Origin of the sequence: Pseudomonas sp. NPDC087697, assembly GCF_044743155.1 — a bacterium.
Taxonomy (GTDB): Bacteria; Pseudomonadota; Gammaproteobacteria; order Pseudomonadales; family Pseudomonadaceae; genus Aquipseudomonas.
Window position 1 is genome coordinate 126,074 of the sequence record NZ_JBIUVW010000008.1, and the last position, 52,285, is coordinate 178,358.

At 57.9% G+C, this 52,285-nt stretch carries 55 protein-coding genes and 3 pseudogenes; 49 read left to right on the forward strand and 9 right to left on the reverse strand.

What is annotated here, in order from left to right; genetic code table 11:
* A partial coding sequence (locus ACIPIN_RS08780) for a Gfo/Idh/MocA family protein (protein WP_401117550.1) occupies positions 1-304 on the reverse strand: 304 nt, incomplete at its 3' end.
* 73 nt (positions 305-377) lie between these two features.
* Positions 378-1,601: an MFS transporter gene (locus ACIPIN_RS08785; RefSeq protein ID WP_401117551.1), complete on the reverse strand. Its 1,224-nt coding sequence runs from the start codon at positions 1,599-1,601 to the stop codon at positions 378-380.
* Positions 1,602-2,055: 454 nt separating this feature from the next.
* On the opposite strand from ACIPIN_RS08785, the gene ACIPIN_RS08790 reads away from it, so the two are divergent.
* Positions 2,056-2,205, forward strand: coding sequence for a hypothetical protein (locus ACIPIN_RS08790; protein WP_401117553.1), 150 nt, complete (start codon positions 2,056-2,058; stop codon positions 2,203-2,205).
* Here the strand turns inward: ACIPIN_RS08790 and ACIPIN_RS08795 are convergent.
* Positions 2,202-3,086: a LysR family transcriptional regulator gene (locus ACIPIN_RS08795; protein WP_401117554.1), complete on the reverse strand. Its 885-nt coding sequence runs from the start codon at positions 3,084-3,086 to the stop codon at positions 2,202-2,204. The two genes, ACIPIN_RS08790 and ACIPIN_RS08795, sit on opposite strands and share 4 nt — an antisense overlap.
* Positions 3,087-3,814: 728 nt before the next feature.
* Here ACIPIN_RS08795 and ACIPIN_RS08800 point away from each other — a divergent pair.
* Positions 3,815-4,069 (forward strand): annotated as a pseudogene (locus ACIPIN_RS08800) (IS110 family transposase); the annotation flags it as partial.
* A 101-nt stretch (positions 4,070-4,170) separates the two neighbouring features.
* Here ACIPIN_RS08800 and ACIPIN_RS08805 read toward each other — a convergent pair.
* Positions 4,171-4,515, reverse strand: a complete 345-nt coding sequence (locus ACIPIN_RS08805; RefSeq protein WP_401117556.1) for an EthD domain-containing protein — start codon at positions 4,513-4,515, stop codon at positions 4,171-4,173.
* A gap of 97 nt (positions 4,516-4,612) precedes the next feature.
* Between ACIPIN_RS08805 and ACIPIN_RS08810 the strand changes: the two genes are divergently transcribed.
* Complete coding sequence (locus tag ACIPIN_RS08810; RefSeq protein WP_401117558.1) at positions 4,613-4,852, forward strand: BsuBI/PstI family type II restriction endonuclease; 240 nt, start codon at positions 4,613-4,615, stop codon at positions 4,850-4,852.
* 437 nt (positions 4,853-5,289) lie between these two features.
* On the opposite strand, the gene ACIPIN_RS08815 is transcribed toward ACIPIN_RS08810, so the two are convergent.
* The gene (locus ACIPIN_RS08815; RefSeq protein ID WP_401117559.1) at positions 5,290-6,216 is read right to left on the reverse strand and encodes an AraC family transcriptional regulator; all 927 of its coding nucleotides are present in this window, start codon (positions 6,214-6,216) and stop codon (positions 5,290-5,292) included.
* 117 nt (positions 6,217-6,333) lie between these two features.
* Between ACIPIN_RS08815 and ACIPIN_RS08820 the strand changes: the two genes are divergently transcribed.
* From ACIPIN_RS08820 to ACIPIN_RS08950, 27 genes and pseudogenes are all read left to right on the forward strand, one after another.
* Positions 6,334-6,699: a nuclear transport factor 2 family protein gene (locus ACIPIN_RS08820; RefSeq protein WP_401117561.1), complete on the forward strand. Its 366-nt coding sequence runs from the start codon at positions 6,334-6,336 to the stop codon at positions 6,697-6,699.
* A 198-nt stretch (positions 6,700-6,897) separates the two neighbouring features.
* Entirely contained in the window at positions 6,898-7,797 is a 900-nt protein-coding gene (locus ACIPIN_RS08825) for an alpha/beta hydrolase (RefSeq protein WP_401117563.1), read from the forward strand.
* Between the two features lie 19 nt (positions 7,798-7,816).
* The gene (locus ACIPIN_RS08830; RefSeq protein ID WP_401117564.1) at positions 7,817-8,641 is read left to right on the forward strand and encodes an enoyl-CoA hydratase/isomerase family protein; all 825 of its coding nucleotides are present in this window, start codon (positions 7,817-7,819) and stop codon (positions 8,639-8,641) included.
* Positions 8,642-8,658: 17 nt separating this feature from the next.
* Positions 8,659-9,474 (forward strand): enoyl-CoA hydratase/isomerase family protein, encoded by an 816-nt coding sequence (locus ACIPIN_RS08835; RefSeq protein ID WP_401117566.1) that lies wholly within the window; start codon positions 8,659-8,661, stop codon positions 9,472-9,474.
* 406 nt (positions 9,475-9,880) lie between these two features.
* Positions 9,881-10,636, forward strand: coding sequence for a hypothetical protein (locus ACIPIN_RS08840; protein WP_401117568.1), 756 nt, complete (start codon positions 9,881-9,883; stop codon positions 10,634-10,636).
* A gap of 108 nt (positions 10,637-10,744) precedes the next feature.
* Positions 10,745-10,978 carry an AlpA family phage regulatory protein gene (locus ACIPIN_RS08845; RefSeq protein ID WP_401117569.1) on the forward strand — a complete coding sequence of 78 codons (234 nt, stop codon included), beginning with the start codon at positions 10,745-10,747 and terminating at the stop codon, positions 10,976-10,978.
* A 5-nt stretch (positions 10,979-10,983) separates the two neighbouring features.
* Positions 10,984-11,847: a ParA family protein gene (locus ACIPIN_RS08850; protein WP_401117664.1), complete on the forward strand. Its 864-nt coding sequence runs from the start codon at positions 10,984-10,986 to the stop codon at positions 11,845-11,847.
* Positions 11,844-11,990: a hypothetical protein gene (locus ACIPIN_RS08855; protein WP_401117571.1), complete on the forward strand. Its 147-nt coding sequence runs from the start codon at positions 11,844-11,846 to the stop codon at positions 11,988-11,990. The genes ACIPIN_RS08850 and ACIPIN_RS08855 overlap by 4 nt, the downstream gene beginning before the upstream one ends.
* The gene (locus tag ACIPIN_RS08860) at positions 11,990-12,211 is read left to right on the forward strand and encodes a hypothetical protein (protein WP_401117573.1); all 222 of its coding nucleotides are present in this window, start codon (positions 11,990-11,992) and stop codon (positions 12,209-12,211) included. The genes ACIPIN_RS08855 and ACIPIN_RS08860 overlap by 1 nt, the downstream gene beginning before the upstream one ends.
* 10 nt (positions 12,212-12,221) lie before the next feature.
* A complete protein-coding gene (locus tag ACIPIN_RS08865) occupies positions 12,222-13,805 on the forward strand; it encodes a ParB family protein (RefSeq protein ID WP_401117574.1) in 1,584 nt (527 codons plus the stop codon).
* A complete protein-coding gene (locus tag ACIPIN_RS08870) occupies positions 13,802-14,350 on the forward strand; it encodes a DUF2857 domain-containing protein (RefSeq protein WP_401117576.1) in 549 nt (182 codons plus the stop codon). Before ACIPIN_RS08865 ends, ACIPIN_RS08870 begins: the two co-directional genes overlap by 4 nt.
* Positions 14,347-15,537, forward strand: coding sequence for an STY4528 family pathogenicity island replication protein (locus ACIPIN_RS08875; RefSeq protein ID WP_401117578.1), 1,191 nt, complete (start codon positions 14,347-14,349; stop codon positions 15,535-15,537). Before ACIPIN_RS08870 ends, ACIPIN_RS08875 begins: the two co-directional genes overlap by 4 nt.
* 242 nt (positions 15,538-15,779) lie before the next feature.
* Complete coding sequence (locus tag ACIPIN_RS08880; protein ID WP_401117579.1) at positions 15,780-16,535, forward strand: PFL_4669 family integrating conjugative element protein; 756 nt, start codon at positions 15,780-15,782, stop codon at positions 16,533-16,535.
* On the forward strand, positions 16,532-17,050 hold the full coding sequence (locus ACIPIN_RS08885; protein WP_401117581.1) for a DUF3158 family protein: 519 nt from the start codon (positions 16,532-16,534) through the stop codon (positions 17,048-17,050). The genes ACIPIN_RS08880 and ACIPIN_RS08885 overlap by 4 nt, the downstream gene beginning before the upstream one ends.
* On the forward strand, positions 17,047-17,517 hold the full coding sequence (locus ACIPIN_RS08890) for a single-stranded DNA-binding protein (RefSeq protein ID WP_401117583.1): 471 nt from the start codon (positions 17,047-17,049) through the stop codon (positions 17,515-17,517). The genes ACIPIN_RS08885 and ACIPIN_RS08890 overlap by 4 nt, the downstream gene beginning before the upstream one ends.
* Before the next feature lie 224 nt (positions 17,518-17,741).
* Positions 17,742-19,709 (forward strand): DNA topoisomerase III, encoded by a 1,968-nt coding sequence (locus ACIPIN_RS08895; RefSeq protein WP_401117584.1) that lies wholly within the window; start codon positions 17,742-17,744, stop codon positions 19,707-19,709.
* A 1,088-nt stretch (positions 19,710-20,797) separates the two neighbouring features.
* Positions 20,798-21,379, forward strand: coding sequence for an STY4534 family ICE replication protein (locus ACIPIN_RS08900; protein WP_401117586.1), 582 nt, complete (start codon positions 20,798-20,800; stop codon positions 21,377-21,379).
* A gap of 71 nt (positions 21,380-21,450) precedes the next feature.
* On the forward strand, positions 21,451-21,708 hold the full coding sequence (locus ACIPIN_RS08905; protein ID WP_169873290.1) for a hypothetical protein: 258 nt from the start codon (positions 21,451-21,453) through the stop codon (positions 21,706-21,708).
* A 100-nt stretch (positions 21,709-21,808) separates the two neighbouring features.
* Positions 21,809-22,303, forward strand: coding sequence for a DNA repair protein RadC (gene radC, locus ACIPIN_RS08910; RefSeq protein WP_153438634.1), 495 nt, complete (start codon positions 21,809-21,811; stop codon positions 22,301-22,303).
* A gap of 52 nt (positions 22,304-22,355) precedes the next feature.
* Positions 22,356-23,102: pseudogene (locus tag ACIPIN_RS08915) on the forward strand (ABC transporter substrate-binding protein).
* A gap of 106 nt (positions 23,103-23,208) precedes the next feature.
* Positions 23,209-23,751 (forward strand): PilL N-terminal domain-containing protein, encoded by a 543-nt coding sequence (locus tag ACIPIN_RS08920; RefSeq protein ID WP_401117588.1) that lies wholly within the window; start codon positions 23,209-23,211, stop codon positions 23,749-23,751.
* Positions 23,748-24,419: a chemotaxis protein gene (locus ACIPIN_RS08925; RefSeq protein WP_401117590.1), complete on the forward strand. Its 672-nt coding sequence runs from the start codon at positions 23,748-23,750 to the stop codon at positions 24,417-24,419. The genes ACIPIN_RS08920 and ACIPIN_RS08925 overlap by 4 nt, the downstream gene beginning before the upstream one ends.
* Before the next feature lie 9 nt (positions 24,420-24,428).
* A complete protein-coding gene (locus ACIPIN_RS08930; protein WP_401117592.1) occupies positions 24,429-25,148 on the forward strand; it encodes a TIGR03759 family integrating conjugative element protein in 720 nt (239 codons plus the stop codon).
* Entirely contained in the window at positions 25,130-25,678 is a 549-nt protein-coding gene (locus tag ACIPIN_RS08935; RefSeq protein ID WP_401117594.1) for a lytic transglycosylase, read from the forward strand. Before ACIPIN_RS08930 ends, ACIPIN_RS08935 begins: the two co-directional genes overlap by 19 nt.
* A complete protein-coding gene (locus ACIPIN_RS08940) occupies positions 25,675-26,190 on the forward strand; it encodes an integrating conjugative element protein (RefSeq protein WP_401117596.1) in 516 nt (171 codons plus the stop codon). Before ACIPIN_RS08935 ends, ACIPIN_RS08940 begins: the two co-directional genes overlap by 4 nt.
* Positions 26,191-26,198: 8 nt before the next feature.
* Entirely contained in the window at positions 26,199-28,304 is a 2,106-nt protein-coding gene (gene traD / locus ACIPIN_RS08945; RefSeq protein ID WP_401117598.1) for a type IV conjugative transfer system coupling protein TraD, read from the forward strand.
* A gap of 90 nt (positions 28,305-28,394) precedes the next feature.
* A complete protein-coding gene (locus ACIPIN_RS08950) occupies positions 28,395-29,126 on the forward strand; it encodes a TIGR03747 family integrating conjugative element membrane protein (RefSeq protein ID WP_401117600.1) in 732 nt (243 codons plus the stop codon).
* A gap of 29 nt (positions 29,127-29,155) precedes the next feature.
* Here ACIPIN_RS08950 and ACIPIN_RS08955 read toward each other — a convergent pair whose 3' ends face one another.
* On the reverse strand, positions 29,156-30,238 hold the full coding sequence (locus tag ACIPIN_RS08955) for a hypothetical protein (protein ID WP_401117602.1): 1,083 nt from the start codon (positions 30,236-30,238) through the stop codon (positions 29,156-29,158).
* Positions 30,239-30,355: 117 nt separating this feature from the next.
* Here ACIPIN_RS08955 and ACIPIN_RS08960 point away from each other — a divergent pair, with 117 nt between their 5' ends.
* From ACIPIN_RS08960 to ACIPIN_RS09000, 9 genes are read left to right on the forward strand one after another with little or no spacing between them, the layout of a single operon-like run.
* Positions 30,356-30,685, forward strand: a complete 330-nt coding sequence (locus tag ACIPIN_RS08960; RefSeq protein WP_401117604.1) for an RAQPRD family integrative conjugative element protein — start codon at positions 30,356-30,358, stop codon at positions 30,683-30,685.
* A complete protein-coding gene (locus ACIPIN_RS08965; RefSeq protein WP_401117605.1) occupies positions 30,682-30,921 on the forward strand; it encodes a TIGR03758 family integrating conjugative element protein in 240 nt (79 codons plus the stop codon). The genes ACIPIN_RS08960 and ACIPIN_RS08965 overlap by 4 nt, the downstream gene beginning before the upstream one ends.
* A 17-nt stretch (positions 30,922-30,938) precedes the next feature.
* On the forward strand, positions 30,939-31,310 hold the full coding sequence (locus tag ACIPIN_RS08970; protein WP_401117606.1) for a TIGR03745 family integrating conjugative element membrane protein: 372 nt from the start codon (positions 30,939-30,941) through the stop codon (positions 31,308-31,310).
* Between the two features lie 7 nt (positions 31,311-31,317).
* Positions 31,318-31,731, forward strand: coding sequence for a TIGR03750 family conjugal transfer protein (locus ACIPIN_RS08975; RefSeq protein WP_401117608.1), 414 nt, complete (start codon positions 31,318-31,320; stop codon positions 31,729-31,731).
* Positions 31,728-32,369, forward strand: coding sequence for a PFL_4703 family integrating conjugative element protein (locus ACIPIN_RS08980; protein WP_401117610.1), 642 nt, complete (start codon positions 31,728-31,730; stop codon positions 32,367-32,369). Before ACIPIN_RS08975 ends, ACIPIN_RS08980 begins: the two co-directional genes overlap by 4 nt.
* Entirely contained in the window at positions 32,366-33,178 is an 813-nt protein-coding gene (locus ACIPIN_RS08985; protein WP_401117612.1) for a TIGR03749 family integrating conjugative element protein, read from the forward strand. Before ACIPIN_RS08980 ends, ACIPIN_RS08985 begins: the two co-directional genes overlap by 4 nt.
* Entirely contained in the window at positions 33,168-34,685 is a 1,518-nt protein-coding gene (locus ACIPIN_RS08990) for a TIGR03752 family integrating conjugative element protein (protein WP_401117614.1), read from the forward strand. The genes ACIPIN_RS08985 and ACIPIN_RS08990 overlap by 11 nt, the downstream gene beginning before the upstream one ends.
* Positions 34,648-35,064 carry a TIGR03751 family conjugal transfer lipoprotein gene (locus ACIPIN_RS08995; protein WP_401117616.1) on the forward strand — a complete coding sequence of 139 codons (417 nt, stop codon included), beginning with the start codon at positions 34,648-34,650 and terminating at the stop codon, positions 35,062-35,064. The genes ACIPIN_RS08990 and ACIPIN_RS08995 overlap by 38 nt, the downstream gene beginning before the upstream one ends.
* Positions 35,064-37,817, forward strand: coding sequence for a conjugative transfer ATPase (locus ACIPIN_RS09000; RefSeq protein WP_401117618.1), 2,754 nt, complete (start codon positions 35,064-35,066; stop codon positions 37,815-37,817). The genes ACIPIN_RS08995 and ACIPIN_RS09000 overlap by 1 nt, the downstream gene beginning before the upstream one ends.
* Before the next feature lie 43 nt (positions 37,818-37,860).
* Here the strand turns inward: ACIPIN_RS09000 and ACIPIN_RS09005 are convergent, their stop codons facing one another.
* Positions 37,861-38,118 (reverse strand): LasR-specific antiactivator QslA, encoded by a 258-nt coding sequence (locus ACIPIN_RS09005; protein WP_401117620.1) that lies wholly within the window; start codon positions 38,116-38,118, stop codon positions 37,861-37,863.
* A gap of 169 nt (positions 38,119-38,287) precedes the next feature.
* Here ACIPIN_RS09005 and ACIPIN_RS09010 point away from each other — a divergent pair, with 169 nt between their 5' ends.
* The 5 genes from ACIPIN_RS09010 to ACIPIN_RS09030 all read left to right on the forward strand — a co-directional run bounded on the left by ACIPIN_RS09010 (position 38,288) and on the right by ACIPIN_RS09030 (position 42,847).
* Entirely contained in the window at positions 38,288-38,542 is a 255-nt protein-coding gene (locus ACIPIN_RS09010) for a helix-turn-helix domain-containing protein (protein ID WP_401117622.1), read from the forward strand.
* A gap of 105 nt (positions 38,543-38,647) precedes the next feature.
* A complete protein-coding gene (locus tag ACIPIN_RS09015) occupies positions 38,648-39,604 on the forward strand; it encodes a TIGR03756 family integrating conjugative element protein (protein ID WP_401117624.1) in 957 nt (318 codons plus the stop codon).
* Complete coding sequence (locus tag ACIPIN_RS09020; RefSeq protein WP_401117626.1) at positions 39,601-40,983, forward strand: integrating conjugative element protein; 1,383 nt, start codon at positions 39,601-39,603, stop codon at positions 40,981-40,983. Before ACIPIN_RS09015 ends, ACIPIN_RS09020 begins: the two co-directional genes overlap by 4 nt.
* 3 nt (positions 40,984-40,986) lie before the next feature.
* Positions 40,987-41,295 (forward strand): hypothetical protein, encoded by a 309-nt coding sequence (locus tag ACIPIN_RS09025; RefSeq protein ID WP_401117628.1) that lies wholly within the window; start codon positions 40,987-40,989, stop codon positions 41,293-41,295.
* Positions 41,296-41,305: 10 nt separating this feature from the next.
* Positions 41,306-42,847 (forward strand): conjugal transfer protein TraG N-terminal domain-containing protein, encoded by a 1,542-nt coding sequence (locus ACIPIN_RS09030; protein WP_401117630.1) that lies wholly within the window; start codon positions 41,306-41,308, stop codon positions 42,845-42,847.
* On the opposite strand, the gene ACIPIN_RS09035 is transcribed toward ACIPIN_RS09030, so the two are convergent.
* The gene (locus ACIPIN_RS09035; protein WP_401117632.1) at positions 42,836-43,234 is read right to left on the reverse strand and encodes a DUF3742 domain-containing protein; all 399 of its coding nucleotides are present in this window, start codon (positions 43,232-43,234) and stop codon (positions 42,836-42,838) included. The genes ACIPIN_RS09030 and ACIPIN_RS09035 overlap by 12 nt on opposite strands.
* 313 nt (positions 43,235-43,547) lie before the next feature.
* On the opposite strand from ACIPIN_RS09035, the gene ACIPIN_RS09040 reads away from it, so the two are divergent.
* The 4 genes from ACIPIN_RS09040 (at position 43,548) to ACIPIN_RS09055 (ending at position 51,542) form a co-directional block, all read left to right on the forward strand.
* Positions 43,548-48,851, forward strand: a complete 5,304-nt coding sequence (locus tag ACIPIN_RS09040; protein WP_401117634.1) for an AAA family ATPase — start codon at positions 43,548-43,550, stop codon at positions 48,849-48,851.
* A gap of 42 nt (positions 48,852-48,893) precedes the next feature.
* On the forward strand, positions 48,894-49,595 hold the full coding sequence (locus ACIPIN_RS09045; protein ID WP_401117636.1) for a restriction endonuclease: 702 nt from the start codon (positions 48,894-48,896) through the stop codon (positions 49,593-49,595).
* A gap of 521 nt (positions 49,596-50,116) precedes the next feature.
* Positions 50,117-50,446 carry a hypothetical protein gene (locus tag ACIPIN_RS09050; protein ID WP_401117638.1) on the forward strand — a complete coding sequence of 110 codons (330 nt, stop codon included), beginning with the start codon at positions 50,117-50,119 and terminating at the stop codon, positions 50,444-50,446.
* 136 nt (positions 50,447-50,582) lie between these two features.
* Positions 50,583-51,542: an ArdC family protein gene (locus ACIPIN_RS09055; RefSeq protein WP_401117640.1), complete on the forward strand. Its 960-nt coding sequence runs from the start codon at positions 50,583-50,585 to the stop codon at positions 51,540-51,542.
* A 135-nt stretch (positions 51,543-51,677) separates the two neighbouring features.
* Here the strand turns inward: ACIPIN_RS09055 and ACIPIN_RS09060 are convergent, their stop codons facing one another.
* Positions 51,678-51,872: a hypothetical protein gene (locus tag ACIPIN_RS09060; protein ID WP_401117642.1), complete on the reverse strand. Its 195-nt coding sequence runs from the start codon at positions 51,870-51,872 to the stop codon at positions 51,678-51,680.
* 223 nt (positions 51,873-52,095) lie between these two features.
* Here ACIPIN_RS09060 and ACIPIN_RS09065 point away from each other — a divergent pair.
* Positions 52,096-52,285 (forward strand): annotated as a pseudogene (locus ACIPIN_RS09065) (relaxase); the annotation flags it as partial.

Sequence of the window (52,285 nt, forward strand, 5' to 3'; positions counted from 1 at the left end):
TGCCGGCGGCAATGGCGGCGCGGATGCCCTCTTCATGATGCGGCGCCGGCGTCAGAACGAGGACGAAGTCGACTTCCGGATGCTGCACCAGCTCTTGCAGCGAATTGAGCGCGTACTTGATGCCGTGGCGCGCCGCGACCGCATCGGCCTTTTCCTGGCTGCGGCTGTACACGGCGACGATCTCGAATTCCGGCAGCAGCTTGAGCGACGGGATGTGGCCATATTCAGCCCAGGTGCCAACGCCGACCAAGCCGACGCGGATTTTACCGGTACGTGGGTTCAGGCCTTTTTTTACGGTGGTCATAAGAGTTCCTTGAAAGTTAAGTCAATAAGAATTGCGGTGGATGAATTACGGTGAATGAATTGCGGTGCTGCCGTCAGGCAGGCAGAGCGCGCTTTTCGGCGACAGCCGCACGGCGTCCGATGACCCACGTCAGGGCCAGGGCGGCGATGGCCGCGGCGGCGCTGACGAAGCCCAGGTTGGGGGAACCGCCATAGGTCAGCGCCAGCGAACCCAGTCCTGCGCCCAGCGAGAAACCGAGGTACATGAACGAGGCATTCAGCGACAGCACGATGGGCGCCGATTTCACGCCGGCGGTGCCGACCAGCGTGGTCTGCTGCGCCGGATAGAAGGCCCAATGCGCAATCCCCCACGCGATCACGGCCGCCAGCACTGGAGCGATGGCCCAGCCTTTGGACAGCCAGTGCGCGCTGAACGACAGCAGTAGGAAGGCGGTGGTTGATGTCGCCAGGGCGGGAATGATCACAGCGCGCGGGCCGTGCTTATCCACCGCCTTGCCGCTGATCGCCAGCCCGATGGCGGCCGATACGCCCCACAGGAACAGCACGAAACCGATCTCGGCGCCGTGGATATTAGTGGCGTTGCCGATGAATAGCGCAAGATAGGTATAGGTCGCGTAGCTGGCCATGGCCCACAGCGTGGTCACCAGCAGCGTCAGCAGGATGGCTGGCTGTGCCGCCGTCTTGACGCGCTCTTTCAGCGTGGCGGTGGTCAGGCCGGCACCTATGCCTTGCGGCAGTCCAAACAGCAGACCGGCCAGCGCCAGCGCCGACAGCCCGGCCACGCTGACAAAGGTGGCGCGCCATCCCAGGCTGTCGCCGATTAGCGCCCCCATCGGCACGCCCAGCGCGATCGCCATCGACAAGCCGCCATTGACGATCGCGATCGCGGTGCCACGCCGTTCCGGTACCACCACTGCGCTGGCCAAGGCATTCGCGCCCGGCACATAGAGTCCGGCAGCAAAGGCCAACAGCACGCGGGCCACCATCAGCGTCCAATATCCTTGCGCGGCCCAGGCCGCCACGTTGGCCAGTGCGAAGGCCGACATCGACAGGATCAGCAGCGTGCGGCGATTGATGCGTCCGGTCAGCGCGGTCAGCACCGGCGAACTCAGCGCATAGGCAAAGGCAAACGCCGTCACCAGCTGGCCGGCCGTGGACACGCTCACGCCCAGGTCGACCGCCATGCCGGGCAACAGGCCGGCGATCATGAAACTTTCAGTACCAACCGCAAACGTGCCCAGGGCCAGCCAGTACAAGGGCCAGTTCCCCTTGATGAGATGGGAGGATTGCTGTGCCATTTTGTCACTCCACATAAGTTTTGATCGATGAAGCAACTGTAGGGGCGCTCACTCCTTGGATAAATAGGCAGCAGTTCCGAACATATAGGAGCAAAAAGTCCGATATGGAGGCAGTCAGCAGGGGGGCGGATGCGATCGTTCCGGTGTGTTCGAACCGCTGGAAGGTTTTCCTGGGTAATTGCAGGCCTACACTGGACTCAGCGTGTCCCCCCAATGGCGAAAGATACGAGATGAGGCCACGGAACTTCTGGTCAAACCTGTTGTTCGCAATGCATGTGGGCGCAGCCATGGCGGCGTGCCCCCGGCTGCGACGCGGGTAGGCATCAGCGATCGGGGATTTACCTCGTTTCGCACGGCGACCGGCTATGCCGGCATGAGCGTGGGTGTGTTCAAGTAGCTCGCCAGGCGCAGCGGCTGCCGCATCAAGTTTGTCTGGCTGCCGAACGTGCGCCTGATGGTGGAACTGGCGGCCGGCAATATCGACGCCGTCGCCTCCATTCCCTACCGCGCAGAGCGCAGGCACATCGCCAAATACGTGCCTTACGGCTACACCCGCTTCGAGCTGGTGGTTTCGCGGCGCATCCCCGGCCGCTTAGATGCCTAGATGCGCATATGTTGGACCACGTAGTCGATAAACACCCGCAGCTTGGGCGAGGCATAGCGGCTGGCCGGCCACAGCATGGAAAACGTCACGGTCTGGCTCATGTAGTCGTCCAGCAGCGTGACCACGCGGCCGCTTTCCAGTTCATCGCGCACGATGAAGGTTGGCAGGAAAGCGATGCCCTGCCCTTGCAGCAGGGCTTGCGTGATAGCTTCGATGGTGGTGCAGGTCAAGCGTTCGCGCAGCAGCGGCTCCGGCTCGTCCGCCTCCAGCTTGAAGGGCCAGCGTTCGATCTTGCCGGTGGCGGGAAATTTGTGCAGCAGGCAGCCATGCGAGGCCAGCTCGCGCGGGTGTGCGGGTGTGCCATGCTGCGCCAAATACTCCGGCGTGCTGACCACCACCTGCTTGCAGGTGCCGATACGGCGCGAGGCCAGCCGCGAATCATGTTGGGTGCCGGTGCGAATGACGGCGTCGAACCCTTCTTCGATGACGTCGACCATGCGGTCGGACAGGTCGACATCAAGCGCGATATCCGGGTAGAGCCGCATGAAACCATCCAGCGCCGGCATGACCAGACCGATCAATTGCGGCGTGCTGACGCGCAGCCGTCCGCGCGGCGCGCCGGACGCTTCCGACAGTTCCGCTTCCGCCGCCTCCACCTCGCTCAAGATGCGGCGGCAGCGTTCGAGGAACAGCGCGCCTTCGGTGGTCAGCGTGATGCTGCGCGTGCTGCGATGAAACAGCCGGACCGCAAGCCGCTCCTCCATCCGGGCGATGCTCTTGCCCACGGCGGAAGACGAGACGCCGAACAGGTTACCGGCCTTGGTGAAGCTGCGGGTCTCGGCCACTGCGACGAACATCGAAATCCCGCTCAAACTATCCATGTCCGCTCCATTATTTAAGACTAAACCGTCCGCTATGATAGCAATTTTGAGAGTCAGCTGGCGGGGTCGGCAAAAATGCCAGCGAGGAAAGCGGTGAACAAGCGCACTTTTTGCGACGGCAGCCGGCCGGCGGGAAGTATGGCCGGCAACAGCGCGTGATGCGCGCTGCCGCCTAGCTTCGGCTCAATTGGGCACTCGATAGACCTCGTGCTCAATCAGAACCTTCCAAATATATGAATTTTCATCCGGCTGGGAATGCGAGGTTGAACTCTCCCATATCATGCTTGGCGGAAGCCCATACGCTAGCGTTGAAATACGCAAGCGTAACGCCTTAGCACCTCCGCCAGAATATGCAGCGGTCAGCGACCCTTTACTAAGATTTGTCTCAGGAAAGACCCTGCTCACAAATTCTGCCAATCCAGAAAGCTTACAGGCGAAAACGTCAGACTTTAAGGCGGCAGCAACCTGGCGTTTTTTGCACGGATAGCTGCTTGCGCAGCTTCCCAAGTGTGGCGTTCCCGCTCAATGGCAGCCAAGCGCTGCCTAGCTGGTGGCTTCTGTTCGGCGATTTTCTTTCGTTGGGCTTCGATATATGGAGCACGCCATTCATCTGGTGCGGCTCCAACATAAATAGGCCGATCTATGTAATTGAATGGACTCGCCCAAGCCGAGGCGTCTATGCGCCACGGCGGCATTCTATGAAAGCCAACGACAGCGAGGGCGAGGCCATGAGCAAGCATACGGCGATAAACAAATCCTTGTCGCCAGCCGATCTTCCGGCGTGTACGACAGTAGCGGTGGATCTTGCGAAGAGTGTGTTTCAGGTCGCGGGGGAAGATGCCCTCGGCCAGGTTATCCACGAGCAGCGGATCAAGTCACGTGAAGCTTTCCATCTGTTCCTGCACCAGTTGCCGGCGGGCGTGACAGTGCTGATGAAGACCGGTCCGGGCGCGCAGGCCTGGGCGCGGCTATTACAGGCGCGGGCGATCACGGCCGAGACGGCCTTGCGCCTTGCCCGCTACTTAGTCGTTCTCCTTGCCAGCTCTGATTGGGCGCTGTTTCAAAACGACTCTTATTCCGGAGCTTATTTTATGATCGTACGTTCCTCCGAAAAGAAGTATTCGCACTTCTTCGGATCGGCAAATCTGTCTTCATCCAGCTTGATGACGTTAAGATACGATGGTGAATTGGCGAAGGCATTGAAACCGTCTATATCGTCGAACCACAATTCCACAATTCCGTCTGTGTCGCCCAAATTCGGACCGGCTGGCCGATCCCCGGTAATGAAGCACTGAATGTAATGGCGCACATAGCGCTTCACGTCGGGTTGACTTGCGAAAAGGGGAGCATGTACGTCGCGCCAATAAGCCACGCATTGCTCGTGGGTCATATCGGATCGGCGCCTGACAAGAATATGTACTTTTAACATGGTTTTGTTCCTCCTTTGTGTGTGCGACTTGCGTCCGTTTCAGTTACGTTCCAACGTCCGGTAATCCGGTAAATTGTTTCCGTTTTGGGACAGCCCAATGCATGAGGATCGCCGGACGCAATTTCTCAAGCTCATAACCGACGCAAAATTCAAACCCGAACAGGCCGCCTTCGTCACCGCTTTTCAGAGCCGGGAGCATGGCGCATTCAAGAAGACGGTTGCGAGCCTAGCCTGGGGTTCCTTCGCGTGGTGTTTGTCTGAACCGGGCCATCTGATCGCCTTCGATGGCATGCAGTCCGGCGCCGTTAAGTTGCTGCGAGATTTTCTGCCGTCCTAGTGCAGCAAGTATTTCCCGCCGACCAGGCGGGGCCGGAAACCCAGTGAAACGCGGGCCGCCCCACACCTAAAAATGACTATGGCCTTGTTAGCCGGTCGAGTCAAAAACGACGACTCGTAGAGCGAACAGTGAACCCTCGGCGCGCGTCAAGCGGCTCCCGCCATCCTAGCCAGAGGTATCCGGTAGTGGCGTCGCAAGCCGTAGTGTTATTTCCCTGCTTCGTGGCACTAAGAGGGGGATGTCAGGCGCAAGCGGACTGCTTCTATCCCGGCGCAACTGGTCCGTACAATGGATTTCGTCAGTCATATTCTCGTTTCCCCGGTGATTGGCGTAAACGTGTGGTTATCAGCCAGTCGTCAACGGGAGTCGGCAAGGGAAGACTAGCGACGAGACTGCCGCCGACACTGCGACTGCTGCTAAACCGGCGCGAGAAAATCCTATACTTCTGATGGCGGCAAATTGACGGAGCTCGAGCGTCGATACTGAATTGGCGAGATGCCTCTAGTCGATTTGAAGGCGCGGCTGAACGAAAATTCTGATTGATATCCAACACGCGATGCGATATCGCGAACTCGCAAGTCGGTCTGCTCGAGCAGCCGAGCGGCAATGCCCATGCGCCAGCGCATTAGATAGCCGTGCGGCGATTCACCTACTGAGCTACTGAAGTTGCGGACGAAAGCTGCGCGCGACAAACCAGCTTCTTCGGCGAGTTCCTCTAGTGTCCACGCACGTTCGGGCGCTTCGTGTATGCGCGCGAGAACCCGTGTCATGTGCGGCGAGCGCAGGGCTGCAAACCAGCCGTTTGCTGCGGGCGAAGTAGCTTCGGCCCAATCTCGCATGAAGTAGACGAACAAGGACGACAGCAGGTTACGCACCACAATCTGATTACCGAAGTTCGGCGTCTCTACTTCGTTACGAAGCATGCGTAGCGTGTCGCTCAGCGGTGAGCATCCGGGTTCCATTCCGGCGCGGAGCGACACGGCTTGTGGCAGCGCCCGCAAAGCGGGAAGAGCAAGGTGCAGGTCCATGTCGAACTGGCCGCAAATCATAGTGGTGGCCTTTGGGTCGCGGTCGACGACGCCATTGCGCATAGCCAGGAACGTTTCCAGTGGCATGGCTTTGCCTCGCCGCGAATGCACCACTTCGTGTGCGCTGCCGCGCGGAAACAAGACCAGTTCACCAGCCTGCAATTCAATAGTTTCCGTCTCGGGTTGACGTACGAAAGCACGTCCTTCGGCCACGAAATGAAACACCACCGCTTCGCGCGGTAGTACTGCAAAACCCCATGGGTCCGCCACGCGTGTGCGCACTAGAACCAAGCCGTCCGCGTGGATCGCTTTCAACCAACTGTTCAACGCATGCATGACCGTAACCTATGGCAGATTGAGACGAGCCGCTATATTTTAGCGCCGTTTGGTTATGGACAGCCTCCATAGGGGTGATTCAATGAGGAGAGCAAAAAAACCCCAAAGGAGCAATCCATGTCAAGAGAACGAATCCAACACGCGCTGGACATTATCTACGACAAAGTCTTCAACCAGGGCCAGGCGGACCTATATCGGGAGATCGTGAGCGGGCCATACATACAACATAACCCGCTTTTTCCGGATGGACTCGATGACATCCTGGGCTATATCAAACAGGCCGGGCGCATCCCCTGCGAGGTCAAGCGCATCGCGATCGATGGCGATCTCGCCTTTGTACATGTGCGCTACCTGGAATGGGGCGGCCAGGAAACTGCTGGCGTCGACATCTTCCGCTTCGATGCCGACGGCAAGGTTTTGGAGCACTGGGATGTGCTGCAGCCGGTGCCGAAGACGACTAACAACGCGAATACGATGTTCTAAACGGATGACGGCGGGGGCAGACTAATTCATACGCGGCTGGTCTTGCGCGCCGCTGCCAGCTTCGTCGCGTTGTCGCCGCTCTCCTTCATCGAACGCACAGCATAGGAGTATCCGCAGTGACTTGCGATGCTCGAGGGCGGCTATAGGGCAGCCTCTCGACCCATACGCCGGTGATCGAATAAACCCGAAGGAAATCCCATGCGCAAAGATATTGAATTCAAGGCCGAGGACGGCACACTGCTGCGCGGCTGGCATTACCTGCCGGACCAGCACCCAGGCAAGGTGCCGACGGTTGTGATGGCGCACGGCTTCGCCTCGGTAAAGGAAATCTACCTCGACAAGTACGCCGAGCTGTTCGCGAAAAGTGGCATCGCCTCATTGGTCTACGACCACCGCTGCTTCGGCGCAAGCGACGGCACGCCACGGCAGGAACTCGATCCATTGATGCAAATCCGGGACTGGCGCGACGCTATCAGTTTCGTCGAAACCTTGCCCGAGACCGACACCGCGCATATTGGCATCTTCGGCTCCAGCTACAGCGGCGGCCACGTGTTCGTCATCGCCGCGCAGGACCGTCGCGTCAAGTGCGTGGTCTCGCAGGTGCCGTTCATTAGCGGCGCGCGCAATTCGCGCCGCCTGATCCGCGCCGACCATCTCGCGCCGACCCGTGCGCTGCTCGATGAAGATCGCCGCAACCGCTACGCTGGCAAGCCGCCCGGAATGATCGCAGTGGTCACCGAAGACCCGGCCGCGCCGAGCGCGTTGCCGACCGCGGATTCGTGGGCATTTTTTAGCGCCGTCGCCGAACGTGCGCCGGCATTTCGCAACGAGGTCACGTTGCGCTCGCTCGACCACTTTCTCGGCTACGAACCGGGCATCCACATCCGCGACGTCAGCCCGACTCCGTTGCTGATGATGGTCGCGCTACAGGACCACCTCACCGTCGCTGACGAGTCCCTCGCCGCCTACGAGCAGGCGCTGCAACCGAAGAAGCTCATCATGCTCAAAGGCGGCCACTTCGATGCCTACGTCAATGATTTCGACGTCGCCGGTGCCGGCGCTCGCGATTGGTTCGTTGAGCATCTGCTATCTGTCTGAGCCACGGGAGCGACACGCCATGTCCGACTATGAAACTCTACAGGTTCACACCGCGCATGCGGTGATGACCGTCACTCTGTCCAATCCGCCTATCAACCTTGAAACCGACGCGATGATGGCGGACCTTGATCGCCTGGTCACGTTCCTCGAAGGCGATCGCGAGACGAAAGTGGTCATCTTCCGCAGCGATACGCCCGGCTACTTCATGGCGCATTTCGATATCGCACCGGGGGCGGGGCGCGTGCTGCCTCCGCTCGGTGCGGCGCCGCTGCATGGTGTGCTGCACACGCGTATCAGCCACCTCGACCAGGTCACGATCGGCGAACTGCGTGGCCGCGCGCGCGGCGGCGGCAGCGAATTGCTGCTGGCGCTCGACATGCGCTTCGCTTCGCGAGAGAAGGCGCTGATCGGCCAGCCGGAAATTATGCTCGGCTTGCACGCCGGCGCCGGCGGCACCGCGCGCCTCGTGCAATTGATGGGCCGGGGGCGTGCGTTCGAGGCGGCCTTGAGCGGCCTCGACTACGACGCCGATACCGCTGAACGTTACGGCTGGATCAACCGAGCGTTGCCGGACGCCGAAATTCGCGACTTCGTTGATCGCCTGGCGCAACGCATCGCGAGTTTTCCTGCCTCAGGCATCGCAAGCGTCAAGTCGATCGTCAACCAGACAAGTCCGATCAGCTCGAGTGTTTTGAACGAGGACTCGGCGCGCTTCTGGAAGGAAATCCAGTTGCCGGAGGTGCAAGAGCGCCTTACCTGGATGCTCGCCAACGGCGGTCAGATGAAAGGACCAATGGAAGACGAACTCGGCATGAACCTCGCGCGCTTTCCCGAAAAACCTTGATCGAGATGGAGGACCCTATGGCCCATTGGAACGTAACGAACAAAAACGGTATCGTGTCGGCGGCGTACAACGATCCGCCGATGAACTACTTCACAACCGCCGGCACGACCGAGCTCGCTGCACTGATAGAGGAGTGGTGCGATCCGGCTGTCAAGGTCGTCATACTGACGGGCGGCGTGCCCGGAAAATTCATCACGCACTACAGCGTCGAAGAGCTGCTGTCCTACGCCGAAGACCGTGACGAGCTACGCCGTTCGGGCACGGCGTTCAACGACGATTACCACGCCTTGTTGAACGCGCTACAGAACCTACCGAAACCAGTGATTGCCGCGATGAACGGCGATACGATGGGCGGCGGCTTCGAATTGGCACTGGCCTGTGACATCCGCATTGCGGCACGCGGCGAGCATCGGATCGGTTTTCCCGAGGTCAAGGTCGGACTTTTGCCGGGTGGCGCCGGCACCCAGCGCCTGCCGCGTCTCATTGGCGTCGGCCGCGCGCTCGATTTCATTCTACGCGGTAGCGTCGTCGACCCGGACTACGCGCTGGCGCTCGGCCTCGTTCACGAACTGGCGGACGACGCTGCCGCACGCGCACTGGAACTCGCCGATGAATTGAGCAGGCTTTCAGCGTTCGCGCTGGCCGCAGTAAAGCGCTGTGTCTACGCAAGCGTCGATACCGATTTTGCGACCGGACAGAAACTTGAGGCTCATTGCTTCGCCGACACGTTACTGACCGACGAGGGGCTCGCGAAGATGCGCAGCTATATAGCGGTGCCGCCGGCGCAGCGCGGGGCTCTGTTCGGCCTGCGCCGGTCCGGCGATGCCGGATGACATCGATCCGGTGGTGGCCTTCTTGGCCTCCGGCGATGCGCGCGGCTATGTCGACTATCCCGCACTCCAAATGGCGGCAGTCATGTCTGACATTTGAGTTCGACGCCAACTGGAGCGAACAGTCGCGCCTGTCCGGCCCGATATAGGGGTCGTCGTTGTCGTACAAGGTCGCCTTGTCGGACTTCGGGATTTTGATGTTTGGGCGTCGCGCGTCGCCTATTGGTTTTTCTTTTTTCGACGTACGGCGGGAACAACTGGCAAAGAAAGTCTCGATGCTCGCAACTGGTTGCGTCGTTATCGTGCTTGACGAGGAGAAGGATAGCACCACCTTCGCTGGTACGCTCAGGGGTATGATCCTGTAGGAGTTGGCGAAGCTTGCGATCTAGAAATGGAGGTCCGTTCGCACATGCCTTCGACCAACTTTAATCCGCAGGCTAAAATTTTCTATCGGCCCATCGACGCAGCACTGCGTTGGTGCAAGCTCATTCGTTTTGAAACGCAAATATTGCAGGCTGCTTGGTCCCACCCAGAGGAACTCAGGCTCCTGTTTCCCCAGTGGCCATGCCTACAAACCAATACCGAAATAATTTATGACGCCGTCCGCAATGGCGAATTGCCGTATGGCTGTTTAGGTATTTCGGTGCCCCGGGGTACCCCCGTGGAGCTCACTCTGTTGACGGTTCGACATTCGGATCTGCGTCATTGGATGCAGATCTACTACCCCGATCAGAGACCCGACTTTCTATTCGAGTCAGGCGACGATACTCGAGACAAAATTAGCCTGGGTGTTTACTTTGCACTCCAGGCCGAGCGGGATGCCCTCCTGCGGGAGCGGGATACTATGCAACGTCAGCTCCAAGATGTCGAAGCTGACCTTAGGGCGCTGGGACTTGAAAAGGAAAGGCTTAAATCGTTGGTAACTACCCAGGGGCAGCTCAGCGAGCGAAGCGAACACACCTACCTGCAGATAATCGGCGCCTTGCTCAACACCTTCTTGGACTCGTCACCTGCGGGCAAGCCTCTCTCCGTGTTTACTAGTCAATCAGCAATCGTCGATGCTGTGACCGCACGCCACAATGACATTCCCGGTCTCAGTAAACGGACGCTAGACGCGAAATTTGCTGCAGCCAATCGTAGCCTCAAAAAACCACCTGAACCATAGCATTGCACTGCAATGTCCTGACTTGCAGTGCAATGACTCTCACGCTTTTCTGCTATTCAATTCAGGTCACTTCCCATCACGCGCCAGGTGGCGCCAGGAGTGACCATCATGTCCAGCTCATCCGTCCCGCTCGCTGACATCCCTCACCCACCGGCCGAGCGTCACATCATGCGTCGCGACGAAGTGGAGCGAAAAACTGGCTTTAAGCGGGCGCACATCTACAACTTGATGAGGGAAGGTAAGTTCCCCCTAGCTAAACGTATTGGGCTTCGTGCCGTAGGCTGGGACTCGTTGGAGATCGAACGGTGGATCACCGAACGCCTGGCGCAGCAGGCGTCGTGATGACCCTGCGGGTAGTGTCGGTTATTTCCACCAAGGGTGGCGTGGGTAAGACCACGGTGACCGCCAATCTCGGCGGCCTCCTGGCCGATGCTGGCCTACGCGTGCTGTTGCTGGATCTGGACAGCCAACCCACGTTATCCAGTTACTTCCCGATGGGTTATGAAGCGCCTGCAGGGGCCTACGAACTAATCGCGCTCCACCTAACCGATCGCACTCAAATCATTTCCAGCACAAGCCTGGATAACCTCGATCTGATTGTCTCCAACGATGATCAAGGCAGGCTAAACATATTGCTGCTGCATGCGCCGGACGGACGGATGCGTCTGCGCAATCTGCTCGATGACTTTCGCGAGCACTACGACCTGCTGCTGATTGATACCCTGGGCGCGCGCAGCGTGCTGCTGGAAATGGCGGTCCTCGCCTCTGACCTGGCGATATCCCCGATAACCCCGATAACCCCGATAACCCCAGAAATGCTCGCGGCACGCGAGTTGAGCCGCGGCACACTGAAACTCCTCGGCGACCTGAACCCCTTCCGTCACCTCGGCATTGCAGTACCACCGTTGCGGTTGCTGCTGAATCAGGTGGACCCGGTCAGATTGGATGCACGGATGATCGTACGCGGATTGCGGGACAGTTACGCGACGACACCGTCGATTGCCTTTCTGAACACCGCAATCCCCAATCGGGTGGCCTACGTGAATGCCGCCTCCCTCGGCCTGCCCGTTCACCAGGTCGAGGCTTACCGCCCGAGCAGCCGACGCTCGCCCTCAGCGCTGGAAACCATGCGCGCCTTGGCCATCGAGCTGTTTCCCGAGTGGAGCGCCGTAATTTCCTCGGTGGGCCCCAGCTCGAAGAGACCGTTATGACGACTGCCAATCTGACACTGCCCTATTCGCTGGAAGCGGAGCAAGAGGTACTTGGCGGACTCATGCTGCGGGTCGCATTCATTGCCGAGCAAACCCGCTTTACCACTTTGCATGCCAACTCCGTGTGGCAAGGAGCTTCCTGATGCGCCATGACGTCGCAAAAACACTACCTCATTCACTCACCGTATATCCCGCGCAGGAGTTGATGGATGAGGAGTACTGCACCGTATTGTTCCGCCTGCAAGGCGGCCGACCGGCCATAGGTGAGCTTCTACTCGATCTGTCTCAGCACTTTGAAAGCTCAGGTACCGTGGAGATCGTCAGAGTCCAAGTCGGTGACTATCTGAGCGGTCATCCATCGTGAGATGTAGCGTATGAAAAAGCCGACTCAGGAGGACATAACCGGCAATCTACGGGCAGGGAACTTCGTGCACAGCCTTGAGGTGGATCAAGTCGGCGATCCTATCGTCGACACACCCATGTTGGTGACCCTGGAGCAACTGCGGCCGTATGAGCACAACCCTCGTTTCGTCCGTAATCCACTGTACAACGATATCAAGGCCTCGATCCGTGAACGCGGCTTGGATCAACCACCACCGATTACCCGCCGCCCGGGAGAACCGACGTTCATCATCCGCAACGGCGGCAATACTCGCTTGGCGATTCTCGGCGAGCTGTGGCAGGAAACCCGCGACGAGCGCTTCTTTCGCATTCATTGCCTGTTCCGACCCTGGACCGATGAAATCACCGCCCTACTCGGCCATCTGGCCGAAAGCGATCTGCATGGCCAACTCACTTTCATTGAACGTGCTTTGGCTGTAGCCAAACTCAAATCCATGCTCGAACCAGATGGAGCTGTGCTCTCGCAACGTGAACTAGCACGACATCTCTCAGCTGGGGGCTATCCGGTATCACAGTCGCATATCAGCCGGATGCTAGACACCCTCGAACACCTACTGCCCGCCATTCCACAAACCCTGTATGCCGGATTGGGTAAACCCCAGATCGAACGCCTGATCGGTCTGCGTAGTCAGGCTGAACGAACCTGGAACCGTTATCCAACCACCACCATAGCGTTCGCCGAGTTTTGGCTCGATACCTTGGGCTACTTCGATGCCGACCCCGACTCCTTCGACCTTGAGCAGATCCAGGATGAACTGCTCGAGCGCATGAGCCGGATGCTTGGACAGTCCTACCGTATGTTGGCTCTGGAGCTGAGCGATACCCAACGGCTCATCTCGACGCCTGGCGTTGTCGTCACCACGCCTCCAGAGAACAACCATCTGCCGAGCGAGAATGAAGCCGCGGCAGGACCTCCCTCCTCCGAGCCCCATCCCAGATCAACAGAGACCAAGCCCCAGATCGAACCAACGCTCGAGGAACTGCTTACACCGCTTGAAAGGAATGTCGTCTCAGCGGTCAGTCCGTCACGCGTTCAACAGATTCGTGAACAGATTGATCGCGAGACCGCCACTGAAGTAACACCGACCGTCGAAACCTGCACGATCGACGACATCTGGACCATTGCTCCAGCACTGGACACTCCCGAACAACTGCGTTTAGCCATTGCCGGACTGGCGCGGGAAATGGCGACCTATGCCGGACATCCCGAGAGCATCATCGATCAGCAGCTTGGCTTGGGCTTCGCCCTCAACATCGAGCAAGTTGATCTTACTGCGCCTCGCGCGACCGGCATTCACCTAATGCTCCTGGCCCTGTTGCGCGCTCAAGACGACGTGAACTGGGAGGATCGCAAGCAACTGCCCTCAGCCCTATTCGGCCAGCTGTTGTTGGGGGTCTATCAACTCCCGCTGACTGATCGTCCCGCCGTGGATGTGGGACTGGAACGACTGCCCGACAGTCTGTTAATCAAACTGTATCGCCTGATCCGCCTGGCCCGACGTCTGATCGACTTAACGCTTACCCATGAAGACAACTCAGCGGAGGAGCTGCCATGAACCTATCCTTCAATGTGCTCAACCAGGCCATGCTGACCCAGGTGCTGCATGAGCTGCGCTTGGGTAATCTGCAACGCTGCAAGGCACTCGGACTGGGTGAGAACGACATCTACCTGTTGCAATCCTTACCGCCCACCACGCTGTCGCGCCTGGCCCATGCCACCGTCTCCTGGGTTGAGGTCAAGATTGACTCGCCGGTGCTGCATCGCTTGATCGAGCAAGCCGAACGCGACGAGCACAACGAGCGCTTGATCAACCGAGCGCTCAAGCTCGGCGCCAGTAGCACCATCATGTACCAGTGCTTTGGCTTGGCGCATTCGGAAACCGCCCTGCGCCGACGTCTGCTCAAGATAGAAACCCGTAAGGGCCGCCCTCAGCATTTGAGCGAAGCGCAGGAACACGCGCTCTGGCAGCGTTGGTGCCAGCTGCGCGCTCAGGACGGTACCGAGGATCCGCTCGACGCCATGATGATGCTGGCGGAGGAGCAACAGATCAGCTTGACCATCGTTTGGCAGCAGATCGACCAGTACAGCAACCGCACATGAACATTGCCCCTTCCAGTCGCTGGCAGCGTGTCCTGCAGCAATGCACCCAACAGCTGAGTGAACGCTGGCCCGCACGCCCTACCACTGAGCAACCCTCCAACCAGGCTCTGCACGCTGGCTTTCTGTTCAGTGGCCAATCACACGAAGTCGTGCCGCGTCGCCTGCTGTTGGATCATCGGCTGACGCCATTGGAACGTAATGCCTGGCAGGTGTTTCGACTCATGCTGCAAGGCCAGGGTGTGGTCACACCGCGTTATGAGGATTTGCAGCCTTACCTGTCGAGCGTGCCCTACGGCGCGTCAGCCTCCCGAGAAACCATTGCTCGCGTCTTGACGATGCTCAGACTAACCCGCTGGCTCAGCTTGGTGAGTCGTGGCCGCGATCAGCTCAGCGGGCGCCTACAAGGTTCTCTGTACGTCCTGCACGATGAGCCGTTAACCCCCGCCGAAGCCATGGAACTGGATCAGGATTACCTGGAGCTAGTCGGACATGCCCTCGGTCATGCGACCAAGGCTGTGCGCATTGTCGCTCAGCATGTTCTGGAAGAAGTTCGCCAGGACACCCGTATCGATTTAGGTCAGCTACCCACACGGCTCGAGAGCTGGGGAGATCACTGGATGGACCAAGGATTGGATCAGGCAAGCGATGCCACAATACACGATTCCGAACTGGGGGAAGATCACCTCGTTCGGAATCGTGCAGGCCCTCGTTCGGATTCCGAATCAGGCCTGAACGCCAGTGTTTCCGGCACTGTTCGGAATCCGAACGCCGCCTGTACTGTATTAAAAGAAAGTACTTGTACTGTACCGCGCGCGACCCCAGCGGTGGATAACCTGCACTGGCCCGATCCGCTGCACCTGAGTCCAAGCGAACGTCAGGCCGTCGCCGTGGCGCTGAACAAGCTCAAACCAGCGGATCGTCAGGCAGTGCTCAACGAAGCGGGCGCACGCTGTGCGGCCGGTGGTATCCGCAAGCCAGCGGCGTATCTGATGGGCCTAATCCAGCGCGCACTGAAAGGCGACTTTCGTCCTTGGGCAGGCCAGACAGAGCCCTCACCCGTTGCAGATCCGCCCCCAACGGCACCGTCACGCCCGTCCCGAAAACAGGGCGAACCCGCATCCCCCCTCGCCCAAGCGTGCATGAATGAGCTACGCCAACTGCGCGGCGGACGCCCTGGACATCAGTAGATTTGATGCCAGTGGCATCAAATCTACTGAGCTCTACTGTGAGATCGCAAAGGGCCGAATCTGCGCAATCCGACCGGTACGGCCATCTCCATCCATGGAAATGATTCCACCGGCGTCACTCGCGAACGTCTCCGAAATTAACCCTCTCAAACCAAACCGAACAGACCGCATTCAGCTTTTTGGCTTCCCTTGACCATCATCTGTCGCAACGTTCCCGTCCAAGCCTATGCGAGGACAACACCGTGGCCGATCACTATCAACTCAACCTGGGGTCATTGCGCAGCAGCATCACCCTGACCCTGCACACTCACCACGCCGCCCGTATCTGGCAAGGTCGGACCCCACGCGAAGGCGTCCACTCGATCATGGGCATGGCCGGCTACATCAGTGTCACCAACCTGATCAAACAAACCGCGGCCCAGGACGATCCCTATGCCGACTGGGCCATCGTGCAACTCGAAGAAAAACTGATGCAGGCCAAGGCTGGGATGTTGGAACTGACCCAACAACTAGATCGGATCAGACAAGAGCTGCCGACACAGATCGACATGAGCGACAACCTCAACATCCACCCCGTCACCTTGCCGTTGTACATCGGCAGCCAGCTGGGTTTTCTGGCGGTCTACCTGCTGACCGACTACGACACCCTGGTGCGCCGGACCCTATTGGCCCATCACACCGCCCTGATCGGCCGTATCGACATGGAAGCCTGGATCGACGACGGCGCCCATCTGCTGCGCAGCCTGTTCGGTCAGGCACAGCGCTATCGGCATGCCGGCGTCACGCGTGATGACATGGCGGCGAACAACGCTCGTGCCTGTGCGGCCGTCGAGAAGTTCGGCCTGCCGCCGCAAGATATCCTCGCGGGCGTCCGTCGTTCCCAGTTCGCACCGCCGATCATTCGTCGTGGTGCTGTGCCAGTGGATGACGCTGACGCGTTGGCAGAGGAAGCGGGAGAGCCACCTGCGACGGTGGACGTGCTGGAGGACGAAGCATGAATCCTCTGACCTCGGCTCAACCAATGCCCTTCGAAGCGTTGACATCCGATGCCTATCGACAGCTCGAACACGCAGCCTCCCTAAAAGGCCTTTTAAAACCTTTTAAGGGTAAGGGGGAGTTGGACCATCTGGCACAGGTGGCGAGGGAAATCGAGGCGCAGTTATGTCACCTGATGGAGGCTGTTGTGCAGCAAGCCGGACAGCCCCCTTACTCACTGCTGGATATTCGATTGTTGCTGCAGAACACCAGCGCTGGCAGCACCTTTTTGCGTTGGCGCACCCGTGACTTCGCCCGTATGGGGGTTGCAGTCTGGGAACGCCAGGTCTGCAACAAAACCCTGCCGCAGGTCGTACGCGAGGGATTGCACCGTTTCGAACGCGAGCGCATTGCACTGAACCTGCAGATGAGCGTGGTGCATTCGCTCTACCGCCAGGCCTCGACCTGCGCGATCAAAATGGCCAGTGCCGAACGGTTACTGCGCCAACTCACAACCGCAGTGGAGGTATCAGGATGAGTACTTTTTTTGTCGGCGAAGGCAATATCGGCAGTGCGCCAGAGTTCCAGGAATTTCCATCAGGCAATGACGAGCCACGGCGCTTGCTACGGCTGAATGTGTACTTCGACAACCCCGTGCCACGCGATGGTAGCTATGAAGATCGAGGCGGCTATTGGGCGCCGGTTGAGCTCTGGCACCGCGAGGCTGAACACTGGAGCACGCTGTTCCAGAAAGGCATGCGCGTGCTAGTCGAAGGTCGTACGGTGCGCGATGAGTGGGAGGACAGCGAAGACAATGCGCGGGTGACCTTCAAGATCGAGGCCCGTCGAGTCGGCATCCTGCCTCACCGGGTGCACAGCGTGGTTATGCGGGAACGATCCAGTGAACAGACAGCATCTGCGAAACACGTCGGGCAAAATACAGAGCAAACCGGTTCACCTGCGTCGAAACCCAGAAAGCGCAGAGGGCAGCCACCTACGGACTGACAGACTTCAGGCATAAAAATTGCGCCTTTGCGCGAAGTTGCTGGCGTGTTACTACGCGCTGCTCGTGAAAATCCACACTGTCGTCGGACTGCGACGGAGTACAACCTCGTCCCATTCCTGGCTGTCCTGACTGACTAATATGAGGAGCCTTCGATTCAGGTTTCTCATATCTCTCACCTGCTGTTTCCAACAACGCTGCTCCGAACTCAATCCGGAGCAGTTCTATGCGCCTATTCCTCTGCGAGAAACCTTCCCAGGGTCGGGACATCGCCAAGGTACTCGGGGCCACTCGGCGTGGTGATGGTTGCCTGATCGGCACCGATTCAACCGTCACCTGGTGTATCGGCCATCTGCTGGAGACGGCCCCACCTGAAGCCTATGGTGACAAGTACAGATCCTGGTCGTTGGATCATCTACCGATCATTCCTGCTCAGTGGCAGATCGAGGTCAAACCCAAGACTGCGGCACAGTTCAACGTCATCAGACGCCTGCTCAGCGAAGCTACCACCGTCGTAATCGCCACCGACGCCGACCGCGAAGGTGAAATGATTGCCCGCGAACTGCTGGAGCTCTGCAAGTATCGAGGCCCCGTCCAGCGCCTCTGGCTGTCCGCACTCAACGAGGCGTCGATTCGCAAGGCACTGTCCTCGCTGAAAAGCGGTCAGGAGACCTTCCCGCTCTACCACTCAGCCCTCGCCCGCAGCCGCGCCGACTGGCTGATCGGCATGAACCTCAGCCGTTTGTTTACCCTTCTTGGTCGGCGGGCGGGCTATGACGGTGTATTGTCGGTTGGACGCGTCCAGACACCCACTTTGCGCTTGGTGGTCGATCGGGATCGTGCGATTGCCAGCTTCGTCTCGGAGCCCTACTGGGAGGTGGATGTGCACCTGTCCTCCATGGGGCAACCATTCATCGCGTCGTGGTTACCACCAAGCTCAGGACGAGATGAAGCCGGTCGTTGCCTGCAGCAGGCACTTGCCAGTCAGACGGCCCAAGCGATCTTTAGTGGTAAGACCGCCACAGTAGTCTCGCTGCAGACTGAGCATTCCCGAGAACCGCCGCCCCTGCCCTTCGATCTGAGCACCCTGCAGGAAATCTGCTCGCGCAAGCTGGGACTCGGCGTTCAGGAAACCCTAAACATCGCCCAAGCCCTGTATGAAACCCACAAAGCCACCACCTACCCGCGCAGCGATTGCCGCTATTTGCCAGAGAGTATGTTCGACGAGGTACCCGCGGTATTCGATGCCCTGCTCAAAACAGATCCCGCGCTACAGCCCTCATTTGAAAGACTCGATCGGTCATTGCGTTCCCGAGTATGGAACGATACTAAGGTCACAGCGCATCACGGCATCATTCCCACCACCGAGCCGGCGAACCTTGCGCGGATGTCTGAACAAGAGCGCAACGTCTACGAACTGATCCGTAGCCACTACCTCGCGCAATTTCTTCAGCATCATGAGTTTGATCGAACCCAGGTCGAACTGGAGTGTGGCGAAGAGCGATTGACCGCTGTTGGCAAACAGATCCTGGTTCAGGGCTGGAAAGGCTTGCTCTACGAAAACACCGAGGAGGATGAGCCCAGTCACAAGTCCCAAGTCTTACCCGTCTTGCAACAGGGTACTCAGTGCGCAGTGGACGACGTCGAACTCAAGTCCATGCGCACCGCCGCTCCCAAACCTCTCACCGAGGGCGATCTGATCAAGGCCATGAAAAACGTGGCCAAGCTGGTCACCGACCCACGCCTGAAACAGAAACTGCGGGACACCACCGGTATTGGTACCGAAGCCACGCGAGCCAGCATCATCAAGGGGTTGATTGATCGCGGTTATTTGCTGAAGAAAAAACGCGCCTTAATGGCCTCCGCGGCGGCTCATACCCTGATTGAAGCGGTACCCGCTGCGGTCGCGGATCCGGGTATGACCGCGATCTGGGAACAGGCTCTGGACGAAATCGAAGCGGGACGCCTGACTCTGGCTGAATTCGTCGCCAAGCAGGCGAACTGGATTGCGCAGTTGGTCGCACACTGCGGCTCACTTACTTTAGCCATACCTGTCGAAGCCGGCCCGGCCTGCCCCATTTGCAACGCCTCAATGCTCAAACGAAAGGGGAAATCAGGACCGTTCTGGTCATGCTCCCACTACCCAGACTGCAAGGGCACTGTGTCGATCAGTAAAGATGCGCGTCGCCCATGACGCGCCATTGGAGATCAACGTGAGTATTGGAGCGATGTAGTGGTCAGTGCATCATCAACGGCGGCTGATCCCTTTCTAAGTCGATTAGGGGGTGTCCGACTTCACGGGCCAAGGCAAAGAAAGCGACCGTGCCTTTATCTTGGCAACTGTCAAACAATTGGCCGCTCATCTCGCCAACAAGTGAGCTCATTCGCTCGCATTCGATATAGGGGCCTTTGAGGGGACGCTCTCTGCCTTGACGTCATCCCACCCTCTCTGCTGTAGTGCCTCAGGATCATCGCCAACGGCGACCCAAGACCGATTCGCTCCGGGTAGCTCGGTCGGACTCCTTGAGTTCGGAGCCGTCTCTTCTGCGGAATTTCATTCCCGTTTTGTGCTCGACCTGATCGTGGTGGCGGATGACCACTGTTGCCTCTGCCAGGCAATAGCGGTCATCCGCTTCGGTGATCGTATTCAGTCCCGGAGCCCACCGGGGAAACACTGGGCACCCTTTGTGCGCGGATGCGTGCCAGCATGTTCCGACCCAGGCCACAACAAGGGTCGGTTGGCGAATCATGACGCAGTTAAACCAGGCTTTGCGAGGAGCTTGTCGACTGCATAAGAGCGCCAAAGGTGGCTTTTCTCTTCCTCGCCTGGCTACCCGTCAGGCCCCCTCTTCATTTTTTCATTCCAGTGACTACCACTGTATTCCGTCCTTAAAAAATCGGGCTTCAGCGTCTTGACGCGCCCCTGTGACAGGCTTATACAAAGGGCGTGGTTCGCTGTCGTTGACAGCCCAGCCCAGGTAGCTTGAACCTTCAAGGCTACGCCACGTTCGTGGTGGTTTACCCAAGTGCGATTAGCGTTCGGAAGCTCGCGCGGTTACCGCTTCAGCGGTGATGAATGCCCACTACCCCATGCCTGCGGATCACCACCGCAGACGCTCTTCTGCTGCACTGCTATTCCCCCAAGCACATCGTTCTGATCGTCATCGGCTTGCCGGTGGCGAGTCGTTCATTGCTTGCCTTCACCTTACCCACCCTGACGGGGGCTCACTTCCCCGTCAGGGACTGTGCGTCGCCGTTTTCCCTTGAAACAGGAGAACCATCATGGCCCACGCCAACCAATCCCAAGAAGCGATCACTTACTTCAATCTGCACACCGTCGGTATCGGTTACCTCAACCGTGTTCGTGAAGTACAAGTCCGCCGCGGCCAGCCATTCATGGCCTGCGATATTGCAGCCCTGCACGGTGCCACCAATGCGGTGGAGTACACCCGCTTCGACTGCAAAGTCGCTGGGGGTGAAGCTGAACGCTTGACTCGTCTCTATATGGACGCCGTCAAAGCCGAGAAAAAGGTCTTGCTGTCATTCCGTATCGGCGACCTGTGGATCGATCCTTTTCTCTACGAGAAAGGCGATAAACAAGGTCAACCAGGCGCCAGCCTGAAAGGTCGTTTGCTGTTCATCGACTGGGTCAAGGTCAACGGCACGTTCGCGTACAAAGCGCCCGCCAGGCAGGAAGCAACAGCACCTGCTGCGCAAGCGCCAAACAGTGAGCCATCCCCACCACCGGCTGATGCCGAAGCTGAGGAGACCGAAAACCCAACAGAGGCTCGGGTCGAACCTGAATCTCCACCCACTCCGCGCACGGCCCGCCGTGATGCCACCCGTACCGTTCAGTCCGACTGAACAGTCCACGATGTTCCTCATCAAGGCGCTCCCCTGAGCGCCTTTTCTTCAATTCGCACAGGAGAACCAACATGGAATCCTTCTGGCTTTGCGACGAGTGCCTGTTCGCTACTGCTTACGAGGACTACAGCACGTTATCGCTCTATTACACGACGGATGAAATTGAGAAACGCATCGCCGGCATCCATCGAGGACTGGTTCGGTTAATGCCCATCAGTGCCGACTTCGATCCCGAAACTGGCTGGGGAATAAAAGCTTTTTCCCCATTACCCTGCGACGGCTGTGGTTCGCCCCTACACGGTCAACGCCACCGATTCACGCGGCTGTAAACAGCGCGCCATCTGCTAACGCCCGCGACTCCACACCCACCTCGGGGACACCACTCCCCTCGGGCGTGTACCCCTGATTGTTCCCTTCGGAGGTACCACCATGAGCACCCAACTCACACTGATTGAGACCTCGGATTTCGAGGCTGATCGTATCGTCCAAGAAAACCAGGTGATCGACGAAGCACTGCATATTCTGGATCGTCGGCTGTTCGCCCGCGGCCCTAACCTGACGTCGCCTGACGCTGTGGCCTCATACCTAAAACTGCATCTTGTGCAACAAGAGCATGAAGTCTTCGGTGTGATATTTCTCGATGCCAAACACCGGGTGTTGGCGTTCGAAGTCCTCTTTCACGGCAGCATTGATGGCGCCAGCGTTTACCCCCGCCAAGTCGTTAAGCGTTCCCTAGCGCATAACGCCGCGGCCGCCATTTTTGTTCATAACCACCCCTCAGGTTGTACAGAACCCAGCCAGGCGGATCGCGTCTTGACCGCACGATTGAAAGAGGCCTTGGCCTTGATCGAAGTGCGCGTACTGGATCACTTCATCGTGGGTGAAGGTCGTCCGCTCTCCCTTGCCGAATATGGCTGGCTTTAACCCTCACAGGCGTCTTCGGGCGCGTTGTTCATGTTCATCCTGGAGCGCCCCCATGAACCCCACATTCCAAGCCCCAACCCTGCCGGCAGCCTCAAACCCATTTGCTCGCGGCTACGACAACCTTCATATCGAACGGCTACTACTGATCACCTACGAAGACGACTGCCCGCCTTGCTTTCGACCCGTGCACGACTCACAGGCCCATCTGCCCGACAATAAGCTGCAACTGTTCCCCTGCCTGTTCAACGACGATTTCGCCTTGATCAGCGAAGGCCAATCCATTCCGGAGGAGCTGGATGAACGCTGCCAGTCCACCGGGTTGGTGCGCCAAGTGATCTACGCCGTGATGGGCGAGATGTTCAACGAGCAGCATCACGTCGGCGATCTGTACTCCCTGGAAGAAGCCCAAGCCATGATCCATCACTTGCGCTTCGAAACGGGACACTACAGTTGAGCCTGGGAGATCAGTACCGCACACCTTTCTGAAGAAGCGATGTTCTACCTGGAAGGGTGGGTCAGTCACTCCGCTCCGAGGCAAACCGGCCTTTTGTTCGAGCTTTTCGCGTTGCCGGATTGCTGCGGCATCGGTTGCAAGCTGATCGGCACACCATGGACAGACGAGAACTTGCTGAACATTGAGGGCAAACGTTATTCAAGCTTGGGACAAGAGCAACTCCACGCCGGCACACCGGAAGCCCTGGTTACGGTGTTGTACCTGGCGGCGTTGGCGGATGTGCGATTGTTGATCTTCGACCCCGACGCCACCGTCTTGGATGGACTCGTCATTTTTGATGAGTAACAACGCGTTCTGCTTTAACACGACCCGCCTTGAATCAACTTTCTCACTGAATCGCTCCTTCACCTCATGTCAGGTTCTGCACTGAATCTGACATGAGGTTTTTTCCATGGAGCGTTTTTTCACCCCTGTCTGCCTGCTGGGTTTGTTGAGCGCCTGCACCGCGCAAATCCCCAACACAATGCCGACCACCCCGAAGATCGACAGCGGCTCCAATCGGGCCCAGCTCTCGAGGGGTACAGCCGAAGGAAGCCATCCGGCAGAACTTCGTTATGGCCGCTACACGCTGGTCAGCACCGAGCCCACCACGGAACAACGCGACCTTCTTGCCCAAATCATTGAAGTGAACATCCCGTCCAACCTGAGCCCTTCGGTGCAGGATGCGTTGCAGTACGTATTGCAGCGCTCGGGTTATTCGCTCTGCCCTGCTTCCGAGCCCGTGAAGGTACTTTTTACCCGGCCTCTGCCTGCAGCCCATTACCGGCTTGGTCCAATCCCTTTGCGCCGCGCGCTACAAGTGCTGGCTGGCCCCGCCTGGCAACTCACGACCGATGAAGTCAGCCGTTCGGTCTGCTTCGAACAGCATAAAACGGATGCCGGTGTTGCGCTGATCACACCCGTCTTGCCCCATCAATCGGAGGCTCGGCCATGAAAGCCTCAACGTTTCAAACCCTCATTGTTGGCTTACTTTGCCTGGCGGTCGCCGGGCTGAGCGGTGGTTTGTACAACCAGTATCAACGCGTGGCCGAACTACAGCGTACGAACACTCAGCACCTACAAACTCTGGACACCCTGCAACGTGATTCAAGCGCCCTCAAGGACGCCCAGGAGAAGCTGCAGTACGCGCTGAAAGACCTGAAGCAGATGGTCGATACCGGCGAGCAACAGGCCAATACCCTCGATCCGATGTTGGATCAGTGGGCGCAAGAAATACAGGAACTGCGCGACGGTCTGGTAGCCCGCGCCACCGTGGCAGACCTGACATCACTACGCGCACGCCTTGAGCACGTCGAGCAGCAGCTCCTGGAGCTCAAAACTCAGCCATCAACTCCACCACCGACGTCTTCCGCGACTAAGCCAAAAAAGACCGTTCGCCCCAAGCCCGCCCCGCTCTCGCCACCGTTCTCAGTGTTTGGGATCGAGTCCCGTGGTGGTGAGCGCTTTTTGGCAGTCGCACCTCATGACAGTCGCGCTCTCAGAGATGTCCGGCTGCTACATAGTGGTGAGCAGCTCGGAGCCTGGTACCTGAAAGTACTGGAGCCGAACTCAGCCATCTTCGCGGTGGCCGCTCAGCCAGACCAGACCGTGCAACTCCCTTGAGCAACAATCATGAACAGAGCGCTACTGCCCGCCGTCGTCTGTCTCGTTTCTCTACTGGCCACGGGCGCTTCGATGGGCAACCCCGTCACGACACAGTCACGGTTCCAGGACACCCAGTCTGCTCCCCTGAGGCGCTCTGACTCTGAACAGGCGGCGAGCTGGGGTCTGACGGAGCAGGAGTGGGCACGCTTCGAACAGATCCAAGCCGGTCCGCGTGGTTTCTGGAGCCCAAACCTCGACCCGCTGACCGCACTCGGGGTTGAGGCCCCGACCGACCAAGAGCGCCAGCGTTATGCCGAATTACAGGTAGCGCTGGAAGCCAAACGTGCCGAGCGCGAGTTGGCCTACCAAAACGCTTACACCGCGGCCTGGGCCAAGCTGTTTCCTGGGTTGTTGCCGATCCAGGGTATGGCATCCCCGCTCGCTGCCAGTTCCTCGCTCGTGCCACGCCAAGCCCTGTTTGTTGAGGACCACTGCCCAGCGTGCGCCGCCGAAGCGCAGCGTCTGCAAAGCAGTGAAACGGCGTTCGATATCTACCTGGTGGGCAGCCAAGGTGAGGATGAACGCGTCCGTAGCTGGGCTCGGCAAGCAGACATCAATCCGGCCAAGGTTCAACGCCGGCAGATCACCCTGAACCATGACCATGGTCGCTGGTTCAGCCTGGGTGCCCCGGGGCCATTGCCTGCCACATTTCAACAGGTGAATGGACAATGGCAACGCCTCGACTGAGTGCTATTGCGCTCCTGCTGACGGTGCTCGCCGCCCAGGCCGACGAACTTCCGCCTCCAGCCTACCAATTGGCGGCGCATGACGCCGACATCCCTTCTACGGTGCTGTTCGCGATTGCCCTGCAGGAGAGTGGTACCCGCGTCCGTGGTCGACTGCGGCCCTGGCCGTGGACCCTGAACATCGCCGGTAGCTCTTACCGCTTCGCCACTCGCCAGGCCGCCTGTCACGCCTTACTTCAGGCGCTCGCCCTGCATGACGCCAAGCGGGTCGATGTCGGTCTTGGACAAACCAACCTGGGTTACCACGGGCAACGTTTTTCCAGTCCCTGCGAAGCCCTTGACCCCTACCGAAATCTCGCCGTCACCGCCGCGCTGTTGCAGGAGCATCACGCCGCCACCGGTGATTGGGTGTTGGCCGCCGGGCGCTATCACCGCCCGGCGGGAGGAATGCTGGCTGCACGTTATCGCGCAGGCTTCTCCCGGCAACTTGAACGGCTGCTGGTCTCCTTCGAACAGGGTACACCGCCATGAAGCAAATACCCCATATCTGTTATTTCATCCTACTTTTGGCACCTGTCGCCCAGGCAAAACCACCCATAGTCGGGGATCCGGCTGGCGACTTCACCCTACCCCATTTTCAAGTTGCCAGGCCGCCCATAAACAACAAAACCCATCCTGATCGGGCCATGCATGCGGATCTGTCCACCTTTGCCGATGAAGCCTGGATACTGCCGATCCGCAGCTCTCACTTGAGCCCCGGCCGGATCACGTCTCGCACTCTGAGCATGCCGGGCTTGCGGCCGTTTTTCCTGGTCGGTGACGATCCCCAGTCGCTGACTTGGCTGCGTCAACGCGCTGCTGAACTGCAGGAAATGGACGCGGCGGGCCTCGCCGTCGAAGTAACCGATACCGAAGCTTTGGCCCGAATTCGAGCAGCCGCTCCGGACATCACCATCCTGCCGGTCAACGGCAACGACATCGCCACCCGCCTGCAGATTGAGCACTACCCCGTCTTGATCACCGCCACCTCATTGGAACAGTGAGTAAGGTCATGGCCGAGCATGCGATGGAGTCCAAGCTCCGCCCAGCGGTGGAGCTGTACACCGTAGCTATCTGCGTCGCCGCCGCGGTGTTGTGCGTGTACTCGCCCTGGGCTGTGGCCCTATCACCCGAGATCGGGCTGGTTGCTGCGCTAGCCTATATCCTGTTCGGCCTTATCCGCCTGCGACAAGCCTGGGAGGTGCTGCGCTATCGGCGCAATATCCGCCGGCTGCCCCGCTACGAACTGACCAGCCGGCAGATTCCGGTCAGCCGCAAGCGTTTGTTTATGGGCCGCGGCTTTCGCTGGACCCGCCTGCACACCCAGCGCTTGGTCGAGGCCCAGGATCCGGTTGTTGCTCACTATGTCGACCAACCGACGCGCTATCGTCTGGCACGCGGACTCGAACGCCGCCTGGAACATGCACCGTTTCCGCTCTCTACATTGGCCCGTGCCACCGCCTGGGACAGTGCCTTCAATCCGTTGCGCCCTCTGCCCCCAGTAGGTGGCACGCCGCTGTTGCATGGGGTCGAGCCTGACGAAACAGAAGTCAGTCTGCCGCTGGGCGAACGGGTCGGACACACCCTGGTGCTCGGCACTACCCGCGTCGGCAAGACGCGGCTCGCCGAGGTGTACATCACCCAGGACATACACCGCGTCGAACACGAGGTAGTGATTGTCTTCGATCCGAAGGGCGATGCCGACCTGCTCAAGCGCATGTACGTCGAAGCCAAACGCGCTGGTCGGGGAAAGGAGTTTTATGTTTTCCATCTAGGCTGGCCGGAGATCTCCGCTCGCTACAACGCAGTGGGACGTTTCGGTCGTATCTCGGAAGTGGCTTCACGCATCGCCGGGCAGCTTAGCGGTGAAGGTAACTCCGCGGCCTTTCGCGAGTTCGCCTGGCGTTTCGTCAACATCATCGCCCGCGCCCTGATCGAGTTGGGCCGACGCCCAGACTACCTGCAGATCCAGCGACATGTGGTCAATATCGACGCGCTGTTCATCGAATACGCCCAGCAGTTTTTTGCCAAGACCGACCCTAAGGCGTGGGAAGTGATCGTCCAGCTTGAAGGCAAGCTCACCGAGAAGAACATTCCCCGGCATATGGTGGGACGCGAAAAGCGCGTGGTGGCCATCGAACAATACCTGGCGGCCAAACGGGTATTTGATCCGGTAATGGACGGACTGCGTTCGGCGGTACGATATGACCGTACTTACTTCGACAAAATCGTTGCGTCGCTACTCCCGCTGCTGGAGAAACTCACCACCGGCAAGACGGCCCAGTTGCTTGCACCGAATTACACCGATCTGAATGACCCACGACCAATCTTCGATTGGATGCAGATCATCCGTAAGCGCGGCATCGTCTACGTCGGCCTGGATGCGCTGACCGACGCCGAGGTGGCCGCCGCTGTAGGTAACTCCATGTTCGCCGACTTGGTCTCGGTTGCCGGACACATCTACAAACACGGCATCGACCATGGCCTGCCCCAATCAGACAGCAGTGCCAACAAGCTCCCCATCAACCTCCACGCTGACGAGTTCAACGAGTTGATGGGTGATGAGTTCATTCCGCTGATCAACAAGGGTGGCGGCGCCGGTATCCAGGTAACCGCCTACACCCAGACCCTCAGCGATATCGAAGCTCGCATTGGTAATCGCGCCAAGGCCGGTCAGGTCATCGGCAACTTCAACACCCTGCAAATGCTGCGGGTGCGCGAAACCGCCACCGCTGAACTACTCACCCAGCAGTTGCCCAAGGTTAATGTGCTGACCAAGACCCTGGTGTCGGGTGCCACCGACACCTCCGATCCGGAAGCCAACACGGACTTCACCTCGTCCTCACAGGACCGTGTCAGCAGCACCAGTGTGCCGCTGATCGAGCCTGCTCACATCGTCAGTTTGCCCAAAGGGCAAATGTTCTCCTTCCAGGCCGGTGGCCAGCTCTGGAAAGTCCGCATGCCGTTGCCAAAACCCTCCAACGACGATGCCATGCCCAAAGACCTGCAGGAGCTTACCCAGCGAATGCGGGCCACCTATAACGAGCAGGCAGGACAATGGTGGAGCGCAAGCGGTGGCGGTCCAACAACAAACTTCGATCTGGATCAGGTGGGGTAGCCCGGCCCCGCCACAGGTTTCGATTCAGCAAACACGTATTCGGCAGGAGCCGTGCCCACATCAACTCCGCAGCGTGCAATGGAGTGAACGATGGCGACTTCCGCCCAGAACACGTCACCACAACCGATCCAGCGCCCGGGATTAATCGTCTCGGCGATTGGCTTGGTTTTACGCATCATCGGTTTGCTGATCGCCTCGTTGCTGTTTTCGATCCTCATCGAGTTCGCCGGTTTGCTGCTGTTCTGGGGCGATCAGGGTTGGCGGCACAGCCAAGCCATGTTGACGAACGAACTGGGCTGGCTGAGTGAGCACTTCAAATCTTCTCTCATCCTCCAACAACCCGGACAGACGATTATCCAGTGGCTGGATTTTCTCAATCAATGGTTGTTGGTCAAGACCGGTTTTGCGGATTTTGCCCGGCAGGCGCGGGTGTCGAGCCAGGGCAACGGCTTCTGGAGCTGGATCAACCAGCTCTACGTGAGCATTGAGGATTTCGTATTGGCCGCAGTGTATGTGACCTTTACCTTCGTGGTGCGCCTGACCATTCTGGTCCTGGCCGCCCCCCTGTTTCTGCTGGCCATGTTTACTGGTTTTGTCGATGGCTTGATGCGCCGCGACCTGCGCAAGTTCGGGGCAGGGCGCGAAAGCAGCTTTGTCTACCATCGTGCTAAACGAGCTGTGACACCAGTGCTGCTCGTGCCCTGGATCATTTACCTGTCCCTGCCCTTTTCGCTCAATCCACTCGTTATTTTTTTACCGTGCGCCGCAATGCTTGGGATAGCAACGGCAATCACCGCAGCAACATTCAAGAAATATCTTTAAAATTTGGCAGCCAACATTTTCTCAAAGCATTAGCTATGACTGGAGTTCGTACTCGCTTTTTTGCAGGCAGTGGCGATTGCACTCATGAAGTCCTTCAACTTAGGCCAAATCCATTCACCACGCTTCTGATGTTCAGAGAATGGTTTTGAAAACATAAAATAAACCATGTCTTTGATTTGGTGCTCCGTATGAGGGGTCCCAAACTCCACTCCCACGCTCTCGACGTATGATTGTCGATGCCTCAGGACGTCAGCGAGGGTATCGTCCAGCGTCTGCCCTACCAAAACATAACCGGATTTCTGCTGATACTGTCGGGAGCCATCACATACTTGCAACATATCGATATCTCCCAGGCCCAATAAAGCGCCCTTCTTATTGAAATTATTGAGATCAGCTAAAGCATCCGCCATTGGACCACTCCCAATCGGAAGTGCATCAGGGTTATGCTGTGATTGCCGGATGATTGCGCGTTCAATTCGACTAGCGAGTACAAATTTAACATACCAGGGATCAAAATATTTCAAGGGCAAGTCATCAGGTATTTCACGATACGCAATACCAAGAGGAATTTTCACACCAAAAGGCGCCTCTAAATCTTTCCTCCAACTCATCTCTTCTATTTCTTTAAAATACTGCGTAAGGTATATATCGTCAGCATGTACCGCCGCAAGAATTTTTACCAAGCCTTCAACCGACTTAAAGCCGACCCATGTCATGCGGAGACCTGTATCAGCGAAAAACAATTGAAGCTCTTCAAGTGCACCTAATGCTTCAGCAGAGGTAATATTTCCCCGACGCCCCATATGTTCATAAAGGGCTGCCGGAGTCACAGCCAAGTAGGTTTTTCGATCGCTCCAGCCTGTTACAAACCTAGTAAATGCGGTATATGATAACGCCTGCAAATCGCGATTCGGCTTAGACGCTCTATGTTTAAAAGACTGAATAATGCTGTTATCGAGAACCAAATGCATTGGCCCTTCTAGCTCGTAACTGATAGCGTATTTTCTTGCAAACGTCTCAGTTGATATAAAAAATTGGAAAATTTCTTCGTCAGTGCGGCCATGTAGACGCTCCGCGACCTCAACTATAACTTTTTCTTTAATTCCTTCCACTACTACCATCCTTAAAAACAACTGAATCAAAACCGATCGCACCCAGCTCGAATAATCTGCTGACGTTCCCTCTTCCCTCGGAGATCTTAATTCCAGACCAACGTCGGGACCACCACAATGTCCGTTTTTCCTATTCGTTTTCTCATGCTCACTCTGATCGCAGTTCACAGCGACAGCTTTGCAGCGGGCGAGCAGGAGCAGCAGCTCAGTCTACTCATCCGACAGCTCGATACTCTCGACACGTTGATGCAACAGGCCTCACGTTACGAAGCACCTGAATCAAATACACGTTATCGCTTTGACTACCCTCGCCTGACTCAGGATATCCAGCGCATTCGCCAAGGTGTGCAGGGCTATCTATCCCCTTCCCGCGCTCAACCTCGCGATCCCAGTGAACTGGTTGGCGAATACCGCCTCGACACGCCGTCCGCGGAGTCCTTGCCATGAGCATGACTGACGCTCAGATCGCAGCGTTCCAAAACGCCTCCGGCTTTTCGGCACAGAGCAGTTCGACGCTGTGGCTGTCCCTGGTTCTCGTCCTGGCGTTGCTTTGGTGTACCTGGGTGATGTGGACGGCTTACCGAGGGTGGTCGGCCGGCAGCGTGCGCTTCGGAGCGTTTGGCGGCAGCGCCGCACGAGTACTTCTCACCTTGCTGGTTTTGATGTTCTTCACCCTGTCCTAACCCAGGAAATCACCGCCATGTTCAAGTGTTTTGTACCCCTGAAAAACAATCTGCGTGATCGTGCCAGTCAGCGCCTGATCGGTCTGTTGCTGGTGCTCGGTCCGAGCCTGGCCTTTGCCCAATTACCTACCTTGGAAGCACCTTCGCGTGGTGAAGGCAGCGGGTTGATCGAGACGATAAAAAACTATGCCTACGACGGCGGCATCCTGCTCGGCCTGCTGATCGCCTTGCTCGCTTTTCTCGGTGTGGCTTGGCATTCCCTGACCGTCTATGCCGACGTGCAGAACCAGCGCAAGACTTGGAAAGACCTCGGCGCCGTAGTCGGCATCGGAGCCCTGCTGGTGGTGATCATCATCTGGTTCCTGACCAAGGCTGCCGCTATTCTGTGAGGTTGGCATGAACGACGCTATCGAACGCCTTGCCGACGGCACTTTGGTCTTTCTGCCAGAGCGACTCAATCGTGATCCCGCCGTATTGCGCGGTTTAACCAATGATGAGATGTGGGTAGCGCTCGGCACCGGCGCCGTCATTGGCCTGCTGCTGGGCGTTCCTCTGGCGATCGCCACCGCCTCCATTGCCGTGGCGCCGACCAGCATGATCGCAAGCATGGCGGTGGTGTTATTTGCCGGTGGCACACTACTGCGTCGGGTCAAACGGGCTCGCCCCGAGACCTGGTTGTACCGCAAGCTTGAATGGATACTCGCCAGCCGTTGGCGCCTGGGGCGCGGAAGTTTGATTCTCCACTCTGGCGCCTGGACGGTTCGCCGTTCGCGTCGACTGCGCCCTGCCCTGTCCCGGTGGCAACCATGAGTCGTTTTCGGAACAAGGTGGACGCCCAACAGGCCCATATCTTCAGCCTGCGTCTGGCGGTAATGATCCTTGCCCTGGTCTGTGCCGGGCTCTGGTACGGCTGGCGCTTGGCACCTACCGATCTGACCGTGCATGTACCACCGGATCTGCGCTCGGGCAGCACTCGCAAGTGGTGGGATATCCCCTCAGAGAATGTGTATGCCTTTGCCCTGTACATCTTTGGTCAGCTCAACCGCTGGCCCTCAGATGGAGAGCAGGACTATCGCCGCGCCATCTATGGCTTGCAGTCCTACCTGACACCCTCCTGCAAGGCCTTCCTCGATGACGACTACGAGTACCGCAAGGCCGCCGGCGAACTGCGCCAGCGGGTGCGTGGCGTCTACGAAATTCTGGGCCGAGGCTACAGCGAAGATCCGGAACTCCGAGTCAAGCAACTCGATCGCGACAGCTGGCTGGTCAAGCTCGACCTCAACGCCGATGAGTATTACGCCGCCGAACCGGTGAAACGGGTGGTGGTGCGTTATCCATTACGCGTGGTGCGTTTTGATCTGGACCCCGAACGCAATAAGTGGGGGCTGGCACTGGATTGTTATCAGGGCACTCCGCAAAAAATCTCCCTGCCTGGAGGTGAGCCATGAAGCGGATTTCTACCCTGGGACTCACCGTCTCACTGATGCTATGGGGAGCTGCAGCGCGGGCCGTCGAACTGATGCACTGGGAACGCCTCCCCCTCGCGGTCCCACTGGTGATCAATCAAGAGCGGGTGGTCTTTGTCGATGAGGATGTTCGAGTCGGTGTGCCCTCAACCCTGGCGAGAAAGCTGCGCGTGCAATCAACCGGCGGCACGCTGTACCTGCGCGCGTCGGAAGCCATTGCACCGACCCGACTGCAACTGCAATCGGTCGCGACGGGCGAGGTCATCCTGCTGGATATCGCGGCCACGCCTGGCGATCAACCGCTGGAGCCCGTGCGTATTATCAAGAATGCTCAGATGCAAGCTACCGAGGCTGAATCTAGCACCGTCCCTGTTCCAGAACGTACACCGATCCCGGTCGCTTTGACGCGCTACGCCGCGCAAAGCCTGTACGCGCCTCTGCGCACCGTGGAGTCCCTGCCCGGTGTACGCCGCGTCCCGCTCAAGCTGCGCACCGAACTGCCAACCCTGCTGCCGACCGAAAACGTGTCCAGCAGACCTATCGCCGCCTGGCGACTCGGTGATTACTGGGTGACGGCGGTGAAGTTGCGCAATCGTGGTTCAGAGACTCTGCAACTCGACCCGCGTCGGCTTCAAGCCAAGCTGTTTGCCGCGGCCTTCCAGCATGCTTTCCTCGGGCCTGTCGGCAGCGCTGAAGACACCACGATTGCCTACCTCGTCACCCGCGGTGCTGGCCTCGAACAAGCCGTGCTGCTCCCGCCCGTTGCGCGAGGTGCTGACGATGAAGGCTAACGCATTGCTCAAATGGCTGGTACCGGCTGCGCTGCTGGCCGTGGTGTTTGTCATCCTTAAAAGCTGGGTCGCGGGTAGTAGCACTCCCTCTCCAGAGCACCCAGTTGATCAGGGCAATATTCAGTTATCCGCCGAGCAAGCCAAGTCGCTCGGCATTGCTGGCGATACCCCACGCGACACGGTCGCCACCCTGGTCGGCCAGGTGAAGGCCATGCGCAGCGACATGCTCGGTTTGAAGAAACACAATGACTCATTGCAGACGGAAAACAACCGCCTGCGCGAGCGGGAAAACAGTGTCGATTCGCGTATCCAGACGGCGCTTGGCAGCGTAACCCAGCAGGTCGACGAAGGCCGACGCCAAGCCAACGAGGCCCGACTCAAAGCAGAACAAGACAGTCGTCAGGCTCGCGGTCTGCTGACGCAATTGCAGGACCAGTTGTCGGGGCTGACCGGCAAAGGCAAGGATATGCCGATCGGATTGGGGCTTGAGCCGGGCGATGGGGCTCAGCTCGAAGGGCAGCATTCTGCTAATGATGCGCTGCAGTGGATTGAACCCTCGGATGCTCCGTCCACCGACGCCCGAGGCAAAACCAAGACCTCCTCCGCACTGAGTCTGCCTACCGCTTTCAACTCTCTGGAAGGCTTGAAAGATAACGCGATTGATCGCAGCCAGAAACAGCTACGTGCAGTCACCAAGGGTGAGCGCGACCTGACGCGATCCGTTGACCGTACAGAAGGCGCGAAGCCGGTCTACACGATCCCCGAAAACGCCACGCTGATGGGCTCGGTCGCCATGACTGCGCTGATTGGCCGAGTCCCGGTGGACGGCACAGTGAATGATCCCTATCCCTTCAAGGTGCTGGTCGGTCCGGAGAACCTGACTGCCAACGGCATCGACCTGCCGGACGTCGCGGGGGCCGTGATGAGCGGCACAGCCTCCGGTGACTGGACCCTGTCTTGCGTACGCGGACAGGTCGAGTCGATCACCTTTGTGTTTACCGATGGCACCATCCGCACGGTGCCTCAGCCGAAGGCGGTAGCCAGCCGCAATGCCTCCACCTCCCAGAGCTCAAACACCGACAAGATCCGCGGCGGACTCGGTTACCTGTCCGATCCGTATGGCATTCCTTGCATTGCCGGCGAGCGCCGCTCGAATGCCCAGCAGTACCTCGGCAGCCAGAGCCTGATTACTGCGGCCGGCGCGGGTGTCGCTGCCTTGCTCGGGAATGAGCAAAACAACAGCAGCGTGATCAGTTCGGGCGGCAGTGCCTTCGGGGTCACCAGCAGCAGTGGCAATAGCGCACTGAATTCAATTCTCAGTGGCGGGGTCAGCGACATCCGCGAGTGGGTCAACAAACTGTATGGCGAAGCCTTTGCGGCCGTGTACGTGCCACCGGCAGCACAGGTCGCACTGCACCTCGACCATGAGATCACCATCGACTACGAGCCCAAGGGCCGGAGCGTTCGCCATGAAAAAGACCATGCTTCCCTGCCTGACCTGGATTAGCGTGCTCTGCTGGGTCCTGACGGGGTGTTCCACCGACAAGGACACGCTGATGCCCCATGGCGAGCAAACCATGCTGGACATCTGGAACGGCGCCGGTTCGCAAGGCACTCAGCAGCAACTGTTGGATGCTCGGCAGCAGTTACGCCGCCCGCTGGCTCAGGCAGATTTCTCCGCTTCTCTCCAAGAACCGTACACCCGCACAGCGGCGAACGAGATCCGCAACCTGTTCCCTCGCCTGCCCAATCCCGATCTGGTGCTGTACGTGTATCCGCATTTGAGTGGTACCGAGCAGGCACCGGTCCCGGGTTACTCGACCGTCTTTCCATTCTACCAACGTGTGCAGTACGCATTACCGGGTGAACGTCAGGAAGACTTGTAGTGCGTACCGGCGATTCGGGCAACCGCACCCCCGCGTGGAAAGCCTGGCGCAACCCATTACGCCCTCGCGCCACGTTGGCCGATGACGCCGCACTCTATGCGCACAACCCTAGCTTCACCGATCACCTGCCGTGGGTCGAGTACCTCGACACCGAGCAGTGTTTTCTGCTCGATGACAATCGCTCGGTGGGTGCGGTATTCGAGTTGCTGCCCATCGGCACTGAAGGCCGCGAACCCGATTGGTTGATGGCGGCCCGCGATACCCTTGAGGATGCCCTGCAGGATAGCTTTGACGAGCTGGATCAAGCGCCTTGGGTGGTGCAGTTTTTCTGCCAGGACGACAACGACTTCACCCCCTACCTGACCCGGTTCACCGACTATATCCAAGACAGAGCGCGAGGCACGGTCTTCACCGAGGCATATTTGGAGCTCAGCCGCCATCATCTGAAGGCCATAGCCAAGCCTGGCGGTCTGTTTGAGGATAAAGTGGTGACACGCCTGCCCTGGCGTGGCAATAACCGCCGGGTGCGCCTGGTGGTCTATCGCTGGCTTGAGTCTGCCGCGGAGGAGACAGGACCCACCCCGGTGCAATCCCTGCATCAGGCTTGCGAACGTATCTCTGCTTCGTTGCAGGCATGCGGGGTGCAAACGACGCGAGTCGATGGCCGAGGTCTTTATGCCTGGTTAGTGCCCTGGTTCAATCCTGCCCCCACGCTCACCGATGAAGCACCCGAGAATTTCTACCGCCGTGTGGCCTATCCGGAGTCGGGTGACGGTGAGTCGCTGGATCTGCCCTTCGATCATGACTTTGCCGAGCGGCTGTTCTTCAATGAACCGCATTCGGATGTGCAGCACGGACTCTGGTTTTTCGACGATCAACCCCACCGGGTGATGGTGGTGGACAAGCTGCGCCGGGCACCCTTGATTGGCCAACTCACTGGTGAAACCCGTAAGGGTGACGCGGTGAATGCCCTGTTCGACCAGTTGCCCGAAGGTACGGTGATGAGTCTGACCTTGGTGGTCAAACCGCAGGATGTACTTGAGGATCAGTTGAACCGCCTGGCGCGCAAAGCCATCGGTGAAAACCTGGCCTCGATCCAGACCCGCCAAGATGTTGAAGAGGCTCGTGCGATCATCGGCCGCCAGCATAAGCTGTACCGCGGCACGCTGGCATTCTACGTGCGCGGTCACGATGAGCAGCAATTGCACCAGCGCTCGGCCAGCCTTGCCAACGCGCTGCTGGGTGCGGGGCTGCAACCGGTACGCGAAGGCGATGAAGTCGCCGCCTGCAACAGTTACCTGCGTTGGTTACCGATGGCTTACAACCCGGCCCGCGATACGCGCAACTGGTACACGCGCCTGATGTTCGCCCAGCACCTGGCGAACCTCGTTCCAGTCTGGGGCCGCAGCACCGGCACCGGTCACCCGGGTATCACCCTGTTCAATCGTGGCGGCTCGTCGTTGAGCTTCGACCCATTGTCACGCCTGGACCGAGCCATGAATGGTCATCTGTTGTTGTTCGGCCCCACCGGCGCCGGCAAATCCGCCACACTGGTCACCCTGCTGATGCAGATCATGGCGGTGTACCGCCCTCGCCTATTTATCGTCGAGGCCGGCAACTCATTCGGCTTGCAGGGCGACTACTTCGCGACACAGGGCCTGTCGGTCAACAAGGTCCAGTTAAAACCTGGCGCCTCGGTCAGTCTTGCGCCCTTCGCCGATGCCTGGCGCCTGGTCGAGCAACCGGATCAGGTGGCAAATCTATCGACCGATGAGTGGGATGATGAATCCGTAGCGAGTCGCGAAGACCAGCGCGATATTCTCGGCGAACTGGAAATCACCGCCCGGCTGATGATCACTGGCGGCGAGGCCAAGGAGGAAGCGCGCCTAAGCAGGGCCGATCGCAGTCTGATTCGCGAGTGCATCCTGGATGCGGCACAGACCTGTGTCGCGTCGAGTCGTCAGGTGCTGACCCACGACGTACGCAACGCCTTGCTGCGCGTCGCCACCGATCCGCACTTGCCGGAAAAACGCCGCGAGCGCGCCCAGGAAATGGGTGAATCCATCGACCTGTTTTGCCAGGGTTTTGAGGGTGAACTGTTCGATCGCGAGGGCACGCCTTGGCCCGAGAGCGATGTGACCATTGTCGATCTGGCCACTTACGCTCGCGAAGGCTACGAGGCACAGATGTCGATCAGCTACATCAGTCTGATGAACACTGTGAACAACCTCGCCGAACGCGACCAGTACCTGGGGCGTCCGATCATTATGGTCACCGACGAAGGCCATATCGTCACCAAGAATCCATTGTTGGCACCGTTCGTGGTCAAGGGGACGAAGATGTGGCGCAAGCTCGGCGCTTGGTTCTGGCTGGCGACGCAAAACCTTGCCGACTTTCCCACTGCTGCGCAGACCATGCTCAACATGATCGAATGGTGGATTTGTTTGAACATGCCGCCCGCGGAGATTGAGGAAATCGCACGGTTCAAGAAGCTCACGCCGGCACAGAAAGCCTTATTGCTCTCCGCCAGTAAGGAGCCGGGCAAATACACCGAAGGAGTGGTGCTATCGAAAAAGCTCGAAACGCTCTTTCGAGCCGTACCTCCCAGTCTTTATCTCGCCTTGGCCATGACGGAGCCCGAGGAAAAAGCCGAGCGCTGGACATTGATGCAGGACAACGGCTGCTCGGAGTTGGAAGCGGCTTACCGGGTAGCTGAACGGATCGATAGAGCGCGTGGAATAGGCTCAATATAGGAAAGTCTATTCGGGCATCGAACTCCTGAAAGTGGGCCACAGGTTATTGTGATACTCCCCGAAGCCGCTGCTGAATCCTCAACAGGAATCCGGCTTCAAAAGCATCTTGGCAGTCACCAGCAGGAAAGGTCTTGCGCGCTTGTGCCAACTCCCACCACAGTGGAATCTCACCGGGCGTATCAAGCCAAGCCTGAGCGCATTGCACGCCACGTTCGATCATCGCGGCAAATTCGTTGCCCCAAGGTGTCAGAAGACTTGGGCAACCGTCCGCCGCAGGAATTGAAATGTAGTTTTCGTCCATACACACCCTAGATTTTTGATTCATCGTCAGACACTGAATCCAGCCTCGAAAATCTTAACGAGACCAAATGAATGCTCGATAACAGGCATGCACACCAAATGGCCTAGCTCAATGCAGATGCAGACTATATCCCGTGGATTGAGAGTCCCTCAAGGCGCAACTTGCGCGCATGACTCAAGACTACGAACAGCTTCGTCTGCATCTGGCGGAAAACATCCGCTTGATGCGGCGCGTGAAAAACCTTACCCAAGAGCAACTGGCGCTCATGGCCGAGGTGGATCGCACCTACGTCAGTCAAATCGAACGATGCACGGGTAATCCGTCGCTGTTGGTCCTGTGCAAACTCGCCAATATTTTCGAAATCACCGCAGATCAACTACTTACAGAACCAGACATCCTGCGCAGCTCCCTTCACGTCAAATAATAGTCTCACATCTCGCAAATCCGATACATCCACCTTCTTTTTTTCCACTGACAGTCTTTCGCCCATAACCGAACCTGCCCAGGCCATACACCGAGAGCCTGGATCATGCCTGCTGCCTGCTCGTCAATCACACCCCCAAAGCTCCGGCCCTTGGCGCTGAGCATCTTGTTGGCGTGCGGCCCAAGCGTGGCGCTGGATACCAGCAGCATCACATCCTCCGTGCTTTCCCCAAACTGCCTCGAATACAGGGTCGTCGGCATTTGTTTCTGGCTCCTCTGCACGCCTTTCGGCTGCACAGTCAAAACCTCGACCAAGGTTCGTCATTTCATTCCTGAACTGGTGGTCTCTAGCTATGCCACCACCGGCAATAACCCCTGGACCGAGATGGCCGCCCTCTCCTCTCCCATCAGCGGCGCGGAGGGTGGCGGCAACCTGATCACGCCGAACACCCGCCGCGACAACCTGCCGCGTTTCAAGAACGTCGATGGCATCGGCCACCCGGGGGGCTGGGCCACAACGCAACTGGCCTCTCAATCCGGCTATGCCTGCGTCAGCGGGGCAACCGCGTTCATGCCCTACTACCTGAGCACCTTGGACTCGCTGGCTTGGCGCCATGGCATCCCGGAAAGTCTTTACCCCGAGTCGCTCATGCCAGGGATCCGTGAAATTGGACGTCAGGCTTCCGGAAACATGTGGGGCAACGTCTATCCTCGGCAGGGTTTTCTGGTGCAGCCCGATGACTTCAAGGCGGCCGCGGTCATGGCGCAACGGGCCGGCGATGTCGTCACCCGTAACTGGCAACCGCATGTGTACTTACCACTCACGCCAGCCAAGCACGACGGTTACTGGCCGCCTGGCCCGATCATTGAGAACGACGCTTCGACCCACAAATGGCAATTGCTCTACCCCCAGGTTCAGCCGACGTGCGCCATCTTCCCCAGCGATCCAGTGCAGAGCGCGGATGGCGGCTACGCCTGGTCGCTGTGGCGTCCTTATAGCTGTTGCAAACGTGAAGGACAGACCTTTCTGTTCAGCATCGACTTCGAAGGAGGTGCGTCGTGAGTCGGTTTTTCACGCGACCATGGTTGGGTGTGATAAGTCTGTTGCTCTGCGGACTATTGGCCATTGCCATGCATGTCCACGCCGCCGAGGACCATTACCGTCTGGGCACCCAGGGCGAAGTGCTCGACGACCGGGTGATGTACACCATCGGTGGCGGCTCGGCGGTGGGCTCACCGAGCTCGCTCTACCGACCCAGCGGTCTCGGCACCGGCGTATCCTGGCGAGCGAACATGATGTGCGGAAACATGAGCCTCACCAATACCCTACAGAACCAGTTAAACGGCGTCACCGAAGGTTTCCAGCAGATCATGGGTAGCATCGTGCAGAACGCGACCCAAGCCGTGATGTCACTGCCGGCGTTGATCATCCAGCGCGCCAACCCCGGCCTCTATGAGTTGTTGAGCAACGGGGTGATGCAGGGCCGTATCGACTTCGATCGTTCCAAACTGACCTGCCAGGCCATGGCCGAGAAGATGGCGGACAAGGTCGGTCAAGCCGACTGGGGTGCGCTGGCCAAGAACCAAGAGATGCAGGGCAATCTCGAACAAACCGGCGGTGATGCGGTGGCCGCGGTGAAAAACACCGAGGCTCATAACGGCAACAATGGGGTGTCCTGGGTCGGCGGCTCGAAGGCTGGAGGTAATGGGCAGACACCTATCCATGTGACCTCTGACGTGGTCCGCGCAGGCTACAACCTGCTGCATAACCGTACGGTGGATGACAGTGCTTCGATCAGTAGCAACGACTGCCTGGGTGGGGCTATTTGCCAGACTTGGGCCTCGCCCCAAGAGGAATCCGAATGGGCCGTCCGCGTGTTGGGCGAGACCGAAGTCGCGACCTGCGACACCTGCGAAACCCTGCGTGCTACTGCTGGCAGCGGATTGACGCCGCTGATCCAGGAGGCCTACAGCGAACGCCTCAAGGCCCTGCAAGAGTTACTGTCTGGCTCACTGCCACCTACCCCTGACAATCTGGCTAAAGCCTCCAGCTCGATGCTACCGGTGACCCGTGGTGTGGTTGAGGCCCTGCGCGACGATCCCGATCAGGATCTATTGGCACGGCGCCTGAGCAGTGAGACTGCCTTGTCCAGCGTACTCGACAAGGCGCTCCTGCTACTGCGTACCCTATTGGCGGGCAGTCACGAACCGAACATCGCCTCCGCCGAACCGGCACAGACGGCCTTGATGAAAAACATCGACACCCTGGAGCGCGAAATACGCCTGCTGCAGACCGAACTGCAGGTCCGGCAGATGCTGGCCACCAATACCGCCAGCCTGGTGCTCGACCGGCACGCCGGTGGTGCCGATGCTTCGCGTACCGTCGAGCAAGGCGACCCTGAGCCGGGCCGACTCAATGATGCTGACGCTAGGCGCAAGTGAGCCATGAAACGCTCACCGCTATTCACTCTGCTTTCAGGTCTGGGGATTGCCGCGGTGACGATCCTGACTACCGCACTGGTCGCCTGGATCAGCCGAACTGCGCTGGGTAGTTTCGAGGTCTGGCAGCAGGCATTCGAATCCGCACGACCTTATCTGCAGTGGTGGCGCGCCCTGCTCTACGCCGCCCTCTTTGCGCTCTGGTGGGATCTGCTTCGGCGCTACCGACATCGACCACAGGATCGACTGCGCGTGAAACGCATCGGAACATTAGCGGTCGTGCTCTTTACCTGCGTCGAACTCACCCGACTGTGAGGTCACCACCATGCTCATGAGCACCAACAGCTACCTGGAGTTTTACCTCTCTCTGCTGGCCTGGATCATCAACAACGGCCTCTGGAGCGTCCTGTCCGACACCGGGCTATTCGCCGCGCCCTTTGGTGCAATCATCTTGCAGGAATGGTTATCTGCCCGTCAGCAAGGCGCGGATGAAGGCAACAAGGGACTGCTCTCGGTGCCGCGGATCGAGAACCGTTTATGGCTGGCCTACATCGTTGTGTTGTTCGGCTGCGCGCCCGTCTTTCCGCTGAGCCTCGCCTCGATGGCCTTCGATGATGCGGCGAGCCAGCGCTGCGGCGTTAGTGTGGCCAAGCCAGCAGAAACAGCCTGGGGAACCACCTTCAACACCATTGGCGAGCGATCTGCCAACGTACCGATCTGGTGGTTTCTGGTGCATGCTTTGAGCAAAGGCGTGACCGCCGCGGCTACCGCCTCCATCCCCTGCGCACCGGATATCCGGCAGATGCGCATGGAGATCGACAGTTCGCGCATCGACAGCCAGGTACTGCTGCAGGAAGTCGCCGACTTCACCCGCGATTGCTATAGCTATTCCCGTTCTCGGCTGTTCACCAACCGCCCGCAGTTGGACAAGGCACAAAGTCACGACGCCGCCTGGATCGGCTCTAGCTATTTTCTCGACACCCCCGGCTACTACGATACGGATCGCTCACGTACACCGCGAGTCAGTTGGCCGTATGACGAAAGCCGCGATGTTTCCTTGCCGCGGCTGGAGAATGGCGCGGGCTACCCCACCTGCAGGCAGTGGTGGAGCGATAGCGGTGTCGGGTTGCGCGAGCGCTTGATCCAGCAGGTCGATCCTTCGCTGCTGACTCAGCTGAAAGGTTGGTTGACTGGCCGCTCGAGCAACGAGATCGAGGATGCCACCCTGCGCGAGCTGGTCAGCCCGCGCCAGCAATCGATGTCCATGTCGCCCGGACAGGTGTACCAGGACTATGGCTCCAGTGCTCGCGGCGGGTCGATCAATCAGGGCCTCAATAACCTGGCCACTAACACCGGGCTGGCCCTCGGTTCCTTCAGCAACTTCCCGGCGTTGAATGCACTACGCGCCGCCCTGCCGATGGTGCAGGCTTTCCTGATCATGGGCGTCATCATCAGCTTGCCGTTAATTCTGTTGGTCAGTACCTACCAGTTGAAAACTGTCATGACCGTGACGTTCGCGCTGTTCACCTTACACATGCTGAGCTTCTGGTGGGAACTCGCCCGCTGGGTCGACTCCAGCATGCTCGATACGCTGTACAACCAGGTTTCGGCGTCCAATCAGATGCTGCTATCGCTACCCACATCCGGCTTCATGGATGGGACAGTTACGGCGCAGGTAATTGAGTATGTGATGGGGGCGATGTTCATCGTGCTGCCGATGCTGTTTCTAGGGGCCATGAGCTGGGCAGGATATTCAGTCGGCAACGGGATTCAAGGCATGTTGGCGAACGGTAGCAAAGCAGCAAGTGACTCAGCGAGCAAAGGTACGGATCAAATATTGGGTGCTGCTAAGCGCTCAATTAGATGACTTGCTGTCGCCTATATAATGCCCATTGTCGTCGAAGTCACCGATGTAGAGATCAGCACCTAGGTAGTCTGGCCCTGGATTTTTCTCTTGATGATCGGAACCAACAAAAGCCCTGAACCATAGCAAAGTGATGACCGCCAGCATCATCACAAAAAAAGTAACCAGCCAAACACTGACAAAGAATAAGCCCGCCAGCAGGGCCAGGTTGGCAACTAAAAAGCTCCCGCGAACGAGTGACCTACCCGCGGGCATTCCTGCTGCCACGGCACGCTCGGCCCTGCGAGACTCGAAAGCCTTCAGCCTGCGGTATCCACGTTTTATCGAAATGCCACAGATATACGCCCAGCGATTGGCACGTGAATTCTGAACAGGTTGCTGAGTTGACATGGCCTTGCCCTCTTCTGAGCGCCTTCATGATGGATGCTGTAGCAAAAGCCTACTCCTTCACGCTGTTTGCATCCGACCGCTTATCAGTTCGCGTAGAGCAGGAGTAGCACCTTGGAACTCAACAGGCAAACATCGCGAATCGTACTTTTAAAACCAGAACACGCGGTGTGTGACAACCAGATGTGTAGTGGTCAGAGCAGCCATAAGCAGTCATTCTAGAGACACTCCAGGGATCGACTACGAAACTCACTTTGCCCCCGCGCCTCATAACCTTATAGTCCTACTCTCTGCGAAAATAATGGACCTTGAAACCATGGACAAGGAAGCAAAGCAACAGGCGACCTCGACTGAGCTTACAGGTGGAGCGGGCTTTACCTACGAAGACACAGTCGTCGCCTACTATCTTGCCGCCCTCCTGAGGGAGGAGCGAGCTGCGGGTTTGAGCGGTGTCGTAAAAACAGTGGCTGTTCAGCAGGACGGGCACGGCCATCCCATGGATGACATCATCGTTGAGCTTATCGATGATGGTATTCAGCGAAGATTAAGTCTTCAGGCTAAACGTAAAGTTCAGATCAGCGCCGCGCAGAGCAACTCTGACTTTCGCGACATCCTATCGCGCGCTATCGCCACCAGGGCGTCCGACACCTTTAACGCTGATTTTGATGCCTATGGCTTTGTCGCTGAAATCGTCGCCATTGAGCCGTTCCGAACACTAGGCCGCCTAATTGACTGGGGCAAAAGCAGCCCTTCTGGAGAAGACTTCGCCCGACGCTTTGCCCCAGGCGGTGCTGCAGCAGCTGCGGAGCGCTCGCTTCGTGAAGAACTGGCCCCGCTAATCGGTGGCCAAACGCCCGATGACGAACGAAAGTTCTATTCGCAATTTGTGACACTCAATATCAATGGGTTGGCCGAAGGGGGAATCCTTCGAACGGAGGTTATCAGCCGCCTCCAGGAGCTTATTGCAGCTAACGAAAACGGTCAGGACGTTCTGCTGTTCGACCGTCTCTGCCGAATTGCGCGCGATGCTGCGGGAACGGCCCGTAAGTGGACGCGGCAAACGCTGCTGGCTGATCTTCGGGGTGTCGTACGACTCAAGGTAGCTCCGAACTATCGGCGTGATCTGGACCTCCTTCAGTCGTTCTGCTCAGCAGGGCTTGCCGACGTATCGGAAGAGATTGCCAGTTTTCGCGTTGAACGCCCCATTCTGGAAAAAAGCATCAGGGATCGTCTCGCCGAGTGCCGGCTCGTCAACCTAAGTGGCCTCCCGGGGTGCGGAAAGTCAGCGATGCTCAAGCGTATCGCCAGTGTTGATGCCGCAAATGGACCAATCCTGTTCCTGAAATCAGACCGACTTGCGGGAAATAGCTGGTTAACATTTATAACATCGCTCGGCATCCAGCACCGCGTGATTGAAGACCTCCTCGCCGAGATTGAAAGTGCTGGAACTCCAATCCTGTTCATCGACGGTATTGACCGTATTAGGCCTGATCAGAAAGGAATCATCACCGACGTCCTACGGGCGATCGAAGGCAACGAACAGCTGGCTAATTGGAAAGTTTTAGCAAGCTCGCGCGATCAGGGGCTTGAGGCTTATCGCGCTTGGTTCCCGACAAGCTTCTATCGTGAAACTGGCATCGGCGATGTTTCGATTGGCGCTTTTTCGGACGAGGAAGCCAAGGTTCTTGGGAAGGAAAAACCCAACTTGAGCCGGCTGCTATTCGGCCCTAAGGGTGTCAGAGAAATCGCCCGGCGTCCGTTTTTCGCGGCCGTGCTCGCGCAAAGCTTTCCTGACGACTCGGCAACACCTCATACCGAGGTAGATCTTATCTCGGCCTGGTGGAGTCGTGCTGGTCATGACGCGCCAGAGGAAGCAGTGCCGCAAAGGCAACGGGCGCTGCTGGATTTTGCCGAAAAAGGTGTGCGTAATCTCGGCAAAAACATTCTGGCCAGAACGCTAAAAGACTCCACCTTTGCGCAGGTCGCGGGGTTGAAGACTGATCTTGTTATCCGAAATCACGACGGGGGAGCATCATGGTCGTTTACGCACGACATTTTTTTTGAATGGGTTTTTTTCCGGCAACTCATTGAGTTTGGCGATGATTGGTCTAGCTGTCTAACCGACGCTGGCGAGCCGCCACTGCTCGGCCGCGTGGTTGGGCTCCTTGCGCAGAGCAGGCTCTCTTCACCGGGGAAATGGTCGGCGGGCTACCGGAATCTCGAAGGTCGGGCGCTCCGCCCGCAGTGGCGGCGCGAGTGGCTGACGGCCCCGCCCTTTGCGCCCGCCTTTGCGCAAGGGCACCCGGAGTTTCACGCACTTCTTGCTGATAACGATTACGTGCTCTTTGAGAAACTGCTCGTCTGGTTTCAAGCCCAGCACACGATCCCAAGCCCGACAATCCTTCAGAGCACAATGAACGGGGTGGTAGCCCTAGACCGCGTCGGCATAGCAGATCGGCTAGGATGGCCCTCCGACTTCAAAAGCTGGGGTCGACTCTTGGACTGGTTATTTCCCATAGCCCATAGCCTGCCCGCCCGCCTACTGCACAACATGCTTGAAGTCTTTGGCGTTTGGCAGAATGCGTGCATAGATATCAAAAATCCACGCTCGGCAATCATTATCGAAGTGTGCGCTGACTGGTTGATCGAACTGGAGGGAGTCGAGTATTCCAAAGAGATTCACTTAGCGCATGACCGATGGGATGCGCTTGGCAGAGAGGCGCGATCCAGCCTCGCGACCGATTTGCGAATGACCATCATGCGCTCTGCGCGATCTTACCCTGCACCTGCAATCGCACTTTTCGAACGTGCAGTGACGAACAAACGTATGCGCCGCGAAGCATACAGCGACCTAATGGCATATACGCCTACTATGGCCGATGTGGCTCCCGAGGCAGTGGTCGCCGTGGCAAAGGCAGAGCTGATGGAAGAGCTACCTCAGGATCGGTTAGAGCGTGAAGAACTCGAGCATCGGGAAAACGCCGAAAGGATAAAACACCTTCGCGCCATTCCTGAAGACGATCGGACGGTAAAACAGCAACGCGCGCTACAGCATGTGCATTTTCCGATTGGGCGCGACCGGATTGATCTCGACGACATTGGGATCAGCCGACATCATGACTACTACTCTCCGGAGTCCCCCATTCACGAACCGTTTGCCAGTCTCTTTGCCAAAAATCCCGAGGCGGCGCTCGGACTGGTACGCGATCTCTCCAACCATGCGACTAAAGGCTGGCATCAGGTTCAGCTCATCAACCGTAATCGAATGGGAACTCCTATTCCGGTAGTCCTCGAGTTTCCTTGGGGAAAACAGGAATTTTTGGGGGATTGGCATGTTTACAGTTGGTTCATGGGCCAGCTAGCGTCCTCCCCATTGGCGTGCTCTTTCCTTGCAATCAGCTATTGGTCCTTCAAGCAAGTTGAGGGTGGCCGGCCGGCGGACGAGGTCATCCGGGACATTGTCGAAGGGAATGAATGCTACGCCATTCTTGGGTTGGCGCTCGTCCTGGCGCTTGAGACCAACGATGTGTCTGAGACGACACTTCCCATCGTGACCTGTCAGCGTCTCTGGCACCACGATATCGCCCGAATCGCAAACGAGCCCATGCGAAATATAGACATTCTAGGTTTCGGGGACCTTTCGCGCCTTATTGGCGACAAGGCGAAAGCTAAGGAGTTTCTTGACTCGCGGCAAAGCCGTAGTCGCATGGTTCGCGAGCTCGCAATGCAGTTCGCGTTGAACAGTAACTCAAGCTTACGCAAGCGCTTTAAGGAAGAGCTAGCACTCTTCCCAGATTATTTACCTCACGAGGTTGAAGAAGCACGCTCCAATGCCGGTACTACCGCGTGGTTGAAAGAGCAGGCGGAGCGCTGGTCGGGTCTTGGCGATATTCAAAACTATCGCAAGCAGCAGACCCAAAATGACGGGCTCCTGATCTCCTATGAGCCACCGAAGCCGATGACGCTAGAACAAGAACGGCGCCTTGAGGAGAGTACAAACTCACTGCGGGAGTATGGCGTCATAGCATGGGCGAAGAAGTCGCTTGAAGCCAATGCAATTGCCGACGGAATGACGTTAGCCGATACGGTGGCCTTCGCCCAAGCCAGGGATAACGGCACCATTTTCACCGAGCGAACCAACTCAGGGGAGCAATCGACGCAGACGGTAATCTCTGCGGTTGCCGCAGTCGTCATTCGCTTCGACTCTCCTGCCGGAACAGACTTCGATTGGGCGTGGAAGGTGATGGGGCGTGTTGCGGACATGATAGAGCCGAAGGATACGTTTCACGGATCCAAGATACCGTGGCATCCCGCCAATCACCTTATCGTCGCCTTGGTGCATGACTGCCGTTCAAGCTCACCTCGCGATGATTCAGTACGGAGACTCTTCGAACTAACTGCCCACCCAATAGATGATGTGGCTCAGTTCGCGTTCAATGGGATCTTTGTGGGTTCGGACGATCATGTAAGGTGGAACGCTGCCCAACTCGCCATGGATCTATCGCTTCGCGATCACGATTATATTGTCGACCGGGTTGCACGAAAGCAAAGTCTCGCCCGCGCACTCAAAAGATTGGGCGGGACAGACAACGCGCCGCTTACATCTGTGCCACCAGCGTGGGTCAAGATGCCGGGAAGTCAGCGATACGGCCAGTCCAAAGACGATGCCAGATGGAATGATGCCAAGCCCTCATTTGACGCAACGTTTGCGGCAAAACTGTTCTCCCTCTTTCCTATTGAAGCGTGGTGTCAATCAAGCATCTACAAACCGATGGTCGCGATAGCCCTCAATGAGCTTGTGACCTGGACGTCAAAGCGACTTATGCCGTCCTGGCTTATAGACAAGCGCAGGCGGAGATCAGAGATTGGCGGGACCTCGCTGATTGAATGGAACAGTGTCCTAGGCGACTTGCTCGCCCGGGCCGCCCCCTTCTTCGAGACGGCGTTCGTGCGCAAAGAATTTCTGGCCCCCTTCCTGACGGAGGATGAGGAAGGCTTAGCCGTCCTCGCTAGGTTTGCAGACTGCACAGTGAGGCGGCAGGTCCTTGATGCTCCGGCAGTTCCGGCAAATACCTTCGATCTGTTAAACGATTGTGTTAAGCGCCTCATCTGCGACCGAACGTTTGATCCGAAAAGCTATCGCGCCGGTCAAGTGTACGGGCACGATATACCTAAACTGATCAAGGCGTTGCTCTTCGTAGCTGTCGAGAAGGAGGCTCCAGGCGCCGCCCGTTTCGCCAATGGTAACTGGTCGCAGATCGATATGGTTATGCCAATTGTGAGCCGACTAGTCGCAGCTGCAGGCTGGTCAGAATATGTTATGCAAAATTATTTGAAGCTCTGTGAACAGGCGGGCGATGCCTATCCTCTTGATGCATTTGCTGATCAGACCAACGCAATTTTTAGTGCGCTAGCAAATTCAAATGTCAGTTGGGTGGGAACCACATTGCCTGCTCGCACCGCAGCAAGGGTCCAACATCTTGCCAACGCTAACTTTCCACTTCGCGACGCTCAAGCGCAGAATCTACTCAAGATTCTCGATGCACTGATTGACCTTGGTGATCGCCGCAGCGCTGCCTTGGAACAGGCCGAGGCTTTTCGAGGGGTTCAATTGCTATGAAAAAAGAATACGAAATTCGGCCCATCGAGAGAAAGTGTTGAGTTGAAATTCCGACTGTCCGGTTCGAGTTGGTTCCGGTCGGTCGTAATCGGTTGCAAGCAAGCCGACACTGCCGGCGTGGCGTCGGCAGAAACCGCCCAAAACCGGCCGGTGGCGGCTCCTAGAAAAATCATCTCAGGCGCCCAGCATCTCATCTTAGAGATCTCAAGGAGAAACAGTATGACGGGGTGGGAGAGCTATGAGCTTGTTGCTCGGTATTTGCTGGAGAAATTCGCTTCTGAATTTGGCTTGAGTGCGGTAGAGGCCAAGCAGGCTGTGGAAGGCAGGAGCGGCACGAAGTGGGAGGTCGATGCCAAAGGCGTACTCGCCGACGGCGAGTCGTTCTTGATTGTTGAATGCAAGCGATGGGGGAGTCGAATTGACCAAGCGACAACTGCGTCCCTAGCTTACCAGATCACTGATACCGGAGCTTCAGGCGGTATTATAGTTTCGCCCTTGGGGTTACAGGATGGCGCTAAGAAGGTCGCGGCAGCAGAGCAAATTGTCGAAGTAACCCTCCACCCTGAGTCGTCATATACCGACTATTTTATCTCCTTCATGGAGAAAGGATTTGCTGGGATGCGCGTGGAATTGCCACAGATTGGTATAACGGAAGTACGAGCCAAGGTACGTCAGCGCATCGCGGTCAATGTCGGAATAGGGATAATGGGGTTTAGGTCAAAGATAACTTATTCCGACGACTGACTTACATCACCTTCTTGACGTAACACCCTCAGAGCCGATCATTTTCCGCCGGTGCCTGCTTGGTGCCGGCCATTGAACGACATCTCTCGACACCCTGTAACTGCCTACACCTGCTCAGGTCGATTGCAACTACGCACTTGACCGTTTATCAGACCATTGAGCCGAAAAAACCTCTCTGGAAGTCAGCAGACAGGACTCATGGAACGGTATCACTGAGGTGGTTGACCCGCATAAATTACTCGGCTAAATACAAGGCACGGATCGCTGTTATCGACAGCACCTGCCCAGGTAGCCAGAGCCTTCAAGGTTACGTCACTTCAGTGATGGTTTTCCCCAAAGTGCGATTAGCGTTCGGTAGCTCGCACGGTGACCGCTTCTGTGGTGATGAACGCCCGCTTCTCTCCTGAGTGCCTTTCAAGCCTTGCTCGTCAGAAAACTCCTCTCGTTTTTTTTCAACCCGCTGCGGGGAAGTTCTTTCCCGCACGGGACAGGTTTCTTCGCGCTCTCAACGGAGGCACACCATGTCCGACTCACTCACGCCCGAAGCACTGAACCCCCTTCAGTTGCCCATTGTGTTCACCCCTGCCGCCTGGCAAAACGCAGTACTGCTCGAGCGCTCAGATCACTCTGAGAGGCTGCAGATCGCTCGGCTGAGCAACGTATTACGCGCAACATTCAGAGCCCACCTGAACTATCCACACGAGCCCTATGTGCTGTTTGAGGTAGTCCACATCGCGCCAAGGGGCCATCCACACAATGACCAGTTGCTACAACTGAGCCTCAGCATACTCCACGAGCCGGACCAGCCCGGTGCATTGCTGATAGCTCTTGCAGGAGAACACCAACGCTAAACGCATACGACCGAACTCAGCCCCCAGATCCACACTCAGACGGTATGCAAGTCCTGCATCAATCCAACCCATCACCCACCGGGGAACCCTCCCCGACGGGCAAGGCGTTCCTCCGTTTTCTCTCGAGGAAAATGCCATGCGCGATATCTACCAAGACGTGACTGACAAGATCGTTACCGCTTTGGACCAAGGCGTTGCCCCCTGGATCAAACCCTGGTCCTCAAGTGGCTCAGCTTACATCGGTCATCAACCCTACCCCATCAACGCAATCACGCATCGTCCCTATTCGGGTATCAATTTACCGTTGCTCTGGGCCGAGGCCAGGTTGCAGGGGTTCACTCAAGATCGTTGGCTGACCTTCAACCAAGCCAAAAAAGCCGGTGGGCACATCCGTAAGGGTGAGCACAGTGCCCTAGCAGTGCTCTACAAGCCAATGGAGCGCGAGGAACAGACCGAGTCAGGCCAACCCGTACTCGATGAAAACGGTCAGCCCAAGGTCGCTCACTTTGGCATTCTCAGGACGCATTTTCTGTTCAACATCGAGCAAACAGAAGGGCTCGACACTTTCGATGAAATACTGATCGACACAGAACCGACTGATCCCTTCCAGGCCAACAGCGCTGCGGAAAATTTGCTGTTAAGTTCGGGTGCACACATCGTTCATCGGCCTGCCGACGAAGCCTTTTACCACCCAATCAGGGATCTCATCCAACTGCCGACAAAAGCGCAATTTCACGACGAAGGTGGGTACTACGCCACCGCACTTCACGAGCTGACGCACTGGACCGGACATCGCTCTCGGTTGCAACGCGAAGGCGTGACGTCATCCTGTCCATTCGGCTCGCCAGGCTACGCTTTTGAGGAGTTGATCGCCGAAATGGGCGCCGCTTTTTTATGTGCCTACACCGGTATACAGGGAGAGCTGCGGCACGAGGGCTACATCGACTTCTGGCTCGGCCTGCTCAAGGCTGACAAACGCGCGATCTTCCGCGCCAGTGGTCACGCCCGAAGCGCCTCGGAGTATGTACTCAACCTGGAGCAGCAACTGGGGCAAGTAGTCTTGGATGACTCGCTGTGCATGAACGATGGAGCTTAATCGTTACCTCACCGCTGCAATCGCTTCACAGGGCCCAACGCGAGTTGAGCCCTTTTTTCTGCGCCCAGAAAAAGCCCCATGCCGCGGGCCCCTCACGCAAAGTACAAGAGAGAGGCGCACACCCGCAGCATGCCGTTACGTATCCAGGTTCTGCGCCAAAAAATCCACCAGCTCGAGCGGACTTCGGCTGTCGATCACCTTGTAGATCAGATCGCGCTTACTGCGCGGCAACTTCTTGATCACGCTCTTCGCCGAGGCCCTGACGGCTTCGTCGGTCCCATGGATACGTGCTGCGAGCAGCAGCACGAGCGTGGCGTCAGTGAGGTTCATGGCAAGACCCAAAAAATATGCACCGCAGTGTACCGACTCTTTTCTTTTCCGTACCAGCCCCCCAACAAAACGAAGTGTAGCAGTATCGATAATCCGATTGCCGCACAAAGGGACACGAGCCAAAAGGACGGGTAAGGGTTGGAAGGGAATGGGGACTCAAGGGTAAGAGCTCTATCCGAAAAGGCTAAAAGGCCACTGACCCAGCCACGTCCCGGAGGTCACGATGCTCAGTCTGTTTCGCCACAAAAAGCGGAAGCCCCCTCCGCCACTGACCGTGAGCGTCGCTGAAGGTTACCTGCCCATCGAGTCGGCCCACAGCTTGTTAGCAGCGGAGCATCGCCGCCAGTTGCTCGATCGCATCTGGCAGTACACCGCCCTCTCTCACGCACAGTTCATCCAGCTCGATTTAAATC

What these genes read in the sequence shown, in the direction of transcription:
- ACIPIN_RS08785 (WP_401117551.1), bottom strand. Translation starts at nt 1,601, where the DNA reads ATGGCACAGCAATCCTCCCATCTCATCAAGGGGAACTGGCCCTTGTAC.
- ACIPIN_RS08790 (WP_401117553.1), top strand. Translation starts at nt 2,056, where the DNA reads ATGGTGGAACTGGCGGCCGGCAATATCGACGCCGTCGCCTCCATTCCC.
- ACIPIN_RS08795 (WP_401117554.1), bottom strand. Translation starts at nt 3,086, where the DNA reads ATGGATAGTTTGAGCGGGATTTCGATGTTCGTCGCAGTGGCCGAGACC.
- ACIPIN_RS08805 (WP_401117556.1), bottom strand. Translation starts at nt 4,515, where the DNA reads ATGTTAAAAGTACATATTCTTGTCAGGCGCCGATCCGATATGACCCAC.
- ACIPIN_RS08810 (WP_401117558.1), top strand. Translation starts at nt 4,613, where the DNA reads ATGCATGAGGATCGCCGGACGCAATTTCTCAAGCTCATAACCGACGCA.
- ACIPIN_RS08815 (WP_401117559.1), bottom strand. Translation starts at nt 6,216, where the DNA reads ATGCATGCGTTGAACAGTTGGTTGAAAGCGATCCACGCGGACGGCTTG.
- ACIPIN_RS08820 (WP_401117561.1), top strand. Translation starts at nt 6,334, where the DNA reads ATGTCAAGAGAACGAATCCAACACGCGCTGGACATTATCTACGACAAA.
- ACIPIN_RS08825 (WP_401117563.1), top strand. Translation starts at nt 6,898, where the DNA reads ATGCGCAAAGATATTGAATTCAAGGCCGAGGACGGCACACTGCTGCGC.
- ACIPIN_RS08830 (WP_401117564.1), top strand. Translation starts at nt 7,817, where the DNA reads ATGTCCGACTATGAAACTCTACAGGTTCACACCGCGCATGCGGTGATG.
- ACIPIN_RS08835 (WP_401117566.1), top strand. Translation starts at nt 8,659, where the DNA reads ATGGCCCATTGGAACGTAACGAACAAAAACGGTATCGTGTCGGCGGCG.
- ACIPIN_RS08840 (WP_401117568.1), top strand. Translation starts at nt 9,881, where the DNA reads ATGCCTTCGACCAACTTTAATCCGCAGGCTAAAATTTTCTATCGGCCC.
- ACIPIN_RS08845 (WP_401117569.1), top strand. Translation starts at nt 10,745, where the DNA reads ATGTCCAGCTCATCCGTCCCGCTCGCTGACATCCCTCACCCACCGGCC.
- ACIPIN_RS08855 (WP_401117571.1), top strand. Translation starts at nt 11,844, where the DNA reads ATGACGACTGCCAATCTGACACTGCCCTATTCGCTGGAAGCGGAGCAA.
- ACIPIN_RS08860 (WP_401117573.1), top strand. Translation starts at nt 11,990, where the DNA reads ATGCGCCATGACGTCGCAAAAACACTACCTCATTCACTCACCGTATAT.
- ACIPIN_RS08865 (WP_401117574.1), top strand. Translation starts at nt 12,222, where the DNA reads ATGAAAAAGCCGACTCAGGAGGACATAACCGGCAATCTACGGGCAGGG.
- ACIPIN_RS08870 (WP_401117576.1), top strand. Translation starts at nt 13,802, where the DNA reads ATGAACCTATCCTTCAATGTGCTCAACCAGGCCATGCTGACCCAGGTG.
- ACIPIN_RS08875 (WP_401117578.1), top strand. Translation starts at nt 14,347, where the DNA reads ATGAACATTGCCCCTTCCAGTCGCTGGCAGCGTGTCCTGCAGCAATGC.
- ACIPIN_RS08885 (WP_401117581.1), top strand. Translation starts at nt 16,532, where the DNA reads ATGAATCCTCTGACCTCGGCTCAACCAATGCCCTTCGAAGCGTTGACA.
- ACIPIN_RS08890 (WP_401117583.1), top strand. Translation starts at nt 17,047, where the DNA reads ATGAGTACTTTTTTTGTCGGCGAAGGCAATATCGGCAGTGCGCCAGAG.
- ACIPIN_RS08895 (WP_401117584.1), top strand. Translation starts at nt 17,742, where the DNA reads ATGCGCCTATTCCTCTGCGAGAAACCTTCCCAGGGTCGGGACATCGCC.
- ACIPIN_RS08900 (WP_401117586.1), top strand. Translation starts at nt 20,798, where the DNA reads ATGGCCCACGCCAACCAATCCCAAGAAGCGATCACTTACTTCAATCTG.
- ACIPIN_RS08905 (WP_169873290.1), top strand. Translation starts at nt 21,451, where the DNA reads ATGGAATCCTTCTGGCTTTGCGACGAGTGCCTGTTCGCTACTGCTTAC.
- radC (WP_153438634.1), top strand. Translation starts at nt 21,809, where the DNA reads ATGAGCACCCAACTCACACTGATTGAGACCTCGGATTTCGAGGCTGAT.
- ACIPIN_RS08920 (WP_401117588.1), top strand. Translation starts at nt 23,209, where the DNA reads ATGGAGCGTTTTTTCACCCCTGTCTGCCTGCTGGGTTTGTTGAGCGCC.
- ACIPIN_RS08925 (WP_401117590.1), top strand. Translation starts at nt 23,748, where the DNA reads ATGAAAGCCTCAACGTTTCAAACCCTCATTGTTGGCTTACTTTGCCTG.
- ACIPIN_RS08930 (WP_401117592.1), top strand. Translation starts at nt 24,429, where the DNA reads ATGAACAGAGCGCTACTGCCCGCCGTCGTCTGTCTCGTTTCTCTACTG.
- ACIPIN_RS08935 (WP_401117594.1), top strand. Translation starts at nt 25,130, where the DNA reads ATGGCAACGCCTCGACTGAGTGCTATTGCGCTCCTGCTGACGGTGCTC.
- ACIPIN_RS08940 (WP_401117596.1), top strand. Translation starts at nt 25,675, where the DNA reads ATGAAGCAAATACCCCATATCTGTTATTTCATCCTACTTTTGGCACCT.
- traD (WP_401117598.1), top strand. Translation starts at nt 26,199, where the DNA reads ATGGCCGAGCATGCGATGGAGTCCAAGCTCCGCCCAGCGGTGGAGCTG.
- ACIPIN_RS08950 (WP_401117600.1), top strand. Translation starts at nt 28,395, where the DNA reads ATGGCGACTTCCGCCCAGAACACGTCACCACAACCGATCCAGCGCCCG.
- ACIPIN_RS08960 (WP_401117604.1), top strand. Translation starts at nt 30,356, where the DNA reads ATGTCCGTTTTTCCTATTCGTTTTCTCATGCTCACTCTGATCGCAGTT.
- ACIPIN_RS08965 (WP_401117605.1), top strand. Translation starts at nt 30,682, where the DNA reads ATGAGCATGACTGACGCTCAGATCGCAGCGTTCCAAAACGCCTCCGGC.
- ACIPIN_RS08970 (WP_401117606.1), top strand. Translation starts at nt 30,939, where the DNA reads ATGTTCAAGTGTTTTGTACCCCTGAAAAACAATCTGCGTGATCGTGCC.
- ACIPIN_RS08975 (WP_401117608.1), top strand. Translation starts at nt 31,318, where the DNA reads ATGAACGACGCTATCGAACGCCTTGCCGACGGCACTTTGGTCTTTCTG.
- ACIPIN_RS08980 (WP_401117610.1), top strand. Translation starts at nt 31,728, where the DNA reads ATGAGTCGTTTTCGGAACAAGGTGGACGCCCAACAGGCCCATATCTTC.
- ACIPIN_RS08985 (WP_401117612.1), top strand. Translation starts at nt 32,366, where the DNA reads ATGAAGCGGATTTCTACCCTGGGACTCACCGTCTCACTGATGCTATGG.
- ACIPIN_RS08990 (WP_401117614.1), top strand. Translation starts at nt 33,168, where the DNA reads ATGAAGGCTAACGCATTGCTCAAATGGCTGGTACCGGCTGCGCTGCTG.
- ACIPIN_RS08995 (WP_401117616.1), top strand. Translation starts at nt 34,648, where the DNA reads ATGAAAAAGACCATGCTTCCCTGCCTGACCTGGATTAGCGTGCTCTGC.
- ACIPIN_RS09005 (WP_401117620.1), bottom strand. Translation starts at nt 38,118, where the DNA reads ATGGACGAAAACTACATTTCAATTCCTGCGGCGGACGGTTGCCCAAGT.
- ACIPIN_RS09010 (WP_401117622.1), top strand. Translation starts at nt 38,288, where the DNA reads ATGACTCAAGACTACGAACAGCTTCGTCTGCATCTGGCGGAAAACATC.
- ACIPIN_RS09015 (WP_401117624.1), top strand. Translation starts at nt 38,648, where the DNA reads ATGCCTGCTGCCTGCTCGTCAATCACACCCCCAAAGCTCCGGCCCTTG.
- ACIPIN_RS09025 (WP_401117628.1), top strand. Translation starts at nt 40,987, where the DNA reads ATGAAACGCTCACCGCTATTCACTCTGCTTTCAGGTCTGGGGATTGCC.
- ACIPIN_RS09030 (WP_401117630.1), top strand. Translation starts at nt 41,306, where the DNA reads ATGCTCATGAGCACCAACAGCTACCTGGAGTTTTACCTCTCTCTGCTG.
- ACIPIN_RS09035 (WP_401117632.1), bottom strand. Translation starts at nt 43,234, where the DNA reads ATGTCAACTCAGCAACCTGTTCAGAATTCACGTGCCAATCGCTGGGCG.
- ACIPIN_RS09040 (WP_401117634.1), top strand. Translation starts at nt 43,548, where the DNA reads ATGGACAAGGAAGCAAAGCAACAGGCGACCTCGACTGAGCTTACAGGT.
- ACIPIN_RS09050 (WP_401117638.1), top strand. Translation starts at nt 50,117, where the DNA reads ATGTCCGACTCACTCACGCCCGAAGCACTGAACCCCCTTCAGTTGCCC.
- ACIPIN_RS09055 (WP_401117640.1), top strand. Translation starts at nt 50,583, where the DNA reads ATGCGCGATATCTACCAAGACGTGACTGACAAGATCGTTACCGCTTTG.
- ACIPIN_RS09060 (WP_401117642.1), bottom strand. Translation starts at nt 51,872, where the DNA reads ATGAACCTCACTGACGCCACGCTCGTGCTGCTGCTCGCAGCACGTATC.